Origin of the sequence: Amycolatopsis sp. ATCC 39116, assembly GCF_000231075.2 — a bacterium.
Lineage (GTDB): Bacteria > Actinomycetota > Actinomycetes > Mycobacteriales > Pseudonocardiaceae > Amycolatopsis_E > Amycolatopsis_E tucumanensis.
The window spans coordinates 1-54,742 of the sequence record NZ_AFWY03000011.1; the positions used below are offsets into that span (position 1 = coordinate 1).

54 protein-coding genes and 1 riboswitch (1 of these 55 cut by a window edge) are annotated in these 54,742 nt (G+C 73.1%); of the genes, 22 read left to right on the plus strand and 32 right to left on the minus strand.

The genetic code is table 11. The annotated features are described in order from the left end of the window. Positions 1–2: 2 nt before the first annotated feature. From AMY39116_RS45005 to AMY39116_RS0314885, 3 genes are all read left to right on the plus strand, one after another. Positions 3–176 (plus strand): CBS domain-containing protein, encoded by a 174-nt coding sequence (locus AMY39116_RS45005; protein WP_020418433.1) that lies wholly within the window; start codon positions 3–5, stop codon positions 174–176. Between the two features lie 57 nt (positions 177–233). After that, complete coding sequence (locus AMY39116_RS0314880; protein ID WP_020418434.1) at positions 234–605, plus strand: anti-sigma factor antagonist; 372 nt, start codon at positions 234–236, stop codon at positions 603–605. Positions 606–755: 150 nt separating this feature from the next. Beyond that, positions 756–1,076 (plus strand): hypothetical protein, encoded by a 321-nt coding sequence (locus AMY39116_RS0314885; protein ID WP_020418435.1) that lies wholly within the window; start codon positions 756–758, stop codon positions 1,074–1,076. Position 1,077: 1 nt separating this feature from the next. Here the strand turns inward: AMY39116_RS0314885 and AMY39116_RS0314890 are convergent, their stop codons facing one another. From AMY39116_RS0314890 to fabG, 3 genes are read right to left on the minus strand one after another with little or no spacing between them, the layout of a single operon-like run. Beyond that, the gene (locus AMY39116_RS0314890) at positions 1,078–2,112 is read right to left on the minus strand and encodes a ferrochelatase (RefSeq protein WP_020418436.1); all 1,035 of its coding nucleotides are present in this window, start codon (positions 2,110–2,112) and stop codon (positions 1,078–1,080) included. Positions 2,113–2,158: 46 nt separating this feature from the next. Continuing rightward, a complete protein-coding gene (fabI, locus tag AMY39116_RS0314895) occupies positions 2,159–2,926 on the minus strand; it encodes an enoyl-ACP reductase FabI (protein WP_020418437.1) in 768 nt (255 codons plus the stop codon). A gap of 35 nt (positions 2,927–2,961) precedes the next feature. After that, complete coding sequence (gene fabG, locus AMY39116_RS0314900; RefSeq protein WP_020418438.1) at positions 2,962–3,666, minus strand: beta-ketoacyl-ACP reductase; 705 nt, start codon at positions 3,664–3,666, stop codon at positions 2,962–2,964. Between the two features lie 219 nt (positions 3,667–3,885). On the opposite strand from fabG, the gene AMY39116_RS0314905 reads away from it, so the two are divergent. The 6 genes from AMY39116_RS0314905 (at position 3,886) to AMY39116_RS42870 (ending at position 9,751) form a co-directional block, all read left to right on the plus strand. Further along, the gene (locus AMY39116_RS0314905) at positions 3,886–5,196 is read left to right on the plus strand and encodes an MFS transporter (protein WP_020418439.1); all 1,311 of its coding nucleotides are present in this window, start codon (positions 3,886–3,888) and stop codon (positions 5,194–5,196) included. A gap of 11 nt (positions 5,197–5,207) precedes the next feature. Next, complete coding sequence (locus tag AMY39116_RS0314910) at positions 5,208–5,864, plus strand: response regulator transcription factor (protein ID WP_020418440.1); 657 nt, start codon at positions 5,208–5,210, stop codon at positions 5,862–5,864. Further along, on the plus strand, positions 5,865–7,253 hold the full coding sequence (locus AMY39116_RS0314915) for a HAMP domain-containing sensor histidine kinase (RefSeq protein ID WP_020418441.1): 1,389 nt from the start codon (positions 5,865–5,867) through the stop codon (positions 7,251–7,253). It abuts the gene before it with no gap. A gap of 418 nt (positions 7,254–7,671) precedes the next feature. Next, complete coding sequence (locus AMY39116_RS0314920) at positions 7,672–8,616, plus strand: TAXI family TRAP transporter solute-binding subunit (RefSeq protein WP_020418442.1); 945 nt, start codon at positions 7,672–7,674, stop codon at positions 8,614–8,616. A 17-nt stretch (positions 8,617–8,633) separates the two neighbouring features. After that, on the plus strand, positions 8,634–9,050 hold the full coding sequence (locus AMY39116_RS0314925) for a thioesterase family protein (protein WP_020418443.1): 417 nt from the start codon (positions 8,634–8,636) through the stop codon (positions 9,048–9,050). After that, on the plus strand, positions 9,047–9,751 hold the full coding sequence (locus AMY39116_RS42870; protein WP_369794312.1) for a class I SAM-dependent methyltransferase: 705 nt from the start codon (positions 9,047–9,049) through the stop codon (positions 9,749–9,751). The genes AMY39116_RS0314925 and AMY39116_RS42870 overlap by 4 nt, the downstream gene beginning before the upstream one ends. On the opposite strand, the gene AMY39116_RS0314935 is transcribed toward AMY39116_RS42870, so the two are convergent. Then, a complete protein-coding gene (locus AMY39116_RS0314935) occupies positions 9,693–11,288 on the minus strand; it encodes an alkaline phosphatase (RefSeq protein WP_020418444.1) in 1,596 nt (531 codons plus the stop codon). The two genes, AMY39116_RS42870 and AMY39116_RS0314935, sit on opposite strands and share 59 nt — an antisense overlap. 107 nt (positions 11,289–11,395) lie before the next feature. Between AMY39116_RS0314935 and AMY39116_RS0314940 the strand changes: the two genes are divergently transcribed. Next, positions 11,396–11,860 carry a tRNA (cytidine(34)-2'-O)-methyltransferase gene (locus AMY39116_RS0314940; protein WP_020418445.1) on the plus strand — a complete coding sequence of 155 codons (465 nt, stop codon included), beginning with the start codon at positions 11,396–11,398 and terminating at the stop codon, positions 11,858–11,860. Here the strand turns inward: AMY39116_RS0314940 and AMY39116_RS0314945 are convergent. The 7 genes from AMY39116_RS0314945 to AMY39116_RS0314975 all read right to left on the minus strand — a co-directional run bounded on the left by AMY39116_RS0314945 (position 11,857) and on the right by AMY39116_RS0314975 (position 20,307). Continuing rightward, positions 11,857–12,258 (minus strand): DUF2267 domain-containing protein, encoded by a 402-nt coding sequence (locus AMY39116_RS0314945; RefSeq protein ID WP_020418446.1) that lies wholly within the window; start codon positions 12,256–12,258, stop codon positions 11,857–11,859. The genes AMY39116_RS0314940 and AMY39116_RS0314945 overlap by 4 nt on opposite strands. A 61-nt stretch (positions 12,259–12,319) precedes the next feature. Continuing rightward, positions 12,320–15,070: a hypothetical protein gene (locus AMY39116_RS0314950; RefSeq protein ID WP_020418447.1), complete on the minus strand. Its 2,751-nt coding sequence runs from the start codon at positions 15,068–15,070 to the stop codon at positions 12,320–12,322. Between the two features lie 118 nt (positions 15,071–15,188). Beyond that, positions 15,189–16,169, minus strand: a complete 981-nt coding sequence (locus AMY39116_RS0314955; RefSeq protein WP_020418448.1) for a VWA domain-containing protein — start codon at positions 16,167–16,169, stop codon at positions 15,189–15,191. Continuing rightward, the gene (locus AMY39116_RS0314960; RefSeq protein WP_020418449.1) at positions 16,166–17,119 is read right to left on the minus strand and encodes a DUF58 domain-containing protein; all 954 of its coding nucleotides are present in this window, start codon (positions 17,117–17,119) and stop codon (positions 16,166–16,168) included. The genes AMY39116_RS0314955 and AMY39116_RS0314960 overlap by 4 nt, the downstream gene beginning before the upstream one ends. After that, positions 17,119–18,189: a MoxR family ATPase gene (locus AMY39116_RS0314965; RefSeq protein WP_020418450.1), complete on the minus strand. Its 1,071-nt coding sequence runs from the start codon at positions 18,187–18,189 to the stop codon at positions 17,119–17,121. The genes AMY39116_RS0314960 and AMY39116_RS0314965 overlap by 1 nt, the downstream gene beginning before the upstream one ends. Positions 18,190–18,231: 42 nt before the next feature. Further along, the gene (locus tag AMY39116_RS0314970) at positions 18,232–18,855 is read right to left on the minus strand and encodes a molybdenum cofactor guanylyltransferase (RefSeq protein WP_020418451.1); all 624 of its coding nucleotides are present in this window, start codon (positions 18,853–18,855) and stop codon (positions 18,232–18,234) included. 99 nt (positions 18,856–18,954) lie between these two features. Next, positions 18,955–20,307, minus strand: a complete 1,353-nt coding sequence (locus tag AMY39116_RS0314975) for an NlpC/P60 family protein (RefSeq protein WP_020418452.1) — start codon at positions 20,305–20,307, stop codon at positions 18,955–18,957. 149 nt (positions 20,308–20,456) lie between these two features. Between AMY39116_RS0314975 and AMY39116_RS0314980 the strand changes: the two genes are divergently transcribed. From AMY39116_RS0314980 to acnA, 3 genes are all read left to right on the plus strand, one after another. Next, positions 20,457–20,897 (plus strand): hypothetical protein, encoded by a 441-nt coding sequence (locus AMY39116_RS0314980; RefSeq protein WP_027935933.1) that lies wholly within the window; start codon positions 20,457–20,459, stop codon positions 20,895–20,897. Further along, on the plus strand, positions 20,894–22,282 hold the full coding sequence (locus tag AMY39116_RS0314985) for a hypothetical protein (protein WP_020418454.1): 1,389 nt from the start codon (positions 20,894–20,896) through the stop codon (positions 22,280–22,282). Before AMY39116_RS0314980 ends, AMY39116_RS0314985 begins: the two co-directional genes overlap by 4 nt. Positions 22,283–22,466: 184 nt before the next feature. Next, positions 22,467–25,280, plus strand: coding sequence for an aconitate hydratase AcnA (gene acnA, locus AMY39116_RS0314990; protein WP_020418455.1), 2,814 nt, complete (start codon positions 22,467–22,469; stop codon positions 25,278–25,280). Between the two features lie 1,164 nt (positions 25,281–26,444). On the opposite strand, the gene AMY39116_RS0315000 is transcribed toward acnA, so the two are convergent. Next, positions 26,445–27,005 carry a TetR/AcrR family transcriptional regulator gene (locus AMY39116_RS0315000; protein ID WP_020418457.1) on the minus strand — a complete coding sequence of 187 codons (561 nt, stop codon included), beginning with the start codon at positions 27,003–27,005 and terminating at the stop codon, positions 26,445–26,447. 153 nt (positions 27,006–27,158) lie between these two features. On the opposite strand from AMY39116_RS0315000, the gene AMY39116_RS42880 reads away from it, so the two are divergent. Beyond that, the gene (locus AMY39116_RS42880) at positions 27,159–29,339 is read left to right on the plus strand and encodes an MMPL family transporter (protein ID WP_020418458.1); all 2,181 of its coding nucleotides are present in this window, start codon (positions 27,159–27,161) and stop codon (positions 29,337–29,339) included. Here the strand turns inward: AMY39116_RS42880 and AMY39116_RS0315010 are convergent. The 8 genes from AMY39116_RS0315010 to AMY39116_RS0315045 all read right to left on the minus strand — a co-directional run bounded on the left by AMY39116_RS0315010 (position 29,311) and on the right by AMY39116_RS0315045 (position 36,892). Beyond that, positions 29,311–30,546: an RNA polymerase sigma factor gene (locus AMY39116_RS0315010; RefSeq protein ID WP_020418459.1), complete on the minus strand. Its 1,236-nt coding sequence runs from the start codon at positions 30,544–30,546 to the stop codon at positions 29,311–29,313. The genes AMY39116_RS42880 and AMY39116_RS0315010 overlap by 29 nt on opposite strands. Continuing rightward, positions 30,543–30,866, minus strand: coding sequence for a YciI family protein (locus AMY39116_RS0315015; RefSeq protein WP_020418460.1), 324 nt, complete (start codon positions 30,864–30,866; stop codon positions 30,543–30,545). The genes AMY39116_RS0315010 and AMY39116_RS0315015 overlap by 4 nt, the downstream gene beginning before the upstream one ends. Before the next feature lie 32 nt (positions 30,867–30,898). Beyond that, positions 30,899–31,513 carry a dihydrofolate reductase family protein gene (locus tag AMY39116_RS0315020; RefSeq protein WP_020418461.1) on the minus strand — a complete coding sequence of 205 codons (615 nt, stop codon included), beginning with the start codon at positions 31,511–31,513 and terminating at the stop codon, positions 30,899–30,901. Between the two features lie 111 nt (positions 31,514–31,624). Next, the gene (locus AMY39116_RS0315025) at positions 31,625–32,095 is read right to left on the minus strand and encodes a nitroreductase family deazaflavin-dependent oxidoreductase (protein ID WP_020418462.1); all 471 of its coding nucleotides are present in this window, start codon (positions 32,093–32,095) and stop codon (positions 31,625–31,627) included. 450 nt (positions 32,096–32,545) lie between these two features. Further along, positions 32,546–33,520: an L-histidine N(alpha)-methyltransferase gene (egtD, locus tag AMY39116_RS0315030; RefSeq protein ID WP_020418463.1), complete on the minus strand. Its 975-nt coding sequence runs from the start codon at positions 33,518–33,520 to the stop codon at positions 32,546–32,548. Then, positions 33,520–34,278: an ergothioneine biosynthesis protein EgtC gene (gene egtC / locus AMY39116_RS0315035; protein WP_027935935.1), complete on the minus strand. Its 759-nt coding sequence runs from the start codon at positions 34,276–34,278 to the stop codon at positions 33,520–33,522. Before egtC ends, egtD begins: the two co-directional genes overlap by 1 nt. A 2-nt stretch (positions 34,279–34,280) precedes the next feature. Then, entirely contained in the window at positions 34,281–35,642 is a 1,362-nt protein-coding gene (gene egtB / locus AMY39116_RS0315040; protein WP_020418465.1) for an ergothioneine biosynthesis protein EgtB, read from the minus strand. Further along, the gene (locus AMY39116_RS0315045) at positions 35,639–36,892 is read right to left on the minus strand and encodes a glutamate-cysteine ligase family protein (RefSeq protein ID WP_027935936.1); all 1,254 of its coding nucleotides are present in this window, start codon (positions 36,890–36,892) and stop codon (positions 35,639–35,641) included. Before AMY39116_RS0315045 ends, egtB begins: the two co-directional genes overlap by 4 nt. A gap of 167 nt (positions 36,893–37,059) precedes the next feature. Here AMY39116_RS0315045 and AMY39116_RS0315050 point away from each other — a divergent pair, with 167 nt between their 5' ends. The 5 genes from AMY39116_RS0315050 (at position 37,060) to AMY39116_RS47440 (ending at position 42,927) form a co-directional block, all read left to right on the plus strand. Continuing rightward, a complete protein-coding gene (locus AMY39116_RS0315050) occupies positions 37,060–37,653 on the plus strand; it encodes a TetR/AcrR family transcriptional regulator (protein ID WP_020418467.1) in 594 nt (197 codons plus the stop codon). Positions 37,654–37,844: 191 nt separating this feature from the next. Then, the gene (locus tag AMY39116_RS0315055; protein ID WP_020418468.1) at positions 37,845–39,176 is read left to right on the plus strand and encodes a hemolysin family protein; all 1,332 of its coding nucleotides are present in this window, start codon (positions 37,845–37,847) and stop codon (positions 39,174–39,176) included. After that, the gene (locus AMY39116_RS0315060) at positions 39,173–40,216 is read left to right on the plus strand and encodes a hemolysin family protein (protein WP_020418469.1); all 1,044 of its coding nucleotides are present in this window, start codon (positions 39,173–39,175) and stop codon (positions 40,214–40,216) included. Before AMY39116_RS0315055 ends, AMY39116_RS0315060 begins: the two co-directional genes overlap by 4 nt. Continuing rightward, positions 40,216–41,079, plus strand: a complete 864-nt coding sequence (locus AMY39116_RS0315065) for a hypothetical protein (protein WP_020418470.1) — start codon at positions 40,216–40,218, stop codon at positions 41,077–41,079. Before AMY39116_RS0315060 ends, AMY39116_RS0315065 begins: the two co-directional genes overlap by 1 nt. Positions 41,080–41,895: 816 nt before the next feature. Then, a complete protein-coding gene (locus AMY39116_RS47440) occupies positions 41,896–42,927 on the plus strand; it encodes a substrate-binding domain-containing protein (protein ID WP_020418471.1) in 1,032 nt (343 codons plus the stop codon). Between the two features lie 15 nt (positions 42,928–42,942). On the opposite strand, the gene AMY39116_RS0315075 is transcribed toward AMY39116_RS47440, so the two are convergent. Further along, on the minus strand, positions 42,943–43,713 hold the full coding sequence (locus AMY39116_RS0315075; RefSeq protein WP_020418472.1) for a helix-turn-helix transcriptional regulator: 771 nt from the start codon (positions 43,711–43,713) through the stop codon (positions 42,943–42,945). 125 nt (positions 43,714–43,838) lie between these two features. Between AMY39116_RS0315075 and AMY39116_RS0315080 the strand changes: the two genes are divergently transcribed. Then, the gene (locus AMY39116_RS0315080) at positions 43,839–44,201 is read left to right on the plus strand and encodes a nuclear transport factor 2 family protein (protein ID WP_020418473.1); all 363 of its coding nucleotides are present in this window, start codon (positions 43,839–43,841) and stop codon (positions 44,199–44,201) included. 161 nt (positions 44,202–44,362) lie between these two features. After that, a riboswitch (glycine riboswitch) is annotated at positions 44,363–44,464 on the minus strand. Positions 44,465–44,506: 42 nt separating this feature from the next. On the opposite strand, the gene AMY39116_RS0315085 is transcribed toward AMY39116_RS0315080, so the two are convergent. From AMY39116_RS0315085 to AMY39116_RS0315115, 7 genes are all read right to left on the minus strand, one after another. Further along, on the minus strand, positions 44,507–45,073 hold the full coding sequence (locus AMY39116_RS0315085; RefSeq protein ID WP_020418474.1) for a MerR family transcriptional regulator: 567 nt from the start codon (positions 45,071–45,073) through the stop codon (positions 44,507–44,509). Positions 45,074–45,423: 350 nt separating this feature from the next. Continuing rightward, positions 45,424–45,897, minus strand: a complete 474-nt coding sequence (locus AMY39116_RS0315090; protein WP_017988091.1) for a bifunctional nuclease family protein — start codon at positions 45,895–45,897, stop codon at positions 45,424–45,426. Positions 45,898–46,145: 248 nt separating this feature from the next. Next, on the minus strand, positions 46,146–46,898 hold the full coding sequence (locus AMY39116_RS0315095) for a MerR family transcriptional regulator (RefSeq protein ID WP_039791535.1): 753 nt from the start codon (positions 46,896–46,898) through the stop codon (positions 46,146–46,148). After that, on the minus strand, positions 46,895–47,359 hold the full coding sequence (gene garA / locus AMY39116_RS0315100; RefSeq protein ID WP_017988089.1) for a glycogen accumulation regulator GarA: 465 nt from the start codon (positions 47,357–47,359) through the stop codon (positions 46,895–46,897). Before garA ends, AMY39116_RS0315095 begins: the two co-directional genes overlap by 4 nt. A 104-nt stretch (positions 47,360–47,463) precedes the next feature. After that, positions 47,464–47,847: a glycine cleavage system protein GcvH gene (gcvH, locus tag AMY39116_RS0315105; protein WP_027935938.1), complete on the minus strand. Its 384-nt coding sequence runs from the start codon at positions 47,845–47,847 to the stop codon at positions 47,464–47,466. 57 nt (positions 47,848–47,904) lie between these two features. Further along, positions 47,905–48,516 (minus strand): CDP-alcohol phosphatidyltransferase family protein, encoded by a 612-nt coding sequence (locus tag AMY39116_RS0315110; protein WP_020418478.1) that lies wholly within the window; start codon positions 48,514–48,516, stop codon positions 47,905–47,907. 456 nt (positions 48,517–48,972) lie between these two features. Then, a complete protein-coding gene (locus tag AMY39116_RS0315115) occupies positions 48,973–49,170 on the minus strand; it encodes a hypothetical protein (protein WP_027935939.1) in 198 nt (65 codons plus the stop codon). A gap of 155 nt (positions 49,171–49,325) precedes the next feature. On the opposite strand from AMY39116_RS0315115, the gene AMY39116_RS47445 reads away from it, so the two are divergent. After that, positions 49,326–49,766 carry a hypothetical protein gene (locus tag AMY39116_RS47445; protein ID WP_020418480.1) on the plus strand — a complete coding sequence of 147 codons (441 nt, stop codon included), beginning with the start codon at positions 49,326–49,328 and terminating at the stop codon, positions 49,764–49,766. 34 nt (positions 49,767–49,800) lie between these two features. On the opposite strand, the gene AMY39116_RS0315125 is transcribed toward AMY39116_RS47445, so the two are convergent. Together AMY39116_RS0315125 and AMY39116_RS0315130 are read right to left on the minus strand one after the other, a co-directional pair. Beyond that, on the minus strand, positions 49,801–51,504 hold the full coding sequence (locus AMY39116_RS0315125) for an AMP-binding protein (RefSeq protein WP_020418481.1): 1,704 nt from the start codon (positions 51,502–51,504) through the stop codon (positions 49,801–49,803). An 11-nt stretch (positions 51,505–51,515) separates the two neighbouring features. Next, positions 51,516–52,358 (minus strand): crotonase/enoyl-CoA hydratase family protein, encoded by an 843-nt coding sequence (locus tag AMY39116_RS0315130; protein WP_020418482.1) that lies wholly within the window; start codon positions 52,356–52,358, stop codon positions 51,516–51,518. Positions 52,359–52,438: 80 nt separating this feature from the next. On the opposite strand from AMY39116_RS0315130, the gene AMY39116_RS0315135 reads away from it, so the two are divergent. After that, a complete protein-coding gene (locus AMY39116_RS0315135) occupies positions 52,439–53,266 on the plus strand; it encodes an alpha/beta fold hydrolase (RefSeq protein ID WP_157358558.1) in 828 nt (275 codons plus the stop codon). Here the strand turns inward: AMY39116_RS0315135 and cobA are convergent. Both cobA and AMY39116_RS0315145 read right to left on the minus strand, forming a co-directional pair. Continuing rightward, entirely contained in the window at positions 53,254–54,483 is a 1,230-nt protein-coding gene (cobA, locus tag AMY39116_RS0315140) for a uroporphyrinogen-III C-methyltransferase (protein WP_020418484.1), read from the minus strand. The genes AMY39116_RS0315135 and cobA overlap by 13 nt on opposite strands. 37 nt (positions 54,484–54,520) lie before the next feature. After that, positions 54,521–54,742 carry the 3' portion of an ankyrin repeat domain-containing protein gene (locus tag AMY39116_RS0315145; RefSeq protein ID WP_020418485.1) on the minus strand. The gene runs 165 nt beyond the window's last position, so only the last 222 of its 387 coding nucleotides appear in the window; the start codon falls outside the window, past its right edge; its stop codon occupies positions 54,521–54,523.

Genomic DNA, 54,742 nt, shown 5'->3' on the forward strand with positions numbered 1-54,742 from the left:
TGATGCGGGCCCCGGCGCTGGCCACGCCTGCCGACGCGGACGTCGCGGAGGTGGCGACCGGCCTGGTCGATTCGCACCAGCGCTGCCTGCCAGTGGTCGACCACGGCAAGGTGGTCGGCATCGTCAGCTGGCGCGACCTGCTGACGCACCTGCTGAACGCACGCGCCGCGCGGTGAAAACCCACGCCGGCGCACTGGTGCCGCCCGCGAGCCGTTTGCCAGACTGGTGCGGTGATGGCTGAGCACGGTGCTCCCGGGGGCGGGCCGGGGCGCGAGCAGCTGCGCGTCGGCGTCGACGTCCTGGACCGCGAGGTCGTGGTGCGCGTCGCGGGCGACGTGGACCTGGAGAGCGCCACGCACCTGGAGCAGGCCCTGACCGAGTCGGCCGAACGGATTCCGCCGGTGCTGGTCGTCGACCTGACCGGCGTGGAGTACTTCGGCTCCGCCGGGATGCGGGTGCTGGTCGGGTTGCAGCAGCGCTGCGGTGGCGCCACGCGCGTCCGGGTCGTCGCCTCCGACCAGCGCGTGCTGCGGCCGCTGGAGATCACCGGGCTCACCGAGTTGCTCGACGTCCGCCCCACCGTCGCCGAGGCGCTGCACAGCTGACGGACCCGCTCTCGCGTGCTGTCCACTCAGGACGCTCGCTGGTGGCGTGCGGCCCGTGCGCCTGGTGGATCAGCGCCCGGCCGACGAGCGCGCCGGAGCGGTCCATGGTTTGATCACCGCGTCTCCAGTCCGGACCGCAGGGGGAACCTCATGGACTACGTGGACCCGGCCCGCAACCTCATCTCGTTCACCACCGGCGCGGGCGCGGTCTTCGCCGAGTCCGCGCCCGCGCAGGCCGTCGACGCCTTCCGCCAGGCCTGGGAACGGGTCTCGGCGGACCACGGCGTCGAGGCGGGCGACGTGACCCGCATCGAGGCCTACTGGCAGCCCGCGCACTGGGACGAGCGCTACCTCACGCGCACCTTCGGCGACGTCGAGCTGGAGTACGTCTTCCCCCGTCCCGACCCGGGCGGCTGGCACACCGCGCTGGACCGGGCGCGGGAAGTCCTCGACGAGGTCGCCGCGGGCTGACTCAGCGGGCCGGGCGCTTCACCGGCTCGCAGCACCCGACCGCGCACGGCGCGCCGTTCACGGTGCAGCCGGCCGGCGGGAAGTCCGACAGCTTCCGCGCCGGCGCCTGCGCCAGGTGCTCGCGCACCAGCTCCACCACCAGCTCCGCGAACCGCGGGTCGCCGTTCGGCGTCGCCGCGCGGGCGAAGCCCATGCCGTGCTCGGCGGCGCGCTCGGCGGCCTCGTTGTCCAGGTCCCAGATCACTTCGAGGTGGTCGGAGACGAACCCGACCGGGCACACGACGACGCCCTGGACACCGGCGGCGTGCAGCGCGTCGATGTGGTCGACGATGTCCGGCTCCAGCCACGGCACCTGCGGCGGCCCGGACCGCGACTGCCACACCACGTCGTACTCGGCGACCCCGGCCTGCGCGGCCACCAGGCGCGCGGCTTCGTGGATCTGCCGCGAGTAACGCCGCCCGCCCTCCTCCGGCGGCCCGGCGGCCTTGTCCGCGCTCTCCGGCACCGAGTGCGCGGTGAACACGACCCGCCCGCCGGGCACCTGCTCCAGCCCGGCGCGCAGCGCGTCGGCGAAGGCGCCGACGAACAGCGGGTGGTCGAAGAAGTGCCGCAGCTTCACCAGCTCCGGCGCGCCGTCACCGACCGCGGCGCGCGCCCGCTCGATGTCCTCGTCGTACTGGCGGCACGCCGAATAACCGCCGTAGGCGCTGGTCGGGAACACCAGCGCGCGGCGCACCCCGTCGGCCGTCATGCGGGCGACGGTGTCCTCCACCATCGGCTCCCAGTTGCGGTTGCCGAAGTACACCGGCAGGTCGATGCCCTGCGCGGCCAGCTCCTTCTCCACCGCGGCGATCGCCTCGCGGTTGAGCCGGTTGATCGGCGACACGCCACCGAAGTGCTGGTAGTGCTCCGCGACCTCGAGGAGGCGTTCGCGCGGCACCCCCCGTCCCCGGGTCACGTTCTCCAGGAACGGCATGACGTCGTCCGGTCCCTCCGGACCGCCGAAGGACAGCCACAGCAGCGCGTCGTAACTCACGGTAAGAGATTCTGCCGCTGTGGCCGCCTTCACGCCCGCTCAGGGGTCAGAGTCCGAGCGCGTGCACCCCGCCGTCGACCCAGATCATCGAGCCGGTGGTGGCAGGCAGCCAGTCCGACAGCACGGCGCAGATGGTCTTCGCGACCGGCGTCGGGTCCTCGGCGTCCCAGCCCAGCGGGGCGCGGTCGCCCCAGCCGCCCTCCAGCTCGCCGAAGCCCGGGATGGACTTGGCGGCCATCGTCTTCACCGGGCCCGCCGCCACCAGGTTCACCCGGATGCCCTGCGGGCCCAGGTCCCGCGCCAGGTACCGGTTGACCGACTCCAGCGCCGCCTTCGCCACGCCCATCCAGTTGTAGGCAGGCCACGCCACGCGCGCGTCGAAGTCCATGCCGACCACCGAAGAACCACGCGACAGCAGCGGCAGCAGCGCCTTGGTCAGCGACATGAACGAGTACGCCGAGACCTCGACCGCGACCGAGACGTCCTCCTTCGGGGCGTCCAGGAACGGCGCGCCCAGGCAGGACTGCGGCGCGAAGCCGATCGAGTGCAGCACCCCGTCCAAGCCGTCGACGTGCTCCCGCACGCGGTCGGCCAGCGTGTCCAGGTGCTCGGTGTTCTGCACGTCCAGCTCGATCACCGGCGCCTCCTCCGGCAGGCGCTTGGCGATGCGCTCCACCAGCGAAAGCCGGCCGAAACCGGTGAGCACGACCTTCGCGCCCTGCTCCTGCGCGGCCTTCGCCGCGTGGAACGCGATCGAGCCGTCGGTGATCACCCCGGTGATCAGCAGTCGCTTACCTTCCAGAAGTCCGGCCACGCCAGTCCTTTCGGTGTCGGTTCGGGAGAAGAGGGTCAGTGGCCCATGCCGAGGCCGCCGTCGACCGGCAGCACGGCGCCGTTGATGTAGCCCGCCTCGTCGGAGGCCAGGAAGCGCACCGCGGCGGCGATGTCCGCGGTGTCGCCGTAGCGCCCCGCCGGGATCTGGTTCAGCGCCGCGTTGCGCTGGTCGTCGGTCAGCGCGTTCGTCATGTCGGTGACGATGAACCCGGGCGCCACCACGTTCGCGGTGATGTTGCGCGACCCCAGCTCGCGGGCCAGCGACCGCGCCATGCCGACCAGGCCGGCCTTGCTCGCGGCGTAGTTGACCTGCCCGGCGCCGCCGGAGAGGCCCACCACGGACGAGATGAAGATGAACCGGCCCCACTTGCCGCGCAGCATGCCGCGCGAGGCGCGCTTGGCGACCCGGTAGGCGCCGGTGAGGTTGGCGTCGACGACCCGGGTGAACTGGTCCTCGCTCATCCGCATGAGCAGCGTGTCGTCGGTGATGCCGGCGTTGGACACGACCACCTCGACCGGGCCCTGGTGCTCCTCGACCTGCTTGAACGCCGCGTCGACCTGCTCGCTGTCGGTGACGTCGGCCTGCACGCCGAACAGGCCCTCCGGCGCGCCGGACCCGCGGTGCGTCACCGCCACCTGGTGCCCGGCCTCGGCGAGGCCCCGGGCGATGGCCAGGCCGATGCCGCGGTTGCCGCCGGTGACCAGTACGGACCGTCCCACGTGACACTCCTCGTTCGAGTTCCCTCAGTTGCCCGGTGAGGTTATCCGGCGGCCCGGAGGCGGGGCAGCACCGCCCGGCCCACTACCTGGAAGTAACCCGGTGAGCCCGGTCACGAGGCGTGCCGGCTTAAGGGACTGTTAGGTCTGCGCGCACTCCCTTGTCCGCGATGGCCCCCGCCACCGAACGTGGTCCGCGGTCATGAGACAAGGGAGTTCCTGATGACGACTGGCATCGACGCCGGGGCGGACCGGCGCGCCGGGCGCCGCGTGGTGAGCAACATCCTCCGCGGCTCGGTCGGCAACCTGATCGAGTGGTACGACTGGTACGCCTACACCGCGTTCAGCGTGTACTTCGCCGCCACCTTCTTCCCGAAGGGCGACTCGACCGCGCAGCTGCTCAACACCGCGGGCGTGTTCGCGGTCGGGTTCCTGATGCGGCCGCTCGGCGGCTGGCTGCTCGGCCGCTACGCCGACCGCTTCGGGCGGCGCTCGGCGCTGACGCTCTCGGTCAGCCTGATGGCCGCGGGCTCGCTGCTGATCGCGCTGACGCCGGGCTACGCCTCGATCGGCATCGCAGCGCCGCTGCTGCTGGTGCTGGCGCGGCTGCTGCAGGGCATCTCGGTCGGCGGCGAGTACTCCACCTCGGCGACGTACATGTCGGAGGTCGCCACGCGCGGCAAGCGCGGCTACTACTCCAGCTACCAGTACGTCACGCTGATCGCGGGCCAGCTGGTCGCGCTCGCGGTGCAGATCCTGCTGCAGCAGGTGCTGACCACCGAGCAGCTGGACAGCTGGGGCTGGCGGATCGCGTTCGGCATCGGCGCGTTCGGCGCGCTGATCGTGTTCTGGCTGCGCCGCGGCATGGACGAGTCGGCCGACTTCGAGGCCGCCAAGGCCGACCGCGACCGCGCCGCGCACGGCACGCTCAAGGCGCTCGCCAAGCACCCCAAGGAGGTCGCCCTCGTGGTCGGCCTGACCATGGGCGGCACGCTGTTCTTCTACACCTACACGACCTACCTGCAGAAGTTCATGGTCAACACCAGCGGCATCAGCAAGCCGAACGCGGCGTGGATCAACTTCTTCGCGCTGGTGGTGTTCGTGCTGCTGCAGCCGCTGTACGGGGCGCTGTCCGACCGGGTGGGCCGCCGTCCGCTGCTGATCGGGTTCGGGGTGCTGGGCACGCTGGTGACCGTGCCGTCGCTGACGCTGCTCTCGCACACGCGCAACCCGGTGTTCGCGTTCGTGCTGATGGTGGTGCCGCTGGCGATCAGCGCGCTCTACACCTCGATCAGCGCGGTGGTGAAGGCCGAGCTGTTCCCGACCAACATCCGCGCGCTGGGCGTCGGGCTGCCCTACTCGGTCGCGGTCGCCGTGTTCGGCGGCACCGCCGAGTACATCGCGCTGTGGTTCAAGCAGGCCGGGCACGAGTCGCTGTTCTTCTGGTACGTGACCGCGGTCGTGTTCGCCTCGCTGGTCATCTACGTGCGGATGCGGGACACCAGCAAGGACTCGGCGATGGACCGCCCGTAGTGTGTAGGGCCGTGCGCGTGTTGCTGGTCGAGGACGACGACGGGGTGGCCGATGCCCTCGTCGACTCGCTCGGCGCGCACGGCCACCAGCCCACCCGGGTGCGGCGCGGCGAGGACGCGCTGCTCGCCCACCGCGACGCCGACCTGGCCCTGCTCGACCTCGGCCTGCCCGACCTGGACGGCCTGGAAGTGCTGCGCAAGCTGCGGGCGGTGAGCACGCTGCCGGTCATCGTGCTCACCGCGCGCGGCGACGAACGGTCGGTGGTGCGCGGGCTGCGGCTCGGGGCGGACGACTACCTGGTCAAACCGGTGCGGCTGAGCGAGCTGCTGGCCCGGATCGAGGCCGTGACCCGGCGGGCCGCGGCCGCGCGGCCGGAACCGCAGGTGGTCGTCGTCGGCGACATCGAGGTGGACCTCGGCGCGCGGCGGGTCGTGGTGGGCGGCGCGGAGGTCGAGCTGACCGCGAAAGAGTTCGCCGTGCTGGCGGCGCTGGCGCGGCGGGCGGGCACGGCGGTGAGCAGGCAGCAGCTGATGGACGAGGTGTGGGGCGACGCGTACGTGGCGGTGTCCCGGTCTCTGGACGTGCACCTGACGCAGCTGCGGGCGAAGCTGCGGCGGCCGGAGCTGCTGACCACGATCCGCGGGTTCGGCTACCGGCTGGGCGCGTAGGTGCGCACCCGGGTCCTGGCCGTCCTGCTGGCCTTCGTCGTGCTCGCGACCGCGGGGTTCGCGCTGCCGCTGCTGACCGTGACCGCCACCGAGCGCACCCAGCAGCTGCTGCTCGCGCGGACCGCGGACCTGGACCGGTTCGCGGCGCTGGCCGACCAGGCGGTCGCCGCGGGTGACGCATCGGCGCTGCGGGCCGAGGTGACGCGGTACACCGAGCTGTACGGCGAGGGGATCGTGGTGGTCACCACCCGGCGCGCGCCGGTGGCCGAGACCGGTGGGCTGAGCGCGTCGGACCCGGTGGTCGCGGAGCTGGTCGACGCCGCGTTGCGGAACCAGCCGAGCCAGCCCGCGGCGACCGTGCGGCCGTGGTCGCGGACGCCGGTGCTGCTGGCGCGGCCGGCCGGGACGGGCACGAAGGTGTCGGGAGCGGTGGTGCTGCGGGCGTCGGTGGCGGCGGCCGCGGCGGACGTGGGCCGCAGCTGGTTCGCGGTCCTGGCCGGGGCGGCGCTGGTGACGCTGGCCGGCGCCGGGCTCGCGCTCGGGGCGACGCGGTGGGTGCTGGGCCCGATGCGGCGTTTGGACCGCGCGGTGGGCGACCTGACCGCGGGGCTGCGGCCGGTGCACGCGGACCTGGCCGGGCCGCCCGAGCTGCGGCAGCTGACGGCGGGTTTCAACCGGATGTCGGACACGGTCACGGCGGCGCTGGACCAGCAGCGACGGCTGGTCGCGGACACCTCGCACCAGATGCGCAACCCGATGACGGCGCTGCGGTTGCGGGTCGACGCGCTCGGGTCGTCGCTGCCCGCGTCGGCCAGGCGGACGTACGAGGGCGCGGTCGGGGAGCTGGACCGCCTGGAGGCCCTGCTGGACGACCTGCTGACCCTGGCGGCGGCCGAGCACCGGGCGGGCGAGCTGGCCGTGTCCGGCGAGGGCGCCTCGTGTGACGCGGCGGCCGTGGCGGAGGCGCAGGTGCACCTGTGGCAGCCCGCCGCGGAGCGGGCCGGGGTGTCGTTGCGCTTCACCGGGAGCCCGGCCCACGCGGCGGCGACGGAGGCCGAGCTGGCGCAGGTGCTGGACGTGCTGCTGGACAACGCGCTGAAGTACGCGCCGGGCACGGAGGTCACGGTCTCGTGCGGGGCCGAGGGCGCGTGGGTGGTCGTGTCGGTGGCGGATGCCGGGCCCGGGCTGTCCGCGGAGGAGCTGGCGCAGGCGCAGGCACGGTTCTGGCGCGCCGAACGGCACCGGAACCTGCCCGGAACGGGCCTGGGCCTGGCCATCGCCGAGCGCCTGACGGCGGGCCGGGGCGGCCGGATCGAACTCCGGGCCGCGGAGCCGCACGGCTTGGTGGTGCGGGTGCTGCTGCCTCGCGCGGAGGTGGGTGCGTCGTGAGCACGCTGCCCGCCGAGGCCCGCCACGGTCTGCGTGCCGAGGCCGGCCACGATGGTGCACTGGCCACCGCGGCCGCGACACGGCGTGGCACCCCGCCACCCGCCGCCAGGCCAACCACTCCCGGCAGCCTACGGGCCGCCGCGGGCGAATCTCGCCGCCCGGCGGCACTCACCGCACTTCCCGCGCCTGCCGCCGGGCGCGACGCGCCACCCGCAGCCTGCCTCGCGCGGCGGAACGCGCCGCCTCGCGGCGGTCAGCAGGGTCCGCGGCGCGCGCCGCACGGGTGCCCCGGGCGGGGCCGCATGACCATCCAAGCCACACTCCCGGCCACCGGCCGGGCCGGAGTCGTGCCGCCGCCGGCGCGCGGTCTTGCTCCCGGAAGTACCGCCCCCAACCGCCGCCCCAGCGGAGCCGCGCCATGACCAGCCGCCGCAGCCTGCTCCGCGCCGGGATCGCCGTCGCGGCCACCGGGGCCCTCCTCGGGGCCGGCGCCCCGCCCCGTCCCGGCGGGCCCACGGGAACGCTGCGCATCGCCACCGGGGAGGAAGCCGGGTTCTACCTCGCCTTCGGCCAGCTCCTCGCCGCGGAGCTGAACGCCGCCCACCCCCGCCTGCACACCGTCGCGCTGCCGACCGAGGCCAGCGTCGCCAACCTGGAGATGCTCGACGCCGGCGCGGCCGAGCTCGCCCTCAGCCTCGCCGACATCGCGGGCGCCGCCACCGATGGCGCGGCCCCCTTCGGCCGCCGCATCGAGGTGTGCGCGCTCGGCCGCGTCTACGAGAACTACCTCCAGCTCGCCGTCCGCGCCGACTCCCCCATCACCTCGGTCGCCGGCCTCGCCGGGCGCACCGTCTCCCTCAGCGCGCCCCGCTCCGGCGCGGCCGTCCTCGGCGAGCGGCTCTTCGCCGCGGCCGGGGTCGCGATCGTCGACCGGCACCTGCCGATGCTCGAAGCCGGCGAGGCCCTCCGCCAGGGCCGGATCGACGCGATGCTCGTCTCCGGCGGCGTCCCGCTGCCAGTTCTGTCCACATTGGACAATGAAATCGGCATCCGCCTGCTGCCGCTGGCCCCCTACCTCCCCGCGTTGCGCGGCCCCGGCCAGGAAGCCGTGCGCGTGCCCGCCGGCGCCTACCGCTCCCCCGAGGTCGACACCATCGGCGTGGCGAGCCTGCTCGTCTGCCGCCCGGACCTGCCCGCCGACGTGGCCGCCGCGGTCACCCGCGTGCTCGTGCAGCGGGCCGCCCAGCTGGTGCCCGCGCAGGCTGTGGCGACCCAGTTTCTCGATGTACGTTCGCTGATCGGAACCGGTACCGTTCCCCTGCACCCCGGAGCCGTGGCGACCTACCGCGCGTTGCACGGCTGAGCGAGGAAGGAGCACCGGTGACCCAGTCCCGCCCGCCGGTCGTGGCCATGCCGCTGCGCGTCCGCTTCCACGAGTGCGATCCGCAGGGCATCGTCTTCAACGCCCACTACCTGGCCTACTTCGACATGGCCTCGTTCGAGTTCTTCAAGGCGATCTTCGGCTCCTACGACGCGCTGCGCGACCAGGGCGTGGACTGCGTGGTGGCCGAGTCGAACCTGCGGTACCGCGCGCCGAGCCGGTTCGACGACGAACTGGTCGTCGAGGTCGCGATCGACCACCTCGGCACGACCTCGATGATCCTGGCGTTCACCGTCCGCCGCGGCGACGACCTGATCGCGACCGGCACGAACCGCTACGTGTTCGTCGACGCCCGGACCCTGGCCAAGGCCGCGCCGCCGGAGGACGTGCGCGCCAAGCTGCTGGCCCACACGTGAGCGAACCCGCCTTCGTGCGGGACACCCGCGCGGCCTACGACGCCATCGCCGGCGAGTTCGCCGAGTGGATCCGCGACGAGCTGGCGGTCAAACCGCTCGACCGCGCCGTGCTCGCCGCGTTCGCCGAACTCGCCGGCGGTCCGGTGGCCGACGTCGGCTGCGGTTCCGGCCGCATCACGGCGCACCTGCGGGGCCTCGGCGTGGACGCGTTCGGCATCGACCTGTCCCCGGAGATGGTCGCCGTGGCCCGGCGCACCCACCCGGGCGTCCACTTCGAGGTCGGGTCGATGACCGCGCTCGACCTCCCCGACGGCAGCCTCGGCGGGCTCGTGGCCTGGTACTCGATCATCCACGTCCCGCCGGACACGCTGCCCGCGGTGCTCGCCGGGTTCCGCCGGGTCCTCGCGCCCGGCGGCTGGCTGCAGCTGGCGTTCGGGGGCGGCGACGAGCCCGTGCACCGGGACGAGGTCGGCGGGCACCGGGTGAGCCTGGACTTCCACCAGCGCCGCGTGGACGAGGTGGCCGCCCTGCTCACCGAGGCCGGGTTCGAGGTGCGCGCCCGGCTGGAGCGCGCGCACCGGACGAAGCGGGGCCGTTCCCCGAAACGGCCCCGCAGGCGTTCGTCCTGGCCCGGCGGCCCGCTCAGGCCTCCTGAACGCCCGGCCGCCGGTCCTCCACGACGTAGCTGGCGCGCGTGCTGATCGGCGCGCCCGGCGTCGTCACGTACGGCACGACCCGGAAGTCGCTGCGCCACCGCTGCCGGTTGACGTTCACCCGCACGTAGCCGCGCTGGGCGTTGAAGAACTTCATGTGCGGGTTGGCCGCGAGGAAGTTCGTGCCGTCGGTGTTCATGTCCGCGCCGTCGCCGCCGCTGGTGATCGAGGTGCCGACGAACTCGCTGCCGACGGTGGCCGAGCCCGGGTCGGCGTAGTCGCGCTTGAGGTCCCAGGCGTAGTTCTGGTGCCGGTCGCCGGTGATCACGACCAGGTTGCGCACGTCCCGGTCCTGCGCCGCGGCCAGCACCTTGTTGCGCTCGGCGACGTAGCCGTCCCACGGGTCCAGCCACACGTCCACCGGCGCGCCCGGATCGCGGTCGGTCTGGCCCATCGGCGCCTGGTTGCCCAGCACCTGCCAGCGCGCCTTCGACCGGGAGAACCCGTCGATGAGCCACTCCCGCTGCTGCGGGCCGAGCAGGGTGCGCTCCGGGTCGAGTCGCTCGGTGCAGGTGGCCGAGTTGCCGTCGCCGCAGGGCTGGTCGTCGCGGTACTGGCGGGTGTCCAGCATGGTGATCTCGGCCAGCTGCCCGTAGGACAGGCGGCGGTGCAGCCGCACGTTCGGCCCGGACGGCATCTGCGTGTGCCGGTAGGGCAGGTTCTCGTAGTTGGCCTGGAACGCCTGCGCCCGCCGCTGCCGGAACACGGCCGGGTCCTGGTCGGGCTCGGTGTCGGCCTGCGAGATGTCGCCGGCCCAGTTGTTCTCGACCTCGTGGTCGTCGATGGTGTGGATCCAGGGGAAGCGGGCGTGTGCGGCCTGCAGCGGCGCCTCCGCCTTGTAGAGCGCGTACTGCAGGCGGTAGCGGGCGAGGTCGAAGGTCTCGGTCTTGAACTTGTCCTCGACGGTCACGCCGCGCTTGTTGGTGCCCACGCCGGACTCGTACAGGTAGTCGCCGAGGTGCACGACGAAGTCCAGGTCCTCGGCGGCCATGTGCTCGTAGGCGGTGTAGTAGCCGTCCTGCCAGGCCTGGCAGGAGGCGAACGCGAAGTTCAGCTCCCGCGGCGACGACCACAGCGCCGGGGCGGTGCGGGTGCGGCCGACCATCGAGATCTCGCCGCCGACGCGGAACCGGTAGAAGTACTCGTGGTCGGGCGCCAGGCCGGAGATCTCCGGGTGCACCGAGTGGCCCAGCTCGGGGGTGGCGATCGCGCTGCCCCGCCGCACCACGGCGCGGAACCGCTCGTCGTGGGCCACCTCGTACTCGACCCGGACCGGGACCGCGGGCATCCCGCCCGCGCCGTCGGCGGCGAACGGTTCCGGGGCGAGCCGGGTCCACAGCACGACTCCGTCGGGGGCCGGGTCGCCGGAGGCGACGCCGAGCGTGAACGGGTTGGTCCCCTTGACGGGGCTGGCGTAGGCATTCGCCGCCGTCCAGGCGCCGGTGCCGAGCAGCACCGCCGCGGCTCCCGCCCCGCTGAAGCCGAGGAACCGGCGGCGGGACAGGTGGTTCGGGCGCACGACCATGTGAGGTCCTCCTGTGGTGGGATGGGAGCACCAGGATGCTCACGGCCGGACATGGCCGTCAGCGTCCGGACGGGCGAACCACAGGTGAACGGAAACGATCAACTCGAATGTTCCGGATTCTCTTCTACCAGCCGGAGATCCCGCCCAACACGGGCAACGCGATCCGGCTCGCGGCCAACTCGGGCTGCCAGCTGCACCTCGTCGAGCCGCTGGGCTTCCGGTTCGAGGACAAGCACCTGCGCCGCGCCGGGCTGGACTACCACGACCTGGCCGACGTGCACGTGCACCCGGACCTGGACAGCGCGTGGAAGGCGCTGCTGCCGGCGAACGTGTACGCGTTCAGCGCCGGCGCCACCCGGTGGTACACCGAGGTGGCGTACCAGCCGGGCGACGTGCTGCTGTTCGGGCCCGAATCGTCCGGGCTGCCCGCGGAGGTGCAGGACGCCCCGCAGGTCACCGACCGCGTGCGCGTGCCGATGAAGCCGGGCGTCCGCTCGCTCAACCTGGCCAACACCGCCGCCATCGCGGTGTTCGAGGCCTGGCGGCAGCAGGGTTTCCCCGGCGGCGTCTAGCGGTGCTCGTTCACCGGCGCCGTGGATAGCAGGTCGTCGCGGTAGTCGGCGGGCAGCTGCTGCGCCAGGTCGTCGAACTCGCCCTCGCTCACGCCCGCCTTCAGCGCCGCGACGACCGCACGGGCGTGCTCGCGGGCGCCGTCCTGCGTGCAGCCGTGGCCTTCCGCGTCCATGACGCGCCGGTAGAACTCCTCGACGCCGAACGACGCGCCCTCACCGGTCTCGGGCAGCGCCTCCTTGATGCCGGCGGGCAGCTGTCCGGCCAGGTCACCGGGCTCACCGCCGGCGAGCCGCTGCCCCAGCACGGTCAGGGTCGCGCGGGTGGCGTCGGCAGCGTGCCCGGCGTCCTCCAGCCCGGCGGTCCGGCGCACGGCGGCGACGATCTCCTGTTCCTTCATCACACCTCCCGGTGAACTCGTCTCCGCAAGGCGCATACCCGGCCGCCGCGGGCCTGACACGTCACCCGGCCTCCGGGGGCGTCACCGCCTCCAGCCCCCACGCCTCGCGGAACGCGCTGACCGTCAGCCACGCCAGCCGGGCGTTCACCGCGAACAGCTGGCGCACCGAGGTGAGCGTGTCGAAGGAGGCGTCGCCTTCGCTGTCCCGGCCGCGCGCCAGCTCGGCCTCGCCGAAGCCGTCGCCGAAAACCTCCCGGATCGTGCCCAGGTAGTAGAGGTAGCCGAGGGTTTCGAGCTGGACCCGGCGCAGGCCCTCGTCGTCGCCGGGCGAGACGGGCGGTCGCGTCGCCGCCTTCAGCAGGACCGGCGCGTCCGGCACGGCGTGCGCCTCGACGTGCCGGACCAGCTCGCTGGCCCGCGCGTGGTCGTACGCCTCGCGTGCGACGACTGTGCGCAGCCCGGCGAGTTTGCCCTTCAGGTCTTCGTCGACCACCCGGCGGCACACCGCGTCGAGCGCCCCGGGCTCCGCGGTCACCAGCCGCGCGACGCGGATCAGCTCCCGCGGCAGCCCGCCGGCCAGGCAGTGGCAGAGGCAGACGAACGGCTCGGGCAGGCCCAGCACGCGGGCGCCGAGCACGGCGCTGGCGTCCGGCAGGCGCAGGTGGTCCAGCCGGAAGATCATGTCGAAGGCGCTGTCGAACGCGTCCCGCACCGGCAGCCCGCGCCGTTCGAACGACGCGAGCGCGTCCTCCGACACCGACACCAGGAACAGGAACCCGGGGACGTCCAGGTTGAACAGGGCCTTGACCTCGTTGACGAAGTCCTGCGCCTCCTCCGGGGAGAGGATCTTGTCCAGCTCGTCGAGCACGATCACCACCGAGGGCGTGGCGATGTCCGGCAGGCGGGAGACGCAGTCGATCGTGGTGCGGAGGAACTCGCCGAACTCGTGCACGATCTGCGGGTAGCTGCGCGGCTGGCGGGTCAGCTCGCGGGAGTCGCTGAGCCCGGTCTCCGCCCCGAACAGCAGGCCGACCTTGCCCGACCACCCCGAGGTGTGCTTCTGCTGGAACTCGATGCCGTCCAGGGTTTCCCTGGCCAGGTCCCGCAGTCCGGGCAGGTCCCGCGGCCTGCGGGTGAGGGCGGGCGCGGGCGCCGGCGTGAACCGGCGCCGCCGCGCCAGGTACAGCACGGTCATCCCGGCCAGCACGACGACGAGCGGCCACCACATGGCCGACAGCCAGCTGCCGAGGTCCTGGCGCGGCCCGTTGACCGCGGCCGCGCCGACGAACCCGACCACGACCCACAGGACGACGGCGGCCAGCAACGGCGCGGCGGGCCGCAGCAGCGCGAGCCGCTCGGTCCACCGCGGCGGCCGGTCCTTGATCCGCGCGGCGCAGAACCCGAGCACCTCGGCGCAAGTGCGCGCGAAGAGGTGGAGGACGAACTCGCGGGCGTCGTAGCGCACCGGGACGCTTTCCAGGACCACGATGTGCTGACGGCCCGCCTCGAGGAACCGGCCCGCCTGGTAGGCCTCCAGCAGGGTCGACTTGCCCGCGCCGCGCGGCCCGGCCACACCGATGGCCCCGCCGCTGATCCCGCTGGTGAGCCGGCGCAGCCGGGTGAACGCGGCGGTGTCGACGATGCGGTCGCCCGCGCGCATCAGCCCGAGGCCGGCGCGGTTGAGCTCCGGCAGCACCGTGCTGAACGACGGGTTCACCGCCTCGTTCAGGTGCCGAGTGACCGCCGGGAGCACCGCGCGCATCGCCGCGGACAGCCAGTCCCGCTCGGCCTCGCCGACGCGCACCCGCAACGCGTCCCGCGTGGCGGTCCACTTCGCACTGCCGCGCCGGTCCGGGTCCTGCGACAGCCGGGCGGGCACCAGCCCGGGGCTCAGCGACAGCGGGCCGCCCAGCACGAGGACCAGCAGGGTGACGCCGTCGGCGAGCAACCACACCTGCCAGTCCGGCCACGGCAACGGAATCACGTGCGACAACAGGAGGTAAGCCGCCACCGCGGCCACCGCGGCGGTGAGCGTGGTCCGCGCGACCACCGGCGGCGGGATGCGGCGTCCCGGCTCCTCGTCCTTCTCCGGGCTGAAGGTCGCCAGGCACGCCGTCAGGAGCACGAACCCGGCGGCCAGCCCGGCCAGCACCCACACCACGGTGGCCCAGAACGGCCCCATCGCCGCCTTCGACGACGGCCACAGCCGCCACAACACCAGCAGAAAGGTCGTCGCAATCGCGGTCGTCACCGGGAAGCCGGCGCCGGCCCGGGCGGGCTTGCCGGCGAACCTCGTGCCTGCCCTGGCGATCAGCCGGTGGGCCCAACGCAGCGAGAACCCGCCCACCACCGCCCCGGCCAGGAAGATCCAGAACCGCGCGCCGCCGCTCAGCGAAGTCTGGCCGAGCTGCCAGGCCGCGAGCGGGAACACCAGGCCCGGCCACATCGCGGCGCCGGTGAGCGCGTGGCCCTTCCGGTCCCGGGCCGACGGCGTTCGCACGGCCGGGGTGGCGTCGCGTTGCTCGTGGTCGGCCAGCGCCTGCCGGGCCAGCCGCAGTCCCGCGATCTCCGGGTTGGTGTACCGCAGGATGCCCTGGCTGCCGCGCAGCACCGCCGACCGCACGTGCGCCCGCACGCCCGCCCGGTCGGCCTCGGCCACGCGACGGCCGAACTCGGTGGCGACCGAGGGGTCATCCAGGGCTACGTCGACGAGGTCCGGCAGGCGATCGCGGAGTTCCGAGACCAGCGCATCCGGGACGGCGCCCGCCGTGTCGCCCGGTGCCCCGGCGGACGCCTCGTGCAGTGCGGTCATGATCGAGCACTGTATCGGCGCGCCGACCGGACGGCCCGCGTTTCGGCGGATCTACGCCCCGACGGTCCGGCTGCGGCTGGCCCGCCGGCCGCGGCACCAACCTCACCGCACAACCCGCCTAGGGCAGGCGCTGTCCCACGAACAGCGACGTGCCCGCGGCGGCGACGAGCGCCAGCGTGCCGAGCAGGACCCACGGCCTGCTGGCGTCGGCTTCCTTCATCTCGTAGCCGATCTGCTCGCCGAGGTCGGCGTAGACCTCCTTGAGCTGCTCGGCCGAGCCCGCTTGGTAGAACTGCCCGTCGGAGAGGCGGGCGACCTCCTGCAGCGAGCCGTCGTCGACGTCCACCGGCACCTCGCGGCCGTCGATCTCGACCGTGCCGTGGCTGGTGCCGAAGGAGATCGTGGAGATCGGCACCTGCTGCTTGCGCGCCTCCTGCGCGGCGGTGAACGCGCCGCGCGGCGCGTACAGGTCGTCGGGCACGGTCTGCTTGCCGTCGCTCATCAGCACGATCCGCGCGGGCGGCGGCCCGTCGGCGCCGCCGACCACCGCCGAGAAGCCCTGGATCGACTGCAGCGCCGCGTAGATGCCTTCGCCGGTCGCCGTCGACTGGGCCAGCTTGAGGTTGTCGATCGCGCTGACCACGCTCTGCCGCTGCGTCGTCGGCGCCACCAGGACCGTCGCGGTGCCCGCGAACGACACCAGGCCCAGGTTGATGCCGGGCGTGAGGCCCTGCGCGAACTGGGTCGCCGCGTCCTGGGCCGCCTTGATGCGGGACGGCTTGACGTCGGTGGCCTCCATGGACAGCGACACGTCCACCACCAGCATCACCGTGGCGCGGTTGCGCGGCACCTTCTGCTCGGCGGTCGGCCCGGCCAGCCCGACGGTCAGCAGCAGCAGCGAGACGATGATCAGCGCGGCCGGCACGTGCCGTGGCCAGCCCTGCGAGCGGGGCGCGATGCGGTCGAGCAGTTCGAGATTGGTGAACCGCATGGTGCGGCGCCGCCGGGCGCGCTGCGCCAGCACGTAGCCGACCGCGACCGCGGCGACCACGAACAGCAGCAGGAACCACCAGGGCGCGCTGAATCCGGAGAGGCTCACGCGACGCCCCCGCTCCACCGCCGCTTGCGTGCCACCACGAACCGCACGGTGTCGGCGATCCAGTCGGAGTCCGTGCGCAGCACCAGGTGCGCCGCGCCGGCTTGCCGCAGCGCCCGCGCCACCTGGTCGCGGTGCGCCTGCGCGGCCGCGGCGAACTCGCGCCGCAGCAACGCCGAGGCCCGCACCTCGCGTTGTTTGCCGGTCTCCGGGTCGGCCAGCACGATCGTGCCCACCTCCGGCAGGTCGACGTCGCGGGGGTCGATCACCTCGATGCCGATGAGGTCGTGCCGCGCGGACAGCGCGCGCAGCGGGCGCTGCCACCCGGTGCCGCCGAGGAAGTCGGACACCACGACGACGAGACCGCGCCGGCGCGGCGGCCGGCGCAGCTGCTCGACCATGGCGGCGAGGTCGCCCCGGGTGCCCTCGGCCGCGCGCGGCATCTCGGCGATCTTGCGCAGCAGGTTGCGGGCGTGCGCGCGGCCGCCGCGGGCCGGGACGCGTTCGGTCTGATCGCCGTTGGAGAACACCGCGCCGAGCCGGTTGCCACCGCCGCCGGTCAGGTGGGCGATCGCGGCGACCGCGCACACCACCAGGTCGCGCTTCTCGGACAGGGCGGTGCCGAAGTCCAGGCTCGCGGACAGGTCGGCGGCCACCCACGTCTCCAGCTCGCGGTCGGCGACCGTCTCGCGGATGTGCGGCTCGGTGGTGCGGGCGGTGACGGCCCAGTCCATGCGGCGCACGTCGTCGCCCGGCTGGTAGGGCCGCGCCTCGCCCGGCTCGGAGCCGGGGCCGGGCACGAGACCGAGGTGGTTGCCCTGCAACAGGCCGTCGAGCCGGCGGCGCACCTCGAGTTCGAGCATGCGCAGGCCGGCGTCGAGCCGTTCACCACGGAGCACGGGCGGCGCCCACGCGGGCCGGGCGCTGCCGTCGCCGGTGTTTCCCCTGGCCACTACCGCCCCGGGGTCCCGTTCGGCAGCGGCTGGGCCGGACCGCCCTGCGGCCGGGCCGAGACCTGCGGCAGCGGCACGGTCTGCAGCACGCGGGTGATGATGTGGTCCAGCGGCACGGCGTCGGCGAGCGCGTCGTAGGACAGCACGAGCCGGTGGCGCAGCACGTCCGGCACGACGTCGACGACGTCCTGGGGCAGCACGTAGTCGCGGCCGCGGACGAGCGCGAGCGCGCGGGCGGCGGCGATGATACCGAGGCTGGCGCGCGGCGAGGCGCCGTAGGACACCCAGCCCGCGACGTCGGTGAGGCCGTGCTCGGCCGGGGTGCGGGTGGCCAGCACCAGGCGCACCACGTAGTCGACGAGCGAGTGGTGCACGAACACCTTCGCGGCGACGTCCTGCAGCCGGACCAGCTCGGCCGGGCTGAGGACCTCGTGCGGCTCCGGCGGCGTGACGCCCATCCGGTAGATGATCTCGCGCTCCTCCTCCGCGGAGGGGTAGTCGACGATGATCTTGAACAGGAACCGGTCGCGCTGCGCCTCCGGCAGCGGGTAGACGCCCTCGTTCTCGATCGGGTTCTGGGTCGCGAGCACCAGGAACGGGTCGGGCATCGGGAAGGTCTTGCCGCCGATGGAGACGTGCCGTTCGGCCATCACCTCGAGCATCGCGGACTGCACCTTGGCCGGCGCGCGGTTGATCTCGTCGGCGAGGACGAAGTTCGCGACGACCGGGCCGAGCTCGACGTCGAACTTCTCGCTGCCCTGACGGTAGATGCGGGTGCCGAGGATGTCGGCGGGCACCAGGTCGGGCGTGAACTGGACGCGCGAGAACGAGCCGCCGACGACGCGGGCGAGGGTCTCCACCGCGAGGGTCTTCGCCACGCCGGGCACGCCCTCCAGGAGCAGGTGCCCCTTGGCCAGCAGGCCCACCAGGAGCCGCTCGACGAGCCGGTCCTGCCCGACGATCACCCGCTTGACCTCGAACACGGTGCGCTCGAGCAGCTGCGCGTCCCGCGCGGGGGTCGCGGACTGCTGTTGCCCGTTCGCGCCCTCCGGGTAGCGGGGCTCGGTCACGGTTCCCTCCTCGCTCACGTTCACCTCTGCGCTGCGACCGTACTAGCCGGCCGGGCGCGGGAGGTCGCCACGGTAGTCAACTCGCTCAGCGGTGTGACGACTGTGAACTGCCGGACGGCGTCCGGCCAGGCGGTCGAGGTCCTGCGGCGTGTCGACGTCGGCGCACTCCCCCGGCGCGGCAGGCACCTCCACGATCGCGAGGTGGCCGAGCACGCGGCGCAGGGCAGCCCCGTGCGGTTGGGCAGGCAGGGCGGCGCGCAGGCTCGCGGTGCGCCACACGCCGATGAGCCACTGGCGGCGGCCGGTGTCGTCGGTGAGCAGGGCGCCGTCGGCGTCGCCGAGCGCCGCGGCGAGCCGCTCCACTGTGGACGGTGTGACGCCGGCCAGGTCCCCGGCGAGCAAGACGACGCGGCTCGCCGAGACGTGCCGGAGCCCCGCGGCGACGGCGGCGACCGGCCCGCCGCCCGGCGGGTCCTCGCGCGCCCAGCGCACTCCGGTGATCCCGTCCCGGGCCGGCCCCACCACGACGACCGGATCGGCGCCGGCGACCGCGTCCAGCGCGCGGCGCAGCAGGGGGCGCCCGCCGACCGGCAGCATGGGCTTGTCCACACCGGACATCCGGCGCGCGGAGCCTCCCGCGAGCACGACGGCGGCCAGGTCGGTCACGCCGCCCAGGCTATCCCGGCCGTTCGGACGCGGCCGGGGTGTGTCTCACAGAGGTTGCGGCTGGTGGCCGGCGCGCCGACGGCGGGCTTCGACGCGCCGCTAGCCGACCAGGCGCGTCGCGAACGGCATGATGTCTCCGTAGCGCACCCGGGTCACCCGCACGGTCAGCCCGGACTGCGGGGCCTCGATCATCATCCCGTTGCCGAGGTACAGCGCCACGTGGTGGATGCCGCCGCGGCCCCAGAACAGCATGTCCCCGCGCCGCATCTGCGCCAGCGGCACCCGCCGCCCGGAGGTGTACTGGTAGCCGCTGTAGTGCGGCAGCGCCTTCACCCCCGCGAAGGCGTAGATCATCAGCCCGGAGCAGTCGAACCCGACCTTGCGGTAGTCGCCGTAGGCGTCGGCCACGCCGCCGTCGCGGATGCCGCGAGTGGGGCCGTAGGCGTTGCCGCCACCCCACGCGTACGGCACGCCGAGCTGCGACATCGCCCGCGCGACGACCCGCTCGATCGTCGCGGACGCCGAACCCGACGCGACCGGCGGCGGCGACGGCCTGCCGGCGTTCCCGCCGCCGCTGGACTGCGAGTTGGACGCCTGCGCCGCGGCCAGCGCCGCCTGCCGCGCCTGCTCCTCGTCCTCGCGCTGCTTCTGCGCGAGCCAGTCCTCGTAGCGCTGCCGCTGCCCCTGCAGCCCGCTGACCCGCTGCTGCGCCTCGAACAGCTGCTGCTCGACCGTGGTCTTCTGCGCCACCAGCTGCGCGTTCTGCGCCGCCTGGTTCTGCTGGGCCTGTACGGCCACGGCCTGCGCGGAATCGGCGGTGATCTTCGCCCGCGCGGCCTGGTCCTGCGCCTGCTGGGCGAGCTGCAGCGCCTGGCGCGCGGCGGCGTCCTTGTTGGACTTGTCCGTCTGCGCCTGCTGCATCATCTCCAGCGCGTTGAGCTGGCTGCCGCTGACGGCTTCCAGCAGCTGGGCGCGGGCCAGCAGGTCCTTCGGGCTGCTCGCGCCCAGGTAGGCCGAGATCGACCCCATGGTGCTGCCCTGCTGGTAGCTGCTGGAGATGAACGCGTCGAGGTTCGCCCGAGCCGCGTCGATCTGGGCCTGCGCGGCGTCGGCCTCGCGCTTGGCCGCGTCCGCGTCGCGTTGCGCCTGGTCGGCCGCGTCCTGCGCGGCCTGCAGGTCGACCAGCGCCTTGTTGGCCTCTTCCATGCGCAGCTCGACCGTGCTCTGCAGCTCGTCGAGCCGCGACTCGGCCTCGGCGAGCTGGTTGGTCAGCTGCCCGACCTCGCCGGCCTTGGCGTCGGCGTCGCGCCGGCTCGCGCTGATCTCGGAGTCGCTCGGGTTCGGCGGCGGTGGCGGCACCGCGGCGGCCGGCCCGGTCGCGATCGACACCACCACGAGCGCCAGCGCCCCGGCCCCCAGCCAGCGGCGCGCTCTCCGGCCCTGGTCACCCACGCCCTCGACTCCCTCCCGCGGACACACTTCCCCACTGCATCGCGAACTGTGCCACCCGAGTCACTCGCAGACCAGGTGTCACACGCGGCACAGCTGCAACTTTCACCCCAACCGGGGATCCTCCGGGCGTTCCGGCGCGTCGGAGGAGCGTGCAGAGATCGCGAGTCGGCCCCGCCGTGGCCACGCTGGGCCTGGCCCTGGTGGTGGCGGGCACCTTCCTGCCCTGGTTCCGGTCGGGGTCGGTCAGCCGGAGCAGCTACGCGGCGGCCGGGCTGGCCGACCGGCTGGCGCTGCTCGACGACCCGCTCGCCGGCACGGCGCTGCGGGCATGGGTGGCCGTCCCGGCGCTGGCGGCGGCGTGCCTGGTGCTGCTGGTCTGCGGTCTGGCGCGCACCGGCGCAACGTTGACGGCCCTGCTGGCGATTACCGGGGGAACCGTCGCGCTGATCGCCACCGTCCAAGCGGGCGGAACCACGGGGGTGGTCTCCGTCGCCCTGGCCGGGCCGGTGACCACGCTCTGCGGTTCCGCCCTCGCGCTGGCCGGCGCGGTCGGCACCTTCATCACGGCGAGAGCAGGTAGAACACGGTGAGCACGCCTCCCCAGGACGGTCAGTGGCCGTACCAGCAGAACCAGTACCCCGGGCAGCAGTACCCGCAGCAGCAGTACCCCGGGCAGCCGTACGGCCAGGGGTACCCGCAGCAGCAGTATCCGCAACAGCCGTACTCGCAGCCCTTCCAGCAGCTGCCGCCGCAGCAGCCGCCGAAGCGGGGCCGCCGCGGCCTGATCATCGGGCTCGTCGTCGCGCTCGTCGTGCTGCTCGGCGGTGGCGGCACGTGGTTCGCACTGTCGCAGCGGAATTCGATCGCCTCCGGCGCGGCCACCCCGACCGAGGCGGCGCGGAACCTGGCGACCGCGCTGAGCGGCAGCGACGTGGTCGGCATGGTCGGCGCGCTCGCGCCCGCCGAGGCGAAGCTGCTCACCGAACCGATCGGGCAGACCACCGACGAGCTCAAGCGCCTGGGCATCCTCAAGCCGGACGCGAACCCCGAGGCGCTGACCGGGATGCAGGTCAAGGCCGAGAACCTGACGTTCGACGAGGCGGGCGCGGAGCAGGTCAACGACCACCTGACGATCACCAAGCTCACCGGCGGCACGATCACCGTCACCGCCGACCCGTCCAAGCTGCCGCTGTCGGACAAGCTGATGGAGCAGATGCCCGCCGGCGAGGGCCCGCAGACCGAGACGATCGACATCGCCGACGAGGTCGCCGACTCCGGCGAGCCGATCCGCATCGCCACGGTCAAGGTCGACGGCGAGTGGTACCCGAGCCTGCTCTACACGATGGCCGACTACGCGCTGCGGGACGCGAACGAGCAGTGGCCGTCCACCTCGATCCCGGCGCGCGGCGCGAACAGCCCGAACGAGGCGGTCAAGCAGCTCGTGCAGGCCGCGCTCGACGCCGACGTCACGCGCGTCATCGAGCTGCTGCCGCCGGACGAGATGGCGGTGCTGCACGACGCCGGCCCCGCGCTCGTCGCCGCCGCGGCCGAGGACGCCGAGCCCAGTGGCGCGAAGCTGCTCGACCTGCGGACCGAGACCTCCGAGGTGCCCGGCGGCACCCGCGCCACCGTCACCCACGTGCAGATCCAGGGCCCGGACGGCGAGACCTACACCGTGACGAAGAAGGGCGACTGCTACGAGGCGACCGGTGCGGGCCGCACCGAGGAGCTGTGCGCCGACTACCTGGCGGACACCCTCGAGGACGAGGTCGGCTCGTCGGTGCCCGAGGAGGTCACCCAGGTCCTGCAGCACCTGTCGAGCGGCATCCTCGGCCAGGGCCTCGGCGTGATCACCACCGAGGTGGCCGGGCAGCACTACGTCAGCCCGCTGCGCACGTTCAACGAGCTGGGCCTGACCGTGCTGCGCAGCCTGCAGCCGGAGGACATCACCGCGCTGCTGCGCCTGGCGGAGTAGCGCGAAGCAGATCACACCGCTGCCTGGGCGGGTCGCGTTGAAGTCAAAAAAGGACAAGCGTACTGTTTGCCGTGTGGGAGCCTGCGCCGTCCCCGCGTCTGCGGACGCGAGCCGCGTGCGCCAGACTCGCGACAGACAGACCCGAACCGAACTGACGGCGACGACCCTGCCCAGGGAGTTAGACGTGACCGCACCAGCCAGCAAGGACAGCTTCGGCGCCCGCGACACCTTGAAGGTGGGTGACGCCTCGTACGAGGTGTTCCGCCTGGACAAGGTGTCCGGGTCCGAGAAGCTGCCCTACAGCCTGAAGATCCTGCTCGAAAACCTCCTGCGCACCGAGGACGGCGCGAACATCACCGCCGACCACATCCGCGCGCTGGGCAACTGGGACCCGACCGCCGATCCGTCGATCGAGATCCAGTTCACCCCGGCCCGCGTGATCATGCAGGACTTCACCGGTGTCCCCTGCGTGGTCGACCTGGCCACCATGCGCGAGGCCGTCACCGACCTCGGCGGCGACCCGGACAAGGTGAACCCGCTCGCCCCGGCCGAGCTGGTCATCGACCACTCGGTGATCATCGACGTGTTCGGCCGCGCGGACGCCTTCGAGCGCAACGTCGAGATCGAGTACGAGCGCAACCGCGAGCGCTACCAGTTCCTGCGCTGGGGCCAGGGCGCGTTCGACGAGTTCAAGGTCGTCCCGCCGGGCACCGGCATCGTGCACCAGGTCAACATCGAGCACCTGGCCCGCACGGTCATGGCGCGCAACGGCCAGGCCTACCCCGACTCGTGCGTGGGCACCGACTCGCACACCACGATGGTCAACGGCCTCGGCGTGCTGGGCTGGGGCGTCGGCGGCATCGAGGCCGAGGCCGCGATGCTCGGCCAGCCGGTGTCGATGCTGATCCCGCGCGTCGTCGGCTTCAAGCTGACCGGCGAGATCCCGGCCGGCGTGACCGCGACCGACGTAGTGCTGACGATCACCGAGATGCTGCGCCGTCACGGCGTGGTCGGCAAGTTCGTCGAGTTCTACGGCGAGTCCGTCGCCCAGGTGCCGCTGGCCAACCGCGCCACCATCGGCAACATGAGCCCGGAGTTCGGCTCGACCGCGGCGATCTTCCCGATCGACGACGAGACGATCCGCTACCTCAAGCTGACCGGCCGCTCGGCCGAGCAGGTCGCGCTGGTCGAGGCCTACGCCAAGGAGCAGGGCCTGTGGCACGACCCGAGCCGCGAGGCGTCCTACTCCGAGTACCTGGAGCTGGACCTGTCGACGGTGGTGCCGTCGATCGCGGGCCCGAAGCGCCCGCAGGACCGCATCGAGCTGACCGACGCGAAGTCCGCGTTCCGCAAGTCGGTGCACGACTACGTCGAGGAGCAGCACCCGACGCCGCACACCAAGGTCGACGAGAAGGTCGAGGAGTCCTTCCCGGCCAGTGACGCGCCGAGCCTGTCCTTCGCGGACGAGGACGCGGAGCCCGCGCTGCAGTCGGCCGCGAACGGCGCGTCGGGCCGCCCGTCGAAGCCGGTCACGGTGCGCTCCGAGGAGCGCGGCGAGTTCGTGCTCGACCACGGCGCCGTGGTGATCGCCTCGATCACCTCCTGCACCAACACCTCCAACCCGTCGGTCATGCTGGGCGCCGCCCTGCTGGCCCGCAACGCGGTGGAGAAGGGCCTGTCGGTCAAGCCGTGGGTGAAGACGTCGATGGCGCCGGGTTCGCAGGTCGTCACCGACTACTACGAGAAGGCCGGCCTGTGGCCGTACCTGGAGAAGCTGGGCTACCACCTGGTCGGCTACGGCTGCACCACGTGCATCGGCAACTCCGGCCCGCTGCCCGAGGAGATCTCGGCCGCGGTGCAGGAGAACGACCTGACCGTGGTGTCGGTGCTGTCCGGCAACCGGAACTTCGAGGGCCGGATCAACCCGGACGTCAAGATGAACTACCTGGCGTCCCCGCCGCTGGTCATCGCCTACGCGCTGGCCGGCACGATGGACTTCGACTTCGAGGAGCAGCCGCTCGGGCAGGACTCGGACGGCAACGACGTGTTCCTGCGCGACATCTGGCCGTCGCCGCAGGAGATCCAGGAGACCATCGACTCGGCGATCACGCAGGAGATGTTCTCCAAGGACTACGCCGACGTGTTCGACGGCGGTGACCGCTGGAAGTCGCTGCCCACCCCGGAGGGCAAGACCTTCCAGTGGGACCCGGAGTCGACCTACGTGCGCAAGCCCCCGTACTTCGAGGGCATGCAGGCCGACCCGGAGCCGGTCACGGACATCAAGGGCGCCCGCGTGCTGGCGAAGCTGGGCGACTCGGTGACCACCGACCACATCTCCCCCGCCGGCGCCATCAAGGCGGACTCGCCCGCCGGCCGGTACCTGGCCGAGCACGGCGTGGACCGCAAGGACTTCAACTCCTACGGCTCCCGGCGCGGGAACCACGAGGTGATGATCCGCGGCACCTTCGCCAACATCCGGCTGCGCAACCAGCTGCTGGACGACGTGCAGGGCGGCTACACCCGCGACTTCACGCAGGAGGGCGCGCCGCAGGCGTTCATCTACGACGCCGCGCAGAACTACGCCAAGGCCGGCATCCCGCTGGTCGTGCTGGGCGGCAAGGAGTACGGCTCGGGTTCGTCGCGTGACTGGGCCGCCAAGGGCACCCGGCTGCTCGGCGTGCGCGCCGTGATCGCCGAGTCGTTCGAGCGGATCCACCGGTCCAACCTGATCGGCATGGGTGTCATCCCGCTGCAGTTCCCGGAGGGCGAGTCGGCCTCGTCGCTGGGCCTGGACGGCACCGAGACGTTCGACTTCGAGGGCATCACGAAGCTCAACGAGGGCGAGACGCCGCGGACGATCAAGGTGACCGCCACGAAGGAGGACGGCGCCAAGGTGGAGTTCGACGCCGTGGTGCGGATCGACACCCCGGGTGAGGCGGACTACTACCGCAACGGCGGCATCCTGCAGTACGTGCTGCGCAAGATGACCCGCGCCTGACGGTTTCTCTTCCGAGAAGCGCCCGCGAGCCCCGCTCGCGGGCGCTTCTTTTCGTTCGTGCGGGAAGCGCCGCGCGCGCTGAGCGGGTTCCCGTGCCGTGCCGCCCGGAATCGCGATCGCTTCGGCTCGTTCGGCGGTGACCGCCCACGCGCGGCACCAGTCGTGGTGACCTCGCACCCGCACGACAGCCGCCTCCACGTCGCCGACGTCGCTCGCGCCGTACACGGCCTTGACCCTGGACTTCGGCCACCAGCGGGGTCCTCGGCGGGACGCCGCGGCGGCGCTGGGACGGGTTCATCGGCTCGTCGGAGGGCCGCACGTGCCGTGAGGACAGTGTCCCGTCCGGCCACCCGTTGCGACCCGACGCCTCGGGCCGCGGCACGCCGACGCTCGTCGTGACCAACGGCAGCGACGGCGCGATGGGCGATCTGTGGAGCGGGCGTGCGTGGCGGCCGCGCTGGAGCGGAGCTGGAACGCGTTCGTCTACGACGGACCCGGCCAGCAGTCCCTGCTGTTCGAGCGGGGTGTCCCGTTCCGCCCGGACTGGGAGGCCGTGCTGACGCCGGTGCTGGACACCGTCCTCGCGCGGCCCGAGGTCGACACCGGCCGGGTCGCGCGAGGACGGCCTGAGTCAGGCCGGTTTCGGGCTGCCCAGGGCGTTGGTGTTCGAGCACCGCCTCGTCGCCGCGGTGGCCGCCCCGGGGGTGGCGGACGTGTCGGCCTCGTGGACCGCGCCCCTGCCGGGGAGCTTGGTCCGGCAACTCGACGCGGGCGACCGCGACGGGTTCACCAAGGGCGTGCGGACAGCCGAACGACTGCCTGACATCCGCCGGACGTTGGAGTTCCGCGCCCGCCCCTACGGCATCCGGGACCGCTTCGACCTCTACCGCGCCGTGCGCGAGTACCGGCTGGACCAGGCGCAGGCGGCCGGCCATCCGCACTCCCCTGCTGCTGACCGATCCCGAGGGCGAGCAGTTCTGGCCCAGCCAGTCCGCCCGGCTGGCCGGGATGCTGCCCGGGGCCGAGGTCGTGCGGTTCACTGCGGCGGAGGGCGCGTCCGGGCACTGTGAGCCGATGGCGCGGCTGCTGGTCGAGCAGCAGGTGTTCGACTGACTCGGCGAGCGAATCGCCCAGAGCCACGCCGTATAGGTCGTTATACGCAGCTCAGGCGATGACCGGCTCCAGGTACCGCTGCAGAGCGCGCTTCAGCTCACGGATCCAGATCTCCCGCTCCTCCTCGGCGGCGCTCACCACCGTGCCCAGCAGGGCGCCGAAGATCTGCGTCGCCACCACCGCTGTCGTCCGGCGCTCCGCCGCCGGCAGCGACGGCGCCCGCGCCGCGAGCACCTCCTCGATCTTGCCGACGACCGCCTGGTGCAGCGCGCGGGTCGGCGCGGCGAGGCGTTCGGGCATGCCGGCGTCGGCGAACAGCGCCTTGAACCCGGGGTTGTCCAGGTTCACCTGGATCATCGGCGCGGCCATACGGTCGATCAGTTCCGGCAGCGGCAGTTGCGCGTACCCGACGTCGAACGCCTTCTCGTGCGCGGCCCGCAACTGATCGCGGTACCGGGTGGCCAGCGCCTCGGCCAGGGCCTCCTTGTTCTTGAAGAACTGGTACAGCGTGCCGGGCGACACCCCGGCCCGTGCGGCGATCGCGTTCGTCGTCGCACGGGCGTACCCGGCTTCGGCGAACACCTCGGCCGCCGCGTCGGTCAGCTGTTCCATGCGGCGCTGCCCGCGTGCCTGTCGGCGGCGGGCCGGGGCCTCTTCGGACACAGTCCTCCTCCGGAGTTGACAAATGCGAGCGATCGCTCGTAATTTCGAACGCGAGCGATCACTCGTGTTCCTGTCAGACTACCGCCCTCCCGGAGTTCCGCCATGCCCTCACCGCTGTCCCGTCTCGGCCGGTTCACCGTGCGCCGCAGACGTTGGGTCCTCGCCGCCGCCGTCCTGCTCACGCTGCTCGCGGGCGCACTCGCCGCCGGCGCCATGAACGCGCTCACCCTGTCCCGCATCGACGCGCCCGGCTCGGAGTCCGACCAGGCCAAGGAGATCCTGCGCGCGCAGTTCGACACGGGCCCGCCCAACCTGCTGTTCCTGGTCACCGCCGCCGAGGGCACTGTCGACGACGCTGCGGTCCGCGCCGCGGGCGAGGCCGTCGCCGCGGACCTGGCCGCACAGCCCGGCGTCGCGGAAGTCGCCTCGTACTGGTCGCGCGGCGGGAGTCCCGCGCTGCGCAGCGAGGACGGGCGCCAGGCGATCATCCTGGCCCTGGTCCCGGGCGGGGTGAACGAGAGCCGCGAACGCGTCGGCGAACTCGCCGCGGCCTTCACCGGGCCGCGCGGGCCGGTGACCCTGGAGGCCGGCGGCCAGGACGAGGTGTTCCGCGAGGTCGGCGCGCAGGCCCGCACCGACTTCCTGCGTGCCGAGGCGATCGCAATCCCGCTGGTGCTGCTGCTCCTGATGCTGGTGTACCGGCGGGTCGCGGTCGCGCTGGTGACGCTCGGCGTCGGCCTGTTCGCCATCGTCACCACCCTCGCCGGGTTGCGCGCGCTGACCGCGGTCACCGAGGTGTCCACGTTCGCCGCCAACCTGACCCTGGTCATGGGACTCGCGCTGGGCGTGGACTACTGCCTGTTCGTCGTCGCCCGCTACCGCGAGGAACTCGCCGCGGGCCGGGACGTCGGCGACGCGGTCACCACCGCCGTCGCGACCGCCGGGCGGACCGTGTTGTTCAGCGGTCTCACCGTCGCCGTCTCGATGTGCGCTCTGCTGCTGTTCCCACTGGCGTTCCTGCGCGCCTTCGCCTACGCCGGGGTGCTCGTCGTGCTCACCGCGATGCTCGGCGCGCTGGTCGTCCTCCCCGCCGCACTGGCCGCGCTCGGGCACCGCGCCGCGGGTCCCGCGCGCGCCCGCCGGTCGGCCGCCTGGTACCGGATCACCAGCCAGGTGCTGCGCCGCCCGGTGCTGACCGGCGGGCTCGCGCTCCTGGTCGTGCTCGCACTGTCCGCGCCGCTGCTCGGCGCGCGGTTCGGCGTGCCGGACGACCGGGTGCTGCCCGCGGATTCGCCGAGCCGGGTCACCAGCGACTCCGTGCGCGCCGGGTTCGACCAGGAGGAGACCGACGCGCTGTACGTGGTCCTGCCGCGGGCGGGAGAGATCACCGGCTACGCCGAGGCTCTGTCCGAACTAGACGGTGTCGCCCAGGTCGATTCCGCGGCGGGCACGTTCGCCTCCGGCACCCTGGCCCGCACCCCCGGTCCGGACGCCGCCCGGTTCACCGCGGACGGCGGCACCTTCCTCACCGTCATCCCCAGCGCGCAGGCGCTCTCCGGCGACATCGGCGATCTCGTGCAGCGCGTCCGCGACCTGCCAGGACCCGCCGCGAAACTCGTCGGCGGCAGCCCGGCCGAGATGACCGACTGGCGGGACCGGGCCACCAGCCGGGTGCCGCTGGTGCTCGCCGTGATCGTGCTGCTGACGCTGCTGATCCTGTTCCTGATGACCGGCAGCGTGCTGCTGCCGCTGAAAGCCACGGTGCTCAACCTGCTCAGCCTCGGTGTCATGTTCGGCGCGCTGGTGTGGGTGTTCCAGGACGGCAACCTCACCGGGCTGCTCGCGTTCACCCCCACCGGCACGCTGGAGACGAGCATCCCGATCCTGATGTTCTGCGTCGCCTACGGCCTGTCCATGGACTACGAGGTGTTCGTGACCTCGCGCATCCGGGAGGAGTACCTGCGCACCGGCGACACCAACGCCTCCGTCGCCGCCGGGGTGCAGCGCAGCGCTCCGCTGGTCACCACCGCCGCCGCGATCCTCGCGCTGTCGTTCGCGACCTACACGACCGGCGGCGTGGTCTACCTGAAAATGCTCGGGCTGGGCATGTTCGTCACGGTCCTGGTCGACGCCACGCTCCTGCGCGGCGTGCTGCTCCCGGCGTTCATGCGCCTGGCGGGCCGGGCGAACTGGTGGGCCCCGGCGTTCTACCGGCGGCGCCTCGCCCGCGCCGAGCCCCAGCCCGCGGCCGGCGCTACCGCAGCTGGTCGCGGCGGCGCGTGAGGTAGGCGGTCTCCGCGGTGTTGCCCGCCAGCTCGATGGCCTGGTCGTAGGCCGCGCGGGACTCCGGGCCGCGGCCGAGCCTGCGCAGCAGGTCGGCTCGGGTGGCGTGGAACGCGTGGTAGCCGGCAAGCCGAGGCTCCAGGCTGTCGACAGCGGCGAGCGCCACCTCCGGGCCGTCGAGTTCGGCGACCGCGACGGCCCGGTTGAGGGCGACGATCGGCGAGGGGTCGAGGCGGACGAGCTGGTTGTAGAGGGCCAGGATCTGCGACCAGTCGGTGTCGCGGCCGTCGCGGGCGGAGGTGTGCACGGCGTTGATCGCGGCCAGGATCTGGTAGCGCCCCGGCGCCACCCCGGCCGCGGCGGCCGCGAGGCGCTCGCGCACCAGCCGGTGGCCCTCGGCGATGAGCGCGGCATCCCAGGCGCCGCGGTCCTGCTCGTGCAGGGGAACCAGCTCGCCGCTCGCCGACACCCGTGCCGGGCGGCGCGCCTCGATGAGCAGCATCAGCGCCAGCAGCCCGGCCACCTCGCCGTCGTCCGGCAGGAGTGCGCGGATCAGGCGGGCGAGCCGGATCGCCTCGGCGGTCAGGTCGTCCCGGACCGGGGCGGCGCCGGACCCGGTCGCGAGGTAGCCCTCGTTGAACACCAGGAACAACACCGCGAGCACACCGGACACGCGTGCCGGGAGGTCCTCCGCCGACGGCACCCGGTACGGGATGCGGGCGGCTCTGATCTTGGCCTTCGCGCGGGTGATCCGCCGCTCCATCGCGGTCTCGGCCACCAGGAACGCGCGGGCGATCTCGCGCACGGTCAGGCCGCCGACCATTCGCAGCGTCAGCGCCACGCGAGCCTCCACCGCCAGCGCGGGGTGGCAGCAGGTGAAGATCAGCCGCAGCCGGTCGTCGTCGATGACGCCGAGGGGCCCGGGTGGTTCGTCGTCGTGCACCATCCGGGCCTCCTTCTGCTTGTCGTCGCGTTTGTTCTCGCGCCGGATGCGGTCGATGGCCTTGCGGGTGGCGGTGGTGGTCAGCCACGCGCCGGGGTTGGGCGGCACCCCGTCGGCGGGCCACCGCTCGACCGCGGTCGCGAACGCCTCGGCGGCGGCCTCCTCGGCGATGTCGAGGTCGCCAAAACGCCGGGTCAGGGCGGCCACCACCCGGGCCCACTCCTCGCGGTGGGCCCGGGTGACCGCCTCGCGCGCGTCCGTCACCGGAACGGCCGCACCTCGATCTTGCGGTCGCAGATCTTGGAGGCCTCGGTGGCGAGCTTGAGCGCCACGTCCAGATCGGGGGCCTCCCAGATCCAGACGCCGGCGAGGTACTCCTTCGACTCGACGAAGGGCCCGTCGCTGAACACCGCCTGCTCGCCCCGGTTGTCGACGACCGTGGCCGACTCGGTGTCCGCGAGCCCGCCCGCGAAGACCCAGTAGCCCTCGGCGATCAGGCGTTCGTTGAACGCGCTGATGGCCGGCTGCCGGTCCGTCCGGCCGGGGTTGTCCTTGTCGTCGATGACGGAAACCAGGTACTGCATCTGAAGATCAGCTCCTCGGGTGGGCGGGGTTTTCAGGCGGTGGCGTACTGCGGGCGCCCGGCGGGCCGGTAGACCTGGATGGTCACGCCCTTCGAGTCGGTCCGCGAGTCGACGAGGTCGAGCGCGAGATCGGGGCCCGCGTCCGGGAACAGCCGCGCGCCCTGCCCGACGACCACCGGGATCACGATCAGGGTCAGCTCGTCGACCAGGTCGTTGGCCAGCAGCCACCGGATCAGGGCGCCGCTGCCGTGCACCTGCAGTTCGCCGCCGGGCTTGGCCTTCAGGTCGGCGACGGCGGCGGCCAGGTCGCCGCGCAAGACGGTGGTGCCCGCCCACGCCGGGTCGGTCAGGGTCGTCGAGGCGACGTACTTGGGCCGGTCGTGCAGCGCCCGCCGGACGGGCTCCCAGCCGGGAACGTCCGCGTCGGTCCCCCACGCGCCGGCGAACAGCTCGTAGGTCCGCCTGCCGAACAGGAACGCGTCGGCGCGCTGGTAGGTCCGCTTGATCAGCGCGTGGGTTCCGTCGTCGCCCTTGCCCATCGCCCAGCCGCCGCGGTCGAACCCGGTGCGGCGGTCCTCCTCCGACGTGCCGCCGTTGCCCTGCATCACGCCGTCGACGCTGATCTGGGTCATGGTCGTCAGCTTCATGGTCGCGGTTCCTCCACCTCGGCGCCGCCCCATCCGCGGGCGGCCTCACCCTGACCACGAACGCGACCACCCGGATCCGACACCGCCCCCGGAACTTTCTTGTTCGCGCGCCTACCGGCGGGTGAGCAGGAAGATCGGCAGCTCGCGGCCGGCGGCGAGGCGTTCCATCTCGTAGCCCGGCCAGAAGTCCAGCAGGCGCTGCCACATCCGGTCGTAGTCCTCGCCCTTGACCGGCTGCGCGGTGACCGGGATTTCCTTCCCGCGGATGGCCACGGTCGCCTCGGCGTGCTCGCGCAGGTTGAAGGTCCAGCCGGGGTCGCGGGGGCGGCCCCAGTTGGAGCCGACGAGCACGAAGCCGTCCTCGTGCGGGAAGTACAGCAGGTTCGTGCTGCGCGGCAGGCCGCTCTTGCGCCCCAGGGTGGTCAGCCGCAGCGACGGCAGGCCCGCGATGCCGACCAGGGTCACCCGGCCGCCGAACCAGCGGTGCAGCCGCTTGTCCGCCCAGATGATGACCTTCGCGAGCCGCATCAGCCACGGGCGGGTGCCCAGCCTGCGGGCCAGGAGCGGGAGCGGATTCTTCACGACCCCTATTGGACCACCCGCCCGCCCCCGCCACCGGGCACCCCACGCTGCGGCGCCGGTCACGATCCCGCAGCGGCGAGGCCTGGGCGGGTGACGGGCAGGTGGCGCGCCAGATGCGGAGGCATCGGCGCACCCGCGGCAGGGACAAGCCCGAGCCACAAGCGGCGGTCCGTTGCCGCCGAGAGTGCGGGCCTGGTCGGCCCGGCTCCGGCGCGGCTGAGCAGCCCACGCCGCGCCGCCGCTCAGGATCCCCCGCAGCGGCCCCCGCGAGCCCTTGTCCGCGTGACCGGCAGGCATCACACCCGTTGCGGAAGCATCGGCGCACTCAGGGCCAGGCCGGGACCGACCGGAACCACGAGCGGCCATCCGTTGCCGCGAGCGTGCCGGCCCGGCCTCCGGCACGGCTGGGCAGCCCACGCCGCGCCGCCGGTCAGGATCCCCCGCGGCCGGCTAGCTCATGGCGCGGGCCAGGGACACCCCGAACCGTCCAGCGGCGTCGGTCCACCAGTGCTCGACCTCGAAGCCGGCGTCGGCCAGTTCCGCGGTCACGCCGTCGCGCCGGAACTTCGCCGAGATCTCCGTCCGGATGTGCTCGCCCGCCTCGAACGAGACCTCCATGCCCGCGCCCGGGATCGACACCCGCATCGGCTCCGGGGCGCGCAGCCGCATCTCGATCCACTCGTTCCGAGCGTCCCAGTGGGCGACGTGCTCGAAGGAGTCCGGGTCGAAGTTCGCGCCCAGCACCTCGTTGACCACCCGCAGCACGTTGCGGTTGAACTCCGCCGTCACCCCGGCGGAGTCGTCGTAGGCGCGGACCAGCGTCTCCGGGTCCTTGACCAGGTCGGTGCCCAGCAGGAACCACTCGCCCGCGGCCAGCACGTCCCGCACCGAGCGCAGGAACTTGCCGCGGTCGGCCGGCAGGAAGTTGCCGATCGTCCCGCCCAGGAACGCGACCAGCCGGGGCGGCTCGCCGGGCAGCAGGCCGAGGTGCTCGGTGAAGTCGCCGACCACGCCGCGCACGTCGAGCCCCGGGTAGTCGGCCTGGATCGCCTCCACCGCCTCGGCCAGCGCGGCCTCCGACACGTCCAGCGGCACGAACGTGCGAAGACCGCCGTGGTCGCGCAGCCCGTCGAGCAGCAGCCGGGTCTTCTCGCTCGACCCCGAGCCGAGTTCGACCAGGGTGTGCGCGCCGGTGATCTTCGCGATGCCGGCGGCCTCCCGCGCCAGCACCTCGCGTTCGGCCCGCGTCGGGTAGTACTCGGGCAGCGCGGTGATGTCCTCGAACAACCGGCTGCCCGCCGCGTCGTAGAACCACTTGGACGGCAGCCACTTCTGCTCGGCCGACAGCCCCTCCCGCACGTCCGCGCGCAGCGCCTCGGCGATCTCGGTGGCGCTGCGGTGGATGTCCAGTTCGGACTCGGTCATCAGGGAACACTCCGATCGGCGTTGAGGGGAATGACTTCGACGGCGCCGTGCCGGGCCGCGACGAGGTGCCGGTCGGGCACCTCCGACCAGCCGGGCGCGTCGTCGAGCGGTTCGGACGCGAAGAGGACGGCCTCGCCCTCGACCCGCACCGACAGGGCGTGGGTCCAGGCGGTGCCGACGAGGACGGCGCCGTCGGTGAGCAGGAAGTTCAGCCGCGACCCCGGCGCGGCGCGCTCGACCTGGGCGATCAGGTCGGCGACCGCGCCAACGGGGTCCTCCCCCGCGTCGAGCCGCTCCCGCAGCAGCGCCCACAGCACCGCCGAGTCGGTGGGCGCCTCCAGGGTCATCAGGTCGGTGACCGGCAGCTTCCCGGCCAGCGCGGCGAGGCTGTCCGGCCAGCCGCGCACCATCCCGTTGTGGCTGAACAACCACCGGCCGCCGGTGAAGGGCGCGCAGGCGCCCTCCCCGGACGGCATCCCGGTGGTGCCGTTGCGCACCGCGGCGACGAACGCTCCACTGTGGACCGACCGCGCCAGCCGCGGCAGGTCCTGGTCGCTCCACAGTGGAACCGGGCGCCGGTACCGCACCGGCTCCGGGCCGTCGCCGAACCAGCCCAGCCCGAACCCGTCGGCGTTGACCACACCGCCGCCGCGCATGTCCCGCGGCGCGTAGGTCTGCCGCAGCAGCGAGTGCGGCGCGTCGAACACCGGCTCCGCCGGCGAGCGCGGCGGGCCGAGGTAACCCAGGTGGCGGCACACCGTCAGGCCCGCTCGCCCGGCGCGGCGTCCCGCGCGCAACGGAACCCGGCGAAGATCTGCCGCCGGATCGGGTAGTCCCAATTGCGGAACGTGCCGCGCACGGCAGCCGCGTCGGTGCCGAACGAACCGCCGCGCAGCACCTTGTACTCGGGCCCGAAGAACACCTCCGAGTACTCCCGGTACGGGAACGCGCGGAAGCCCGGGTAGCCGGCGAAGTCGGTGCTCGTCCACTCCCACACGTCGCCGATCAGCTGGTGCACGCCGAGCGCCGAGGCGCCCTTCGGGTACGCGCCGGCAGGAGCGGGCGAGAGGTGCCGCTGGCCCAGGTTCGCGTGCTCCGGTGTGGGATCGTCGTTGCCCCACGGGTACCGCCGGGACTCCCCCGTCGCCGGGTCGAACCGGGCGGCCTTCTCCCACTCCGCCTCGGTGGGCAGCCGCTTGCCGGCCCACCTGGCGTACGCCTCGGCCTCGTAGTAGGACACGTGCACCACCGGCTGGTCGGCGGGCACCGGCTCGTGCACGCCGAAGCGGACCCGCCACCAGCCGTCCGGCTCGCGGCGCCAGAACCGCGGCGCGGTGATGTCGTGCTCGGTGCGGTAATCCCAGCCCGCCGCGCTCCACAGCTCACGCCGGTCGTAGCCGCCGTCTTCGAGGAACTCCACGTACGCGCCGTTGGTCACCGGCACGGTGTCCAGGTAGAACGCGTCCACGTCGACCTCGTGGGCCGGGCGCTCGTTGTCCAGCGCCCACGGCTCCAGCGACGTGCCCATGACGAACGGGCCGGCCGGGACGAGGACCTCGCCCGGCAGTGGCCCCGATCGCGCGGGCGGCGGCGCGGGCGCGTGCAGCACCGGATCGCCCTTGCGCAGCTGGTGGGTGGCCAGCATGGTCTCGTCGTGCTGCTGCTCGTGCTGGGTGATCATGCCGAAGGCGAACCCGGCCTCGGTGAGCGGGCGGCCGGTCATCGGCGCGCTTTCCAGCACGTCGAACGCCTTGGCCCGCACCTCGGCGACGTAGGCGCGCGCCTCGGCCGGCCCCAGCAGCGGCAGCGACGGCCGGGTGGCGCGCGGGTGCTGGAACGCGTCGTAGAGGTCGTCGATGTCGGGCCGCAGCGGCTCCCGGCCGCCCACGTCCCGCACCAGCCACAGCTCTTCCTGGCTGCCGATGTGCGCGAGGTCCCACACCAGCGGCGACATCAGCTTCGAGTGCTGGCGGACGAGGTCGTCGTCGTCCACCGCGGCGGTCAGCGCCGTGCTGCGGGCCCGCGCCCGCTCCAGCGCGGCGGCCGCGCGGGAGCGCAGGGCCTCTTCGGACAGTTCACGCACCGGGTTCGGCGCTTCGGTCAACGGCGGCACGCCGGTCATTTCGTCCCCTCCCCGGCGTGCGCGAGCCGCTGCACGCCTTCGCTGATCCGGTTGACGGTCTCCTCGGTCAGGTCGGTGCGGGTCAGCTCGGCGCACCCGAGGTCGGCGACCTCGCGCGCCACCGCCGCTATCCGCGGGTCGGCCATCCCGGCGCGCGCGGCGCGCTCCCACTCGCCGTCGACGGGTGCGCACACCTCGCGCACCCGGTCCACTGTGGAGGGACGGTCGAGCAGGGCGGTCAGCAACGCGACCGGGTGCAGCCAACGGTCCCGCGGCTGGGCGTCGAGGTAGCGGACCTCCAGGTAGCCGTGCGGCCGCACCGGGGTGAACATCGTGGTCAGGTGGTAGTCCAGATCGGCCACGGTCGGCCGCCGCAGAACCCGCCCCGCGCCGCGGCCGGCGGCCCAGTCGGCGAAGGTGAGGCCCTCCGGCGCGTCCCACGGCCCCTCGCCCCGCCGCACCACCAGCAGCGGGGTGTCCATGATGCGGCGCGACCAGCTCGCCGCCGGGTCCGGGCCGCACGCGGCGGCGGCGGTGCGGCACGCTTCGGTGGCCATCACCGCGAGCCAGCGGGCCGACGCCGCGCCGGTGTCCCGCCCCGCGTGCCGCCGGGAGTTGGCGAACAACGCGAGCAGCGGCGGGCCGAGGGCGTGGACGGCGGCCCACCTGGCGGCGAACGAATCGGCCTCCCCGGCGTCGACGCAGACCTGCAGGCCGGCGGTGCTGCACATCATCGTCACGCCGCCGTCGCCCATCGGGGCGAACCGGCGTTCCATCGCGGCGTAGCGGGGGGTGTCCAGCAGCCGGGCCGGGGCGCGGTGGGCGTCGATGCCGTCGTCGCGCAGGACGAACCCGTGGCGGGCGAGCAGTTCGGTGAGGTGAGCCAGATCGGCGGCCACCGCGTCGGCGAGCTCGCGGAGCGAGGCCTGGGGCAGGGCGGAGATCTCCACCTGGCCGCCGGGTTCGAGAGTCAGGGGCGAGCCGGCGGGCAACGGCCTGGCCGGGCTCTCGGGACTGAGGGTGCGCGGGGCGTGCGGGCCGAGCGCGCGGGCGAGATCTGCACGGTCGAGTGGTCTTCGCGGGTCGTCCGCGTAGTGCACGGTGTACTCGAGCTCCACGCCAAGCAGGCGCGGTGGCCCGTGCTTGAAGCACACGGACGCCACGTACGCCTCGCCCTCGGCGCGGTCGGAGACCACCTTCGCCGCCACCGCCCCGCCGGGGGCGGGTGACGTGGGCCGGACCGCTGTCATGTCGTGTCCAATCGCCGGGGATCACTCGCTTTCGGACGCTACACGCGGGCACCGACAATTTTCAGGGTCGACCGGGGCCGTTCCCGGCTACCGGCAAGACATCCGTAAGGATTGCAGTAAGTACGTACGGTTTGCGAAAGCCGGGCTCGCGGTGTCAGGATCTAGCCATGCCCCGGGTCAGCCAGGACCACCTCGAAGCGCGCAGGCGCCAGATCCTCGACGGATCCCGTGTCTGCTTCGCCCGGTACGGGTATGAGGGTGCCACGGTGCGCAGGCTGGAGGAAGCGACCGGGCTGTCCCGCGGCGCGATCTTCCACCACTTCCGCGACAAGGAGTCGCTCTTCCTCGCCCTCGCGGAGGAGGACGCGGCCCGGATGGCCGACGTGGTCGCGCAGCAGGGCCTGGTGCAGGTGATGCGCGAACTGCTCGCCGAGGGCAGCGACCACCCCGCGGACTGGCTGGGCACGCGGCTGGAGGTCTCCCGGCGGCTGCGCACCGACCCGGAGTTCCGCGGCCGCTGGGCCGAGCGTTCGCAGCAGCTGACCACCGCCACGCGGCAGCGCCTGCTGTGGCAGCGCCAGGCCGGCAACCTCCGCGACGACGTCGACGTGGACGTGCTCACCGCCTACCTGGAGCTGGTCCTGGAGGGCCTGGTGTCGCACCTGGCGATGGGCCTGCCCGCCGACGACCTCGGCCCCGTGCTCGACCTCGTGGAGGAGAGCGTGCGGCGGCACCGGGTGCGCGCCTCGGCCGACTCCTGACACGCTCACCAGCGCCGACGCCCTCGTCCGGCCGCCCGGTTCGGGTATCATGGCGCACACGTTTCCAGCCATTCCCAAGGAGTGACTTCTTTCGTGCGCGACGCGCAGTCACCTGGTGACAGTACGAAGCCGGGTGGCGAACCCGGCGTTCCCGAGCACCTCCCCGGCCCGGTTCAGGACCGTGACGGCCGATGATGGAAGTGCTCCTCTCCGTTCTCGGAGTCGTTTTCTTCGTGTTGCTGACGGTCGGCACCGGTCTCGCGGTGGCCGCCGAGTTCTCCCTCACCGCGCTCGAGCGCAGCACCGTCGAGGCGCACGTCCGCCAGGTCGGTGACAAGCGGGCCCGCACCGTCCGCAAGGCGCATTCGACGCTGTCGTTCCAGCTCTCCGGCGCGCAGGTCGCGATCACGCTGACCACCCTGGTCACCGGGTACGTCGCGGAACCGCTGATCGGCAACCTGGTCCGCCCGCTGCTCACCGCCGCCGGACTGTCCGAAGGCTTCGCGGGCGGCGCCTCGCTCGTCATCGCGCTGCTGCTGGCCACGATCCTGTCGATGGTGCTGGGCGAGATGGCGCCCAAGAACCTGGCCGTGGCCAAGCCGCTGGAGACCGCGCGGGCCGTGATGGGCTACCACTCGCGGTTCTCGGCGCTGTTCCGCTGGCTGATCACGCTGATGAACAACAGCGCGAACTGGCTGGTCCGCAAGTTCGGCATCGAGCCGCAGGAGGAGCTGCGCTCGGCGCGCTCCCCGCAGGAGCTCGGCTCGATCGTGCGCACCAGCGCGGAAAGCGGCACCCTCGACACCTCGACCGCGCGGCTGCTGGACAAGTCGCTGCGCTTCGGCGACCGCACCGCGGAGGAGCTGATGACCCCGCGCGTGCAGGTCGAGTCGCTCACGGTCGGCGACACGATCAACGACCTCGTGGAGCTGTCCCGGCGCACCGGCCACTCCCGTTTCCCGGTCTACACCGAGGACCTGGACGACGTGCAGGGCGCGGTGCACGTGAAGCAGGCCTTCACCGTGCCCGCCGCCGAGCGGGCCACCACCCGGATCGCCTCGATCATGCGCCCGGTGCCCACCGTGCCGGAGTCGCTGCCCGGTGACGCGCTGCTGTCCCGGCTGCGCGACTCGCGCTTCCAGGTGGCGATGGTCGTCGACGAGTACGGCGGCACGGCCGGCCTGGTGACGCTCGAGGACGTGGTCGAGGAGATCATCGGCGACGTCCGCGACGAGCACGACACCGGCGAGGCGCCGTCCTCGCAGCAGGTCGGCTCCGACACCTGGCTGGTGTCCGGCCAGTTGCGTGCCGACGAGGTCACCGAGGTCACCGGGTTCCGGATGCCCGACGGCGACTACGAAACCATCGCCGGCCTGATGCTGGAGCGGCTCGGCCGCATCCCCGACCCCGGTGACTCCACCGAGGTCGACGGCTGGTGCCTGACGGTGTCCGAAATGGACCGGCTGCGCATCGCCGAGGTGAGCCTGCGGCCGCTGGCCGGGCGGACGGAGGTGGCGCGGTGAACGACTGGCTCGCGATCTTCCTGATCGTCGTCCTGCTGCTGCTGAACGCGTTCTTCGTGGGCGCGGAGTTCACCCTGATCTCCTCGCGCCGCGACCGGCTGGAGGCCCTGCTGGAACAGGGCAAGACCCGGGCGCGGATCGTCATCAACGCGAGCAGGCACGTGTCGCAGATGCTCGCCGGCGCCCAGCTGGGCATCACGATCTGCTCGCTGATCCTCGGCCGCCTCGGCGAACCGGCGGTGGCGCACCAGCTCGAAGGGTTGTTCGGGCTGCTCGGCCTGCCGGACGTCGTGCTGCACACGGTGTCCTTCGCGATCGCGCTGGCGTTCATCACGATCCTGCACGTGCTGATCGGCGAGATGGTGCCGAAGAACCTCGCCATCGCCGAGCCGGAGCGGCTGGCGCTGTGGCTGGTGCCGATCCACGTCGCGTGGGTCAAGCTCGCCAACCCCTTCATCTGGCTGCTCAACGCCATGGCCAACGCGCTGCTGCGGCTGGTCCGGGTCGAGCCGAAGGACGAGCTGGAGACCGCCTACACCTCCGACGAGCTGGCCGAGCTGCTCTCCGAATCCCGCCGCGAGGGCCTGCTGGAGCAGTCCGAGCACGAGCGGCTGAGCCAGACGCTGTCGTCGGTCGAGAAGACCGTCGCCGACGTCCTCGTGCCCACCGCGGAGCTGACGACGCTGCCGAGCACGCCGACGGTGGGCGACGTCGAGGAAGCGGTCTCGTCGACCGGCTTCTCGCGGTACCCGCTGCGGTCGGCGGGGGGCGAGCTGATCGGGTACCTGCACGTCAAGGACGTGCTCGACCAGATCGGCGAGGCCCCGGGGAGCCGGGTGCCCGCGGACAAGACGCGGCCGCTGACCGACCTGCCCGCGCACGCCCGCCTCGACGAGGCCCTGTCCGCGATGCGCCGCGAGGGCAGCCACCTGGCCCGCGCGCGCGGCGCGGACGGCACGATCATCGGCGTGGTCGCACTGGAGGACCTGGTCGAGGAGTACGTGGGCACGGTGCGCGACGGGACGCACGTGACGGCGTGATGCGGGTTCTGGCCGAGGACGAGTGGCGGGCCCGGCAACGCGAGCACGCCGCGCGGGTCCGCCGCTGGACCGGGCCCTACCAGGAGCGCCGGTCGCGGGGCGAGAAGCACCCGGTGCACGACTTCCTGTTCCAGTACTACCCGCACCGCCCCGCGCACCTGGAACGGTGGAGCCCGGGGCCGGGTGTGGCTCTGGCCGGGGCTGCTTCGGAGTTCCTGGCGCGGCCGGAGTTCCGGGAGACGGCGGGCGGCGTGGTGCTCGGTGAGCTCCCGGGGAAGCGCGCGGCGACGGTGCGCGCGTTGCTGGTGCTGCTGGAGGCCACCGCGTCCCGGCCGCCGCGGCTGAACTGTTTCGGGCTGCACGAGTGGGCGATGGTGTACCGCCAGGCGCCGGGGCAGGTGCGGCACAACCAGCTGCCGCTGCGGCTGGGCACGGCCGGCACCGACGCTGTCGTCGAGTCGCTGGAGCTGCGCTGCGGGCACTACGACGCGTTCCGGTTCTTCACCCCGCCCGCCCGGCCGCGCAACGCCCTGGAGCCGTCGCGGGAGCGGCAGGTGGAGCTGGAGCAGCCGGGGTGCCTGCACGCGAACATGGACCTGTACCGGGCGGCGTTCAAGCTCGACCCGTTCGTGCCGTCCGAGCTGGTCGCGGACTGCTTCGAGCTGGCGGTGGAGATCCGCGAACTGGACATGCGGGCGAGCCCGTACGATTTGTCGGGACTGGGCTACTCCCCCGTGCGGATCGAGACCGCGCGGGGGCGGGCGGAGTACGCGCGTGCCCAGGCGGCGTTCGCCGCCAGGGCGGAACCGCTGCGCGCTCGGCTGATCGAGCACTGCCGGACGCTCCTCGCACAAGGGCAGTAACGCTCAGTCCTGCGATTTTCTTGGGTTCATCACGTTTCGCTAACGACGGACCCCTGTTAGGGTGAACGTCGTTTGTCGGAGCACACGGAGAGTTGAGGAAGAGCACGCATGGGGCGACACAGCAGGGGCGACGACCCCGCTCACGGCCGTCCTGAGGCTGGGGAGCCGACGGGGTACCGGCAGGCGGCGCCGCGACCGGGCGAGGCCGTGGGCGCGTTCCCGGTGGATCCCGGCTCGGCGAGCGGGTACCAGCGCGTGCCCGGCGGCGCTCCTGGCGATGGTTCCCGCGGCGTGGCCCCTGGTGCTCCCCACGGTGTGGCCTCTGGTGCTCCCCGCGGCGTGGCCCCCGGTGTTTCCCACGACGCGGCCCCTGGTGCTTCCCGCGGCGTGGCCGCCGGTGTTCCCGCGGGTGGCCGGACTCGCCCCGTTGAGGCGGGCAGTCGCCGCGCAGGCGGTTTCGCGGCGCCCGGTGAGACGACCGGCAGCCGCCGCGCTGTGAACTCAGGCTTCGGCGGGTCCCGCTCGGCGGCGGCCCCGGGCGAGGCGACCGGTAGTCGCCGGACGGTCGGCGCCTCCGAGTCGACTGGCAGCCGCCGCGCTGCGGGGGCCGCTGAAACCACCGGCAGCCGCCGGGCAGTCGGCGCCGCCGAATCCACCGGCAGCCGCCGCTCCCTGGGTGCCTCCGAGTCCACAGGTAGCCGCCGGGCCGAGGGGGCCGCTGAGTCCACCGGCAGCCGCCGCGCCGTCGGCGCCTCCGAAACCACCGGCAGCCGCCGCGCCGTGGGTGCCTCCGAGTCCACAGGTAGCCGCCGGGCCGTGGGGGCCGCTGAGTCCACCGGCAGCCGCCGCGCGGTCGGCGCCTCTGAAACCACCGGCAGCCGCCGGGCGGTCCGTGCCTCCGAGTCCACCGGCAGCCGCCGCGCGGTCGGCACCTCCGAAACCACCGGCAGCCGCCGCGCCATCAGCGCCTCCGAAACCACCGGCAGCCGCCGCGCCATCAGCGCCTCCGAAACCACCGGCAGCCGCCGCGCCATCAGCGCCACCGAGACCACCGGCAGCCGCCGCGCCATCAGCGCCTCCGAAACCACCGGCAGCCGCCGGGTGGTGGGTGAGTCCAGTGGCTACCGGCGCGCGGGCGAGGGCACCAGCACCCGCATCCTGGCCGTGGACGGCCGCCCCCAGCTGGGCCGCCGCCGGGCCGGGGCCGGCGAATCCACCGGCTCCCACCGGGTCGCGCCCGGCGAGGCCACCGGCTCGCACCGCGTGCTCGGCGAGGCCAAGCGCGGCATCGCGAAGTGGCCGATCGTCGCCGGGGTGTTCGTCGTGCTCCTCGTGCTCGGGATCCTCGGCTGGGGCTGGGCGGACAGCATCGTCGCCAACCGGGCCGAGGCCCAGGCCAGCGCGTGCGCCGAGGGCGACTCCAACCTCAGCGTCGTCGCCGCCCCGTCGGTGGCCCCCGCGGTGACCGCCGCCGCCGAGCGGTGGAACCAGGCGAAGACCGTCGTGCACGCGCACTGCGTCCACGTCCAGGTCCAGGCCATCGACGACCAGCGCGTCCTGCTGGCCCTCACCGGCCGCGGCAACCTCGACTCCATCGGCGGCCAGCCCGCCGTCTGGATCCCGGAGACCTCGGCGACGATCACCGAGCTGACCACCGCGCGGCCCACCCTGCTGACCTCCCCGGCCGAGCCGCTCGCCGCCAATGCCCCCGCGGACTACCCCTGCGCGGTGCTCACCGCCGAGGACGTCGACGAGGTCCAGCAGCGCGCCTCCCAGCGGTTCCGCAACTACCTCCAGGAACCGGCCCAGCAGGCCGACTTCACCCGCCTCCTCCACCCCGGCGCCTAGTGCAGGACACCGCGGTCACGCCGGCCGTCCGCCGGTGAGCGCCTCGCGCGTGGCCGCGTCGGCCGGGTAGAACGACTCGATCACCAGCTCGGCCAGCGTCACGTCCAGTGCGGTGCCGAAGGTGGCCACCACGGACAGCAGGGTCAGCTCGGCGTCGCCGCGGCGCAGCCGCACCGGCACGAACACCGAGCCGGCCGGCGCCTCGTCCACCGGGTCGTCGCACGGGTACCCTCTCACCTCGGCCAGCAGGCCGGCCAGGTCGGCGTCGCCGGTGATCTCCACCTGCCGCCGCAGCCTGCCGAGCAGCTCGGCCCGCCACTGCCCCAGATTGATCACGTGCGGGGCGAGGCCGCGGGGGTGCAGTGCGATCCGCAGCACGTTCGCGGGCGGTTCCAGCAGCGCGGGGTCGACGAGGTCGGTCAGCAGCGTGATGCCGCTGTTGCTCTCCACCAGGTCCCAGTTGCGGTCCACGACGACGGCCGGGTACGGCTCGTGCCCGGCGAGCAGGTGCCGGACGGCGTCGAGCGCGGCGCCCAGGTCGGGCAGCGGGGTCTCGGGGAAGACCGGCGCGTAGCCGGCGGCCAGCAGCAGCCGGTTGCGGTCCCGCAGCGGCACCTCCAGCCGCTCCCCCAGGCGCAGCACCATCTCCCGGCTCGGCCGGGACCGGCCGTTCTCCAGGAAGCTGAGGTGGCGCGTGGAGATCTCGGCGGACAGGGCGAGGTCGAGCTGGCTGAGCCGGCGGCGTTCCCGCCACTGCCGCAACTGCTCGCCAACGGGGCGCTGCATGGTCGTCACCCGTGCGAAGTTACGGGGCGCGCGCACGGCGCCGCCATTACCTCCCGCGTAATCGACGGGCCGCGCGATCCGGGCGATGGTGATCAGGTCACACCGACTCGATCAGGAGGAATCCGATGACCGACTACACCGCTCTCGCCCAGGCCTACATCGACGTCTGGAATGAGACGGACGGGGACAAGCGCCGGGCGCTGGTGGAGGAGCTGTTCACCCCGGACGCCACCTACACCGACCCGATCGGCGCGGTGCGCGGCACGGCCGCGATCGGCGACTTCGTCGGCGCGGCCCAGGCGCAGTTCGCGGGACTGGAGTTCAGCCTCGGCGGCACCGTGGACGGCCACCACGACCAGGCCCGGTTCACCTGGCACCTGGGCGCGCCGGGCGCCGCGGAGCCGCTCGTGATCGGCTTCGACGTCGTGGTGGTCGAGGACGGCCGGATCGGCCAGGTGCTGGGCTTCCTGGACAAGGTGCCCAGCTGACGCGGATCCGCCGACCGGCCCGGAACCCCCAGTTCCGGGCCCTCCCCACTCTGTCGTGCCCCGTGAGGGCGCCTGAGAGGTTCACCCGAGTGTTGAGCCGGGTTTGCACCTTCGGCGGGGCCGGACGAAGTTGTGCCCGTCGGCCCGCTTTCCAGAGGCGTCTCGTCCGCGCGGTCCAGGGTGCCTGAGAGGTTCCCGGGGAGGCTTTGCTCCTTCGGCGCCGGGCGCGCTGGTGGTGGCCCGGTCTCTCCCGCGCGGCTTCGGCGACCGCGCTCAGTACCCTACTCCCCGGTTCGGGGAGACGATCACCCGGTCCGGCGTGCGTTGCGGCGCTGCGTGAGTTCGTCCGGAACGACCGGTTCGACCTCGCCGCCGTCGGCGCGCTCGGCCGGGAACTCGTGGATCGTGCCGCTGATCTCCTGCATCGGGACCTTCACCGCGATGCCGAACACGCCCTGGCCGCCCTGGAGCAGATCCACGATCTCCTCCGGCGAGGTGCACTCGTAGACGGTGGTGCCGTCCGAGACCAGGGTGACTTTCGCCAGGTCGCGCGCCCCGCGCTTGCGCAGGTGCTCGACGGCGACACGGATGTTCTGCAGCGAGACGCCCGTGTCGAGTAAACGCTTGACGATCTTGAGGGCGAGGATGTCCTTGAACGAGTACAGCCGTTGCGAACCCGAACCGTGCGCCGTGCGGATGCTCGGCGCGACCAGCCCGGTGCGCGCCCAGTAGTCCAGCTGCCGGTAGGTGATGCCGGCGATCTGACAGGCCGCGGGACCCCGGTATCCGACCAGCTCGTCAGGCAGGGACGAGTCCGGGAAGAGCTCACCCTGCTCCCCGGGCACGACCTGAACCGGCCTTTCGTCGACCACGCATGCCTCCCCTCGCCCGGCCGTGCGGCCGGTCGAAACAAGCACCCGGGGCCCTGGAGTAGGACCCGCGGCAGTGGCAAACCGCTCTGGTGCCCCAGTGACCGCGCCGCGGCCGAATCACACCGAAGCGATTTACCGCCATCGACGGTATGCGCGGGCGCGCGCCCGGTCAACGCGACGCGCGGCCACGCCTCGACGCAGTATGGAGAGTTGATCGGTGAAGACGCCCCGACCACGGTTACCCGGCCGGGTAATTTTCGCCGCGGAGGGCCCCGGAACGCGCCGAAGGGGCCCTCCCGGCCGGTGCTCGAGCCGGGAAGACCCCTTCGGCGCCGCCGGAGGCGGGGCGGTCAGGTGTCCGCGCCGCGGAAGTCCTCCGGCGAGACGGATTCGAGAAATTCGCGGAACTTCTCGACCTCGTCCTCCTGCTCGTCCGGGATGATCAGCCCGGCCTCGTCGAGCACCGCGTCCACCGCGTGGATCGGCACCCCGACGCGCAGGGCCAGCGCCACCGAGTCGCTCGGCCGCGCGGAGACCCGCACGTTGCCGTCGAAGACCAGTTCGGCGAAGAACGTGCCTTCGCGCAGGTCGGTGATCACGACCTGTTCGAGCTCGCGGCCCAGCGCGCCGATGACCTCCTTGAGGAGGTCGTGGGTCAGCGGGCGCGCGGGGCGCACGCCCTGCTGCTCGAGTGCGATCGCGGTGGCTTCCACGGACCCGATCCAGATGGGGAGGTACCGCTCACCCTGCGCCTCCCGGAGCAACAAGATCGGCTGGTTCGCGGGCAACTCGACCCGCACGCCGACGACGCGCATTTCGCTCATCGGGCTTCGCCTCCCTCTCGTGTGCGCGGGCCGCGGCGCTGGTCCGGGGACCCCGCATCGACATCTCCGACGCTACCCGCCATCCCGGCGCCGTGCTCGTTCGCGGGGACTGGGTGGCAGTCGCGTGGACCGTTCCGGCAAATCCATCACCAACGGTACGGCATCGGCGGCTCGCTGCGGAGTCCCGAAACCATGTCATTACCGTCGCGACCCACGACCAGCGGAGATCCAGAACCGCACCGCCGGGCTCACCCGCCCGTCACGTCCCGGATGCCCGCTTTGACCAGCAGCGTGTGCAACGTCACGGACAGTGCCGCCAGCTGCCGCGCCAGCTCGTCCGCCCGCGCCTTGGCGTCCGGGTCACGCTGCCGCGACACGGGCGCGACGATCTGCTCGAGCAAGCCGACCTCGCGGTCCGCCGACGCGCGGAAGGCACGCAGGTGCCGCGGCTCGATGCCGAACTCCGTCATGGCGCGGACCGTGCGAGCCACCAGCACCGCGTCCGGGTCGTAGAACCCGGCCGCGCCGGGGCGGATCAGGCCGTACTGCTCCAGCTCGGCGAGCAGGGAGCTGTCCACGCCCGCCTCGGCGAGCAGGTCCTCCCTGGTGAGCCGGACGTCGCGGCCCGGCGCGAAGTCGTCGGGCCGGGGCAGCCCGTCCCCCGGACCCGGCGCCGCCGGGATGGGGACCAGCTTGCGCGGCAGCCTGCCGCCGAGGCCCTGGCCGTCGGACAGACCGCGGTCGGCGGCGTCGAGCTGCTCCTTGATGACCTTGAGCGGGAGGTAGTGGTCCCGCTGCGCGGCCAGCACGAACCGCAGCCGCTCGACGTCCGCCGCGGAGAACTGCCGGTATCCGGACGCGGTCCGGCCCGGGCGGACCAGCCCCTCGGACTCGAGGAACCGGATCTTGGAGATGGTGACATCGGGAAAGTCCGGGCGCAGCTGCGCCAGCACCGCCCCGATGCTCAGTCCATCACGCTGTGGCCGCCCGGCAGCCGTCACCGCGCCCCCTGGCCCCCGTGCCCCGGGCCGGTCAGGAAGACCAGGCGGAACTTGCCGATCTGCACCTCGTCACCGCCCGCGAGCACCGCCTGGTCGACCGGCTCGCGGTTCACGTAGGTGCCGTTCAGGCTGCCCACGTCGATGACGACGAACTCCCCGCCCTCGCGACGGAACTCCGCGTGGCGGCGGGACACCGTGACGTCGTCGAGGAAGATGTCGCTGTCCGGGTGGCGCCCGGCGCTCGTGGTGTCCCGGTCGAGCAGGAAGCGCGAACCGGCGTTCGGGCCCCGCTTGACCACCAGCAACGCCGTGCCTGCCGGCAGCGCGTCGACACCGGCGACCGAAGGCTCCGGCGTCGGCGCCTCCTGACCCTCCACGTCCGCCAGGAAGTCGGCCCGGAAGACCGAGGTCCGCTCCGGAGACTGCTCCGGGGGAACGCCGGGCCCGTCGTTGGTGCTCACCTGAGCTCTCCTCACCACTGATGTGTCGCTGGCTGAAAACCTGTGGCTGCCAACGTACCGTGCCTGATCGATTCGGCCCCCGCGGCTCCCCCCAAAACGCGGTCCTAGCCTGCGGTCAGCCGGTTGTAGGCGTCGGCGTCGAGCAGCCCCGCCACGGCGTCGGCGTCGCTCACCCGGATCTCGACGAGCCACCCCTCGCCGTAGGGGTCGCTGTTGATCAGCTCCGGCGAGTCGCTCACCGCGTCGTTGACGGCGACGACCTCGCCGTCGACCGGGGCGAACAGCTCGGACACGCTCTTGGTCGACTCGACCTCGCCGAACGGCTCCCCCGCGGTCACCGCCTTGCCGGCCTCGGGCAGGTCGACGAACACCACGTCACCCAGCTGGTCCTGCGCGTACTCGGTGATCCCGACCCGGACCACGTCCCCGTCACGGGTGGCCACCCACTCGTGCTCCTCGGTGTAGCGCAACTCTTCTGGCGCGGACACTCCACGTCCCCTTTCCTGCCCCGGCTCGCGGGTCTTTCGCGATGCTCGCGCGAAGTCTTACATCCGCGCGCCCGCTCTGGCACGCCGGACCGCCCAGAAGGTCTGCAGCAGGTACAACGCGCCGGACCACACGTACAGCACGGTGCCCCACGCGGTGAAGGAATAGGCGATGGGCCGGGCGATCGCGGCCGCGGTCGAGCCGCCCTGCGTGAGCAGCAGGAACGGGAAGGCGTACATCAGCACGAAGGTCGCGGCCTTGCCGATGTAGGTGACCTCGGGGGGCGCGTAGTCGTTGCGGCGCAGCACCAGCAGGGCCACCCCGACCAGCAGCTCACGCCCGACGAGCACCGCGACGAGCCACCAGGGCACGATGCCGCGGACCAGGAAGGCGATCAGCGTGGCGACGATGTAGAGCCGGTCGGCGGCCGGGTCGAGCAGCTGCCCGAGGCGGCTCGTCTGGTCCAGCCAGCGCGCGAGCTTGCCGTCCAGCCAGTCGGACAGGCCGCTGAACACCAGCAGCGCCAGGGCCCAGCCGTCGGCCCGCGGGCCCAGCAGGAGCCACAGGAACACCGGGACGCCCGCGAGCCGCAGCAGGGACAGCAGGTTCGGCACCGTCCACGCCTGGCGCAGCAGGCTGGGCTCGGCCGTCTCGGCGCGGGGTTCGATCACGAGGTAACCCTAATCGGTGGGGCTGGGGCGGGTTCACCCTCGGAGTGGCGGTGCCCGGTGGTTGTGGCGACGACCGGGGCCCGGCGGTTCGGGCCCGGCGGCTCGGGCCCGGCGGCTTGGGCCCGGCGGCTTGGGGCTGGCCGGTTCGGGAAGCGGGCTCGGCCCCGCCGGGCCGACGGCGGCCGTGGAACCAATCGGGGCTTGCGGCCCGTGCCCGCAGCAGACGGGCGAGGCGCTCGGCCCGCGACCGCTCGTGGAACCCGACCGGGCTCGCGGCCTGTTCCCGCAGTCCGACCCGGGCTCGGGGTCGCTGCCCGCGGGCCGCCAACGGCGAGCAACCTCGGCAACCGCGCATACCCGGCCTCGCACCTCGGCGGTAGGCCGGGCAGCCGGGCGAGACCCTCGGCCCGCGGCCGCTCTCGGAGCCCGGCTCCGCCGGACCTCGCGCGCGGGGTGTCAGCCCGCGCGGCGGTGCGTCCAGCCGCGGCGGCGGAGTTCGTCGCCGGTGAGGGTGAGTGGGCGGCCCAGGTGGTCGGTGCCCACCCAGCGCAGGGTCCCGGCCCCCGCCTCGAGGACGTACGGGCGGCCCTGGCTCCACACGACGGAGCAGGGGGCGGTCGGAAGCGGATCCGTCTCGGTCTCGGTGCTCAACACGACTGTGGTGTCGCGCGAGGCGGGCGAAGTGTTAGCCGCCTGCCAACTATTCACCCGGCCGGTGGATCATCGTCCACAGTGGAGCCTCGCCGGGCGCGTCCTGCCTGCGATTTCGCCGAAGCCACGGTACTTTCCCGCCGAGGAGGCAACCACTGATGACCGCACCCCGCCGCGTCCTGCCGCTGCTGCTCCTGTCCGCCGGCGTCCTGGCCGGCTGCTCCGCCACGCCCGGCGTCACACCCCAGACGAGCGTCCCCGCGAGCGCGCCGGCGAGCACGGCCACCCCCGCGCCGAGCACGTCGCCCACCACGACCGGGGCACGCGCGGACGGCTGCGGCACCGTGCCGGCCGCCAGCGGCCTGACCCTGCAGGTCATGGAGACCACGACGAGCAGCCTGAGCTGCGGTCAGGCCACCGACCTGGTGACCCGGTTCCAGCGGGCGATCGCCGGGCGGCAGCCCGCCGGGTCGGGCCGTCCGGTGAGCGAGACCGTCGACGGCTGGCTGTGCGTCTCCGGCCCGCCCGCGTCGCAGGGCGGCACCACGTGCAGCCGCGGCGAGGACACCGTCTTCGCCCGCGTCACCGAACCGGAGTAGCCGCCCCCGGCCGCGAACCGGGGGCGGCCCGCGCTCAGCCCTTCAACCCCGGGAAGTCGTCCTCGCGGAACTCGCCGGCCGGGCGGGAGTCCGGCGTGGCCTGTTCCTTGCCGCGCAGCTCGACGCGGCGGATCTTGCCCGAGATCGTCTTCGGCAGCTCGGCGAACTCCAGCCGCCGGATCCGCTTGTACGGGGCCAGGTGCTCCCGGCAGAACGCCAGGATGCTCTCCGCCGTGGCCGCGTCCGGCTCGTGCCCGGCCGCGAGGACCACGTAGGCCTTGGGCACCGCGAGCCGGATCGGGTCCGGCGCGGGCACCACCGCGGCCTCGGCGACCGCCTCGTGTTCGAGCAGCACGCTTTCCAGCTCGAACGGCGAGATGCGGTAGTCCGACGCCTTGAACACGTCGTCGGTGCGGCCGACGTAGGTGATGTAGCCGCGCGCGTCGACCGAGCCGACGTCGCCGGTGTGGTAGTAGCCGCCGCGGAACGCCTCCGCGGTCCGCTCCTCGTCGTCGGCGTAACCGACCATCAGCCCCACCGGCCGCTCGGTCAGGTCGAGGCAGATCTCGCCCTCCTCGGCGGGCTGCCCGCTCACCGGGTCGACCAGCACGACCTTGAACCCGGGCACCGGGCGTCCCATCGACCCGGACTTGACCTCCTGGCCGGGCGTGTTGGCGATCTGCACGCTGGTCTCGGTCTGCCCGAACCCGTCCCGGATCGTGACGCCCCACGCCTTGCGGACCTGGTCGATCACCTCCGGGTTGAGCGGCTCGCCCGCGCCGACGACCTTGACCGGCGGCGTCTCCAGCGCGCCGAGGTCGGCCTGGATCAGCATCCGCCACACCGTCGGCGGCGCGCAGAAGCTGGTGATCCCGCACCGCTGCATCTGCGCCATCAGCGCGCCGGCGTCGAAGCGCGTGTAGTTGAACAGGAACACCGTGGCCTCGGCGTTCCATGGCGCGAACACGTTGCTCCACGCGTGCTTCGCCCAGCCGGGCGAGGAGATGTTCAGGTGCACGTCGCCGGGTTCGAGCCCGATCCAGTACATCGTGGACAGGTGCCCGACCGGGTAGGACACGTGCGTGTGCTGCACCAGCTTCGGCTTGGCCGTGGTGCCGGAGGTGAAGTACAGCAGCAGCGGGTCGGTCGCGGCGGTCGGGGCGTCCGGCGTGAACGATTCCTCCGCGGAATAGGCGTCGGCGAAGGAGTGCCAGCCCTCGGCCCGCTCCCCCACCGCGATGCGGGTGTAGTCGCCGGCGACGTCGGCGAACTTCTCGACGTCCGCCGACCGGACCACGACGTGCCGCGCGTTGCCGCGGTCCACGCGGTCGCGCAGGTCGGCCGCGCCGAGCAGGGTGGACGCCGGGATGATCACCGCGCCGAGCTTGATCGCGGCGAGGATCGTCTCCCACAGCTCGACCTGGTTGCCGAGCATGAGGATCAGGCGGTCGCCGCGGCGGACGCCGAGGCCGCGCAGCCAGTTCGCGACCTGGCTGGAGCGGCGGGACATCTCCGGGTAGGTCCAGCGGCCCTCGCCGCCGTCCTCCTCGACGATCCACAGCGCGTACTTCTCCGCGTTGGCCGGATCGGCGGCGACCACGTCGAACCAGTCCAGCGCCCAGTTGAACTCGTCCAGTTCCGGCCAGGCGAACTCGCGGTAGGCGGTGTCGTAGTCCTCGCGGTGCGCGAGCAGGAAGTCGCGTGCCTCGCGGAACTGCTGGTGAGCGGCGTTGCTCATGGCCTTGCTCCTCACTCGCCGGTGAACTCGGGCGCCCGGCGCTCCATGAACGCCCGCACCGCTTCCTGGATGTCCTTGCTGGGCAGGAAGGCCGCGTTCCAGGTGGAGACGTAGCGCAGCCCGTCGCTGACCTGCCGCTCGGTGTTGAGCGAGAGCACCTCCTTGACGCCCTGCACGACCAGCGGCGGGTTGGCGGCGATCTCGCGAGCCAGCTCGTCGGCCGCGGCCAGCACGGCGTCCTGGTCGGCGTACACGTCGTTGACCAGCCCGATCCGCTCGGCGCGGGCGGCGTCGATGTCCTTGCCGGTCAGGGCGAGCTCACGCAGGTGGCCCTCGCCGATGATCCCGGCCAGCCGCTGCAGGCTGCCCAGGTCCGCCACGATCGCGACCTTCGCCTCGCGCACGCTGAACTTCGCGTCCGCACTGGCCAGCCGCACGTCGGCGGCCGCGATCACGTCGACGCCGCCGCCGATGCACCAGCCGGACACGGCGGCGATCACCGGGGTGCGGCACTCCGCCACGGCGGTGACACTGTCCTGCAGGACCCGGATCTCGCGGAGGAACTCGGTGCGCGGGCCGGCCAGGGCGTCGCCGGCGAGCAGCGGCGCCCAGCCGCCCATCATCGCGGGCAGGTCGAGGCCGTAGGAGAAGTTCTTCCCGCTGCCGGTCAGCACGATCGCCCGTACCGCGGGATCGGCGTCCAGGGTGCGGAACACGATCGGCAGCTCGCGCCAGAAGTCCGGGCCCATCGCGTTGCCCTTGCCCGGCCCGAGCAGGGTCACGCGGGCGACCGGGCCGGTTCGCTCGACGGCGAGCGAGACCAGGTCCGGGAGCTTGTCGGCGGTGTCAGTCATGCGGCCATCTTGACGCATCCGGACACGATCCCGCGCACAAGCCTGTGCGGGGACGCCCGGTGGGTGGTTTCCTGATCGTCATGCTGACCCGTCCCCTGGAGACCACCGGACTGGCCGCCGCGTTCACCTTCGAGGGCCACCGGCTCTGCTACACCGAGTTCGGCACCGGCGACCGCGTGGTCGTGCTGGCCCACGGCCTGATGTTCACCCGGCGGATGCACGCGCCGCTGGCACGCGGGCTGGCCGCCGAGGGGTTCCGGGTCGTCACGCTGGACCTGCTCGGGCACGGTGAGTCCGACCGGCCGCGCGAGTCGTGGCACTACTCGATCCCGGCGTTCGGCGACCAGGTGCTGGCGCTGCTGGACCACCTGGACGTGGACCGGGCCGTGGTCGGCGGGACGTCGCTCGGCGCGAACGTGGCGCTGGAGGCGGCGGTCAAGGCGCCGGAGCGGCTGCGCGGGGTCGTGGTGGAGATGCCGGTGCTGGACAACGCGATCGTCGCCGGGCTGCTGGCGTTCACGCCGCTGCTGTTCGCGGCGCGGTTCGTGCCGTTCGGGGTGCAGGCGGTGGCGAAGGTGGCCGGCCTGGTGCCGCAGGGCAGCCAGTGGGTGGACGTCGTCACTGACACGCTCGACCAGCGCCCGGCGTCGATGGCGGCGCTGCTGCACGGCGTGTTCTTCGGCCGGATCGCGCCGCCGCGGTCGGTGCGCAAGCGGATCGAGGTGCCCGCGCTGGTGATCGGGCACCAGCGCGACCCGGTTCACCCGTTCGGCGATGCCGACACGCTGGCCGCCGACCTGCCCGCGGCGGAGTTCGTGCAGGCGCGCAGCCCGGTCGAGCTGCGGTTCGACCCGCAACGGCTGACCGCGGCGATCCTCGACTTCGTGCGGCGCTGCTACCGGAGCTGATCCGGCAGGAGGCCGGCGACCGGGCCGATCACGATCACCGCGGGCGGGCGCACCCCGGCGGCCTTGGCGTCCTCGGCCGCGGTGGCCAGGGTGAAGCGGTGCACCCGCTGGGTCGGCATGGTGCCGTTCTCCACGACCGCGACCGGCGTGTCGCCGGGGCGGCCGCCGTCGAGCAGCGCGGCGGCGAACTGGCCGAGCCGTTCCACACCCATCATCAGCACGATCGTGCCGCGCAGCTTCGCCAGCGCCGACCAGTCGGTCAGGGAGCTCTCGTGGTCCGGCGCGACGTGCCCGGACACCACGACGACCTCGTGGGCGACCCCGCGGTGGGTGACCGGCACCCCGGCCGCCGCGGGACCGGCGATCGAGCTGGTGATGCCCGGCACCACGGTCACCGGCACGCCCGCCTCGGCGCACGCGAGCAGCTCCTCGAAGCCGCGGCCGAACACGTACGGGTCGCCACCCTTGAGGCGGACCACGAACTTGCCCGCCTTGGCGTGCTCGATCAGGGTGGCGTTGATGAAGTCCTGGCTGGCGGCGCGGCCGTAGGGGATCTTGGCGGCGTCCACGACCTCGACGTCCGGGTGCAGCTCGTCGAGCAGCTCGCGCGGGGCCAGCCGGTCGGCGACCACGACGTCGGCGCGGGCCAGCAGCCTGCGGCCCTTGACGGTGATCAGCTCCGGGTCGCCTGGGCCGCCGCCGACAAGCGCGACGCCGGGCAGCTCGGCGGCGTCGGGCGGGGTGATGTCGTCGGCGATCGCGCCGGTGTGCAGGGCCTCGACGATGTTGTCGCGCACCGCGGCCGAGCGCAGCGGCTGGCCGCCGGAGAGGACGCCCACGACCAGCCCCTCGTGGCGACCGACCGCGGCGGTCACGGCGGTGCCCTCGATGCCGGCGTCGGCGCGCACGCAGAAGATGCGGCGCCGCTCGGCCTCCGCGCAGACCGCGGCGTTCACCTCGGGGTCGTCCGTGCAGGCCAGGGCGTACCAGGCGCCGTCGAGGTCGCCGTCGGCGTAGCGGCGCTGGTGCCAGACCACCTCGCCGGCGTCGATCATGCCGCCGACGGCCGGGGTGGTGGACGGCGAGATCAGCTCGACGGCGGCGCCGGCGCTGATCAGGCGGGGCAGTCTGCGCTGGGCGACGGTCCCGCCGCCGACGAGCACCACGCGCCGCCCGGCGAGGTCGAGGCCGACGAGGTAGTGCTGGTCTTCAGGCATGCGGACAAGCATGCCTGCTGGGTGCCGCGAAAACACCTCAGGGTTGCAGGAGTGTGAGCAACTCCGTATTGCCGAACATGCGCGCGGTGTCCACGGCCGACGGGGTGCCCGCCGCCGGGTCGGCGCCTCCCGCCAGCAGCGCTTTGACGACGTCCGGGTCGTTCTTGAACACCGCGCCCGCCAGCGGGCTCTGGCCCCGGTCGTTGAGCCGGTTCGGGTCGGCGCCCCGGTCGAGCAGCGCCTTGACCGTCCCGGCGTG

Excerpts from the sequence above, each read along its gene's own strand:
- AMY39116_RS45005 (WP_020418433.1), top strand. The coding sequence starts at position 3 with ATGCGGGCCCCGGCGCTGGCCACGCCTGCCGACGCGGACGTCGCGGAG.
- AMY39116_RS0314880 (WP_020418434.1), top strand. The coding sequence starts at position 234 with ATGGCTGAGCACGGTGCTCCCGGGGGCGGGCCGGGGCGCGAGCAGCTG.
- AMY39116_RS0314885 (WP_020418435.1), top strand. The coding sequence starts at position 756 with ATGGACTACGTGGACCCGGCCCGCAACCTCATCTCGTTCACCACCGGC.
- AMY39116_RS0314905 (WP_020418439.1), top strand. The coding sequence starts at position 3,886 with ATGACGACTGGCATCGACGCCGGGGCGGACCGGCGCGCCGGGCGCCGC.
- AMY39116_RS0314920 (WP_020418442.1), top strand. The coding sequence starts at position 7,672 with ATGACCAGCCGCCGCAGCCTGCTCCGCGCCGGGATCGCCGTCGCGGCC.
- AMY39116_RS0314935 (WP_020418444.1), bottom strand. The coding sequence starts at position 11,288 with ATGGTCGTGCGCCCGAACCACCTGTCCCGCCGCCGGTTCCTCGGCTTC.
- AMY39116_RS0314940 (WP_020418445.1), top strand. The coding sequence starts at position 11,396 with ATGTTCCGGATTCTCTTCTACCAGCCGGAGATCCCGCCCAACACGGGC.
- AMY39116_RS0314945 (WP_020418446.1), bottom strand. The coding sequence starts at position 12,258 with ATGAAGGAACAGGAGATCGTCGCCGCCGTGCGCCGGACCGCCGGGCTG.
- AMY39116_RS0314950 (WP_020418447.1), bottom strand. The coding sequence starts at position 15,070 with ATGACCGCACTGCACGAGGCGTCCGCCGGGGCACCGGGCGACACGGCG.
- AMY39116_RS0315000 (WP_020418457.1), bottom strand. The coding sequence starts at position 27,005 with ATGGAACAGCTGACCGACGCGGCGGCCGAGGTGTTCGCCGAAGCCGGG.
- AMY39116_RS42880 (WP_020418458.1), top strand. The coding sequence starts at position 27,159 with ATGCCCTCACCGCTGTCCCGTCTCGGCCGGTTCACCGTGCGCCGCAGA.
- AMY39116_RS0315015 (WP_020418460.1), bottom strand. The coding sequence starts at position 30,866 with ATGCAGTACCTGGTTTCCGTCATCGACGACAAGGACAACCCCGGCCGG.
- AMY39116_RS0315020 (WP_020418461.1), bottom strand. The coding sequence starts at position 31,513 with ATGAAGCTGACGACCATGACCCAGATCAGCGTCGACGGCGTGATGCAG.
- egtD (WP_020418463.1), bottom strand. The coding sequence starts at position 33,520 with ATGACCGAGTCCGAACTGGACATCCACCGCAGCGCCACCGAGATCGCC.
- egtB (WP_020418465.1), bottom strand. The coding sequence starts at position 35,642 with ATGACCGGCGTGCCGCCGTTGACCGAAGCGCCGAACCCGGTGCGTGAA.
- AMY39116_RS0315045 (WP_027935936.1), bottom strand. The coding sequence starts at position 36,892 with ATGACAGCGGTCCGGCCCACGTCACCCGCCCCCGGCGGGGCGGTGGCG.
- AMY39116_RS0315050 (WP_020418467.1), top strand. The coding sequence starts at position 37,060 with ATGCCCCGGGTCAGCCAGGACCACCTCGAAGCGCGCAGGCGCCAGATC.
- AMY39116_RS0315055 (WP_020418468.1), top strand. The coding sequence starts at position 37,845 with ATGATGGAAGTGCTCCTCTCCGTTCTCGGAGTCGTTTTCTTCGTGTTG.
- AMY39116_RS0315065 (WP_020418470.1), top strand. The coding sequence starts at position 40,216 with ATGCGGGTTCTGGCCGAGGACGAGTGGCGGGCCCGGCAACGCGAGCAC.
- AMY39116_RS0315075 (WP_020418472.1), bottom strand. The coding sequence starts at position 43,713 with ATGCAGCGCCCCGTTGGCGAGCAGTTGCGGCAGTGGCGGGAACGCCGC.
- AMY39116_RS0315080 (WP_020418473.1), top strand. The coding sequence starts at position 43,839 with ATGACCGACTACACCGCTCTCGCCCAGGCCTACATCGACGTCTGGAAT.
- AMY39116_RS0315090 (WP_017988091.1), bottom strand. The coding sequence starts at position 45,897 with ATGAGCGAAATGCGCGTCGTCGGCGTGCGGGTCGAGTTGCCCGCGAAC.
- AMY39116_RS47445 (WP_020418480.1), top strand. The coding sequence starts at position 49,326 with ATGACCGCACCCCGCCGCGTCCTGCCGCTGCTGCTCCTGTCCGCCGGC.
- AMY39116_RS0315125 (WP_020418481.1), bottom strand. The coding sequence starts at position 51,504 with ATGAGCAACGCCGCTCACCAGCAGTTCCGCGAGGCACGCGACTTCCTG.
- AMY39116_RS0315130 (WP_020418482.1), bottom strand. The coding sequence starts at position 52,358 with ATGACTGACACCGCCGACAAGCTCCCGGACCTGGTCTCGCTCGCCGTC.
- AMY39116_RS0315135 (WP_157358558.1), top strand. The coding sequence starts at position 52,439 with ATGCTGACCCGTCCCCTGGAGACCACCGGACTGGCCGCCGCGTTCACC.
- cobA (WP_020418484.1), bottom strand. The coding sequence starts at position 54,483 with ATGCCTGAAGACCAGCACTACCTCGTCGGCCTCGACCTCGCCGGGCGG.